General features: G+C 56.5%; 60 protein-coding genes, 1 other RNA gene, 2 pseudogenes and 1 riboswitch (1 of these 64 running past the window's edge). Of the genes and pseudogenes, 8 read left to right on the forward strand and 55 right to left on the reverse strand.

The genetic code is table 11. The features are described from left to right. The 10 genes and pseudogenes from murG to mraZ all read right to left on the reverse strand — a co-directional run. On the reverse strand, window positions 1–1,015 hold the 5' portion of the coding sequence (gene murG / locus ACTG2S_RS20210) for an undecaprenyldiphospho-muramoylpentapeptide beta-N-acetylglucosaminyltransferase (RefSeq protein ID WP_274160615.1). 68 nt of this gene lie to the left of the window's left edge; the window shows 1,015 of its 1,083 coding nt (coding positions 1–1,015); its start codon is at window positions 1,013–1,015; its stop codon lies beyond the left edge, outside the window. After that, complete coding sequence (ftsW, locus tag ACTG2S_RS20215; RefSeq protein ID WP_258721549.1) at window positions 1,015–2,196, reverse strand: cell division protein FtsW; 1,182 nt, start codon at window positions 2,194–2,196, stop codon at window positions 1,015–1,017. Before ftsW ends, murG begins: the two co-directional genes overlap by 1 nt. Next, window positions 2,193–3,476, reverse strand: coding sequence for a UDP-N-acetylmuramoyl-L-alanine--D-glutamate ligase (murD, locus tag ACTG2S_RS20220; RefSeq protein WP_274160616.1), 1,284 nt, complete (start codon window positions 3,474–3,476; stop codon window positions 2,193–2,195). Before murD ends, ftsW begins: the two co-directional genes overlap by 4 nt. Before the next feature lie 4 nt (window positions 3,477–3,480). Further along, entirely contained in the window at window positions 3,481–4,563 is a 1,083-nt protein-coding gene (gene mraY, locus ACTG2S_RS20225; protein ID WP_274160617.1) for a phospho-N-acetylmuramoyl-pentapeptide-transferase, read from the reverse strand. Further along, a complete protein-coding gene (locus ACTG2S_RS20230; protein WP_274160618.1) occupies window positions 4,557–5,912 on the reverse strand; it encodes a UDP-N-acetylmuramoyl-tripeptide--D-alanyl-D-alanine ligase in 1,356 nt (451 codons plus the stop codon). Before ACTG2S_RS20230 ends, mraY begins: the two co-directional genes overlap by 7 nt. Continuing rightward, window positions 5,909–7,440 (reverse strand): annotated as a pseudogene (gene murE / locus ACTG2S_RS20235) (UDP-N-acetylmuramoyl-L-alanyl-D-glutamate--2,6-diaminopimelate ligase). The gene ACTG2S_RS20230 and the pseudogene murE overlap by 4 nt, the downstream one beginning before the upstream one ends. Next, window positions 7,373–9,127: a peptidoglycan glycosyltransferase FtsI gene (locus tag ACTG2S_RS20240; protein ID WP_005336163.1), complete on the reverse strand. Its 1,755-nt coding sequence runs from the start codon at window positions 9,125–9,127 to the stop codon at window positions 7,373–7,375. Before ACTG2S_RS20240 ends, murE begins: the two are co-directional and overlap by 68 nt. Then, a complete protein-coding gene (gene ftsL / locus ACTG2S_RS20245) occupies window positions 9,124–9,438 on the reverse strand; it encodes a cell division protein FtsL (RefSeq protein WP_005336166.1) in 315 nt (104 codons plus the stop codon). Before ftsL ends, ACTG2S_RS20240 begins: the two co-directional genes overlap by 4 nt. Before the next feature lie 3 nt (window positions 9,439–9,441). Next, window positions 9,442–10,380: a 16S rRNA (cytosine(1402)-N(4))-methyltransferase RsmH gene (gene rsmH, locus ACTG2S_RS20250; protein WP_005336168.1), complete on the reverse strand. Its 939-nt coding sequence runs from the start codon at window positions 10,378–10,380 to the stop codon at window positions 9,442–9,444. Beyond that, entirely contained in the window at window positions 10,381–10,839 is a 459-nt protein-coding gene (gene mraZ / locus ACTG2S_RS20255) for a division/cell wall cluster transcriptional repressor MraZ (protein ID WP_274160620.1), read from the reverse strand. Between the two features lie 677 nt (window positions 10,840–11,516). Between mraZ and ACTG2S_RS20260 the strand changes: the two genes are divergently transcribed. Next, window positions 11,517–12,491, forward strand: a complete 975-nt coding sequence (locus ACTG2S_RS20260; RefSeq protein ID WP_274160621.1) for a lytic transglycosylase domain-containing protein — start codon at window positions 11,517–11,519, stop codon at window positions 12,489–12,491. Here the strand turns inward: ACTG2S_RS20260 and ACTG2S_RS20265 are convergent. The 22 genes from ACTG2S_RS20265 to lfgB form a co-directional block, all read right to left on the reverse strand. Next, window positions 12,424–12,885: a hypothetical protein gene (locus ACTG2S_RS20265; protein ID WP_274160622.1), complete on the reverse strand. Its 462-nt coding sequence runs from the start codon at window positions 12,883–12,885 to the stop codon at window positions 12,424–12,426. The two genes, ACTG2S_RS20260 and ACTG2S_RS20265, sit on opposite strands and share 68 nt — an antisense overlap. Further along, complete coding sequence (gene lafU, locus ACTG2S_RS20270) at window positions 12,872–13,819, reverse strand: lateral flagellar motor protein LafU (protein WP_274160623.1); 948 nt, start codon at window positions 13,817–13,819, stop codon at window positions 12,872–12,874. The genes ACTG2S_RS20265 and lafU overlap by 14 nt, the downstream gene beginning before the upstream one ends. Then, complete coding sequence (gene lafT, locus ACTG2S_RS20275; RefSeq protein ID WP_019444796.1) at window positions 13,819–14,676, reverse strand: lateral flagellar motor stator protein LafT; 858 nt, start codon at window positions 14,674–14,676, stop codon at window positions 13,819–13,821. Before lafT ends, lafU begins: the two co-directional genes overlap by 1 nt. A gap of 50 nt (window positions 14,677–14,726) precedes the next feature. Next, window positions 14,727–15,443, reverse strand: a complete 717-nt coding sequence (gene lafS, locus ACTG2S_RS20280) for a lateral flagellar system RNA polymerase sigma factor LafS (RefSeq protein ID WP_026034857.1) — start codon at window positions 15,441–15,443, stop codon at window positions 14,727–14,729. 7 nt (window positions 15,444–15,450) lie between these two features. Beyond that, the gene (gene lafF / locus ACTG2S_RS20285; protein WP_279498788.1) at window positions 15,451–15,897 is read right to left on the reverse strand and encodes a lateral flagellar basal body-associated protein LafF; all 447 of its coding nucleotides are present in this window, start codon (window positions 15,895–15,897) and stop codon (window positions 15,451–15,453) included. A 47-nt stretch (window positions 15,898–15,944) separates the two neighbouring features. Beyond that, window positions 15,945–16,676, reverse strand: coding sequence for a flagellar hook-length control protein FliK (locus tag ACTG2S_RS20290; protein WP_439983174.1), 732 nt, complete (start codon window positions 16,674–16,676; stop codon window positions 15,945–15,947). Window positions 16,677–17,017: 341 nt separating this feature from the next. Next, window positions 17,018–17,419: a LafX gene (locus ACTG2S_RS20295; RefSeq protein ID WP_439983176.1), complete on the reverse strand. Its 402-nt coding sequence runs from the start codon at window positions 17,417–17,419 to the stop codon at window positions 17,018–17,020. A gap of 59 nt (window positions 17,420–17,478) precedes the next feature. Continuing rightward, window positions 17,479–17,871 carry a lateral flagellar export chaperone LafC gene (gene lafC, locus ACTG2S_RS20300; RefSeq protein ID WP_005336195.1) on the reverse strand — a complete coding sequence of 131 codons (393 nt, stop codon included), beginning with the start codon at window positions 17,869–17,871 and terminating at the stop codon, window positions 17,479–17,481. 49 nt (window positions 17,872–17,920) lie between these two features. Further along, a complete protein-coding gene (gene lafB, locus ACTG2S_RS20305) occupies window positions 17,921–19,207 on the reverse strand; it encodes a lateral flagellar capping protein LafB (protein WP_439983178.1) in 1,287 nt (428 codons plus the stop codon). Between the two features lie 121 nt (window positions 19,208–19,328). Then, entirely contained in the window at window positions 19,329–20,444 is a 1,116-nt protein-coding gene (locus ACTG2S_RS20310; RefSeq protein WP_439983180.1) for a flagellin N-terminal helical domain-containing protein, read from the reverse strand. Window positions 20,445–20,694: 250 nt separating this feature from the next. After that, window positions 20,695–21,702: a hypothetical protein gene (locus ACTG2S_RS20315; RefSeq protein WP_234898506.1), complete on the reverse strand. Its 1,008-nt coding sequence runs from the start codon at window positions 21,700–21,702 to the stop codon at window positions 20,695–20,697. Between the two features lie 14 nt (window positions 21,703–21,716). Next, entirely contained in the window at window positions 21,717–22,616 is a 900-nt protein-coding gene (gene lfgL / locus ACTG2S_RS20320; protein WP_439983182.1) for a lateral flagellar hook-associated protein LfgL, read from the reverse strand. An 11-nt stretch (window positions 22,617–22,627) separates the two neighbouring features. Next, window positions 22,628–23,971 carry a lateral flagellar hook-associated protein LfgK gene (lfgK, locus tag ACTG2S_RS20325; protein WP_421308521.1) on the reverse strand — a complete coding sequence of 448 codons (1,344 nt, stop codon included), beginning with the start codon at window positions 23,969–23,971 and terminating at the stop codon, window positions 22,628–22,630. Continuing rightward, complete coding sequence (locus tag ACTG2S_RS20330; RefSeq protein WP_439983183.1) at window positions 23,971–24,369, reverse strand: rod-binding protein; 399 nt, start codon at window positions 24,367–24,369, stop codon at window positions 23,971–23,973. The genes lfgK and ACTG2S_RS20330 overlap by 1 nt, the downstream gene beginning before the upstream one ends. A gap of 8 nt (window positions 24,370–24,377) precedes the next feature. After that, window positions 24,378–25,484 (reverse strand): lateral flagellar basal body P-ring FlgIL, encoded by a 1,107-nt coding sequence (gene fgIL, locus ACTG2S_RS20335; protein WP_439983185.1) that lies wholly within the window; start codon window positions 25,482–25,484, stop codon window positions 24,378–24,380. Window positions 25,485–25,492: 8 nt separating this feature from the next. Then, complete coding sequence (gene flgH / locus ACTG2S_RS20340) at window positions 25,493–26,164, reverse strand: flagellar basal body L-ring protein FlgH (protein ID WP_040068881.1); 672 nt, start codon at window positions 26,162–26,164, stop codon at window positions 25,493–25,495. Beyond that, window positions 26,164–26,949, reverse strand: a complete 786-nt coding sequence (lfgG, locus tag ACTG2S_RS20345; protein WP_005336212.1) for a lateral flagellar basal-body rod protein LfgG — start codon at window positions 26,947–26,949, stop codon at window positions 26,164–26,166. Before lfgG ends, flgH begins: the two co-directional genes overlap by 1 nt. A gap of 78 nt (window positions 26,950–27,027) precedes the next feature. After that, on the reverse strand, window positions 27,028–27,762 hold the full coding sequence (lfgF, locus tag ACTG2S_RS20350; protein WP_088868310.1) for a lateral flagellar basal-body rod protein LfgF: 735 nt from the start codon (window positions 27,760–27,762) through the stop codon (window positions 27,028–27,030). A 9-nt stretch (window positions 27,763–27,771) separates the two neighbouring features. Further along, window positions 27,772–28,971 carry a lateral flagellar hook protein FlgEL gene (gene flgEL / locus ACTG2S_RS20355; protein WP_439983187.1) on the reverse strand — a complete coding sequence of 400 codons (1,200 nt, stop codon included), beginning with the start codon at window positions 28,969–28,971 and terminating at the stop codon, window positions 27,772–27,774. An 18-nt stretch (window positions 28,972–28,989) separates the two neighbouring features. Continuing rightward, window positions 28,990–29,697, reverse strand: coding sequence for a flagellar hook assembly protein FlgD (locus ACTG2S_RS20360; protein ID WP_201905124.1), 708 nt, complete (start codon window positions 29,695–29,697; stop codon window positions 28,990–28,992). Between the two features lie 3 nt (window positions 29,698–29,700). After that, window positions 29,701–30,126, reverse strand: coding sequence for a lateral flagellar basal body rod protein FlgCL (gene flgCL / locus ACTG2S_RS20365; RefSeq protein WP_019444815.1), 426 nt, complete (start codon window positions 30,124–30,126; stop codon window positions 29,701–29,703). A gap of 2 nt (window positions 30,127–30,128) precedes the next feature. Continuing rightward, window positions 30,129–30,518, reverse strand: a complete 390-nt coding sequence (gene lfgB, locus ACTG2S_RS20370) for a lateral flagellar basal body rod protein LfgB (protein ID WP_088868307.1) — start codon at window positions 30,516–30,518, stop codon at window positions 30,129–30,131. Between lfgB and flgA the strand changes: the two genes are divergently transcribed. From flgA to ACTG2S_RS20385, 3 genes are all read left to right on the forward strand, one after another. Next, window positions 30,517–31,368 (forward strand): flagellar basal body P-ring formation chaperone FlgA, encoded by an 852-nt coding sequence (flgA, locus tag ACTG2S_RS20375; RefSeq protein WP_274160630.1) that lies wholly within the window; start codon window positions 30,517–30,519, stop codon window positions 31,366–31,368. The genes lfgB and flgA overlap by 2 nt on opposite strands. A 76-nt stretch (window positions 31,369–31,444) precedes the next feature. Further along, a complete protein-coding gene (flgM, locus tag ACTG2S_RS20380) occupies window positions 31,445–31,720 on the forward strand; it encodes a flagellar biosynthesis anti-sigma factor FlgM (protein WP_005336222.1) in 276 nt (91 codons plus the stop codon). Then, complete coding sequence (locus ACTG2S_RS20385) at window positions 31,717–32,160, forward strand: flagellar protein FlgN (protein WP_069527057.1); 444 nt, start codon at window positions 31,717–31,719, stop codon at window positions 32,158–32,160. The genes flgM and ACTG2S_RS20385 overlap by 4 nt, the downstream gene beginning before the upstream one ends. Window positions 32,161–32,169: 9 nt before the next feature. On the opposite strand, the gene lfiJ is transcribed toward ACTG2S_RS20385, so the two are convergent. The 16 genes and pseudogenes from lfiJ to rsmI form a co-directional block, all read right to left on the reverse strand. Beyond that, window positions 32,170–32,583 carry a lateral flagellar protein LfiJ gene (gene lfiJ, locus ACTG2S_RS20390; protein ID WP_274160631.1) on the reverse strand — a complete coding sequence of 138 codons (414 nt, stop codon included), beginning with the start codon at window positions 32,581–32,583 and terminating at the stop codon, window positions 32,170–32,172. Window positions 32,584–32,592: 9 nt separating this feature from the next. Continuing rightward, window positions 32,593–33,924: a lateral flagellar FliI-like assembly ATPase LfiI gene (gene lfiI / locus ACTG2S_RS20395; protein ID WP_274160632.1), complete on the reverse strand. Its 1,332-nt coding sequence runs from the start codon at window positions 33,922–33,924 to the stop codon at window positions 32,593–32,595. After that, window positions 33,917–34,609, reverse strand: a complete 693-nt coding sequence (gene lfiH, locus ACTG2S_RS20400; protein ID WP_274160633.1) for a lateral flagellar assembly protein FliH — start codon at window positions 34,607–34,609, stop codon at window positions 33,917–33,919. Before lfiH ends, lfiI begins: the two co-directional genes overlap by 8 nt. Window positions 34,610–34,621: 12 nt before the next feature. Beyond that, window positions 34,622–35,650, reverse strand: a complete 1,029-nt coding sequence (gene fliGL, locus ACTG2S_RS20405) for a lateral flagellar motor switch protein FliGL (protein ID WP_274160634.1) — start codon at window positions 35,648–35,650, stop codon at window positions 34,622–34,624. After that, window positions 35,637–37,385 carry a lateral flagellar M-ring protein FliFL gene (fliFL, locus tag ACTG2S_RS20410; protein WP_274160660.1) on the reverse strand — a complete coding sequence of 583 codons (1,749 nt, stop codon included), beginning with the start codon at window positions 37,383–37,385 and terminating at the stop codon, window positions 35,637–35,639. Before fliFL ends, fliGL begins: the two co-directional genes overlap by 14 nt. Window positions 37,386–37,402: 17 nt before the next feature. After that, window positions 37,403–37,729: a lateral flagellar hook-basal body complex protein LfiE gene (gene lfiE, locus ACTG2S_RS20415; protein ID WP_005336241.1), complete on the reverse strand. Its 327-nt coding sequence runs from the start codon at window positions 37,727–37,729 to the stop codon at window positions 37,403–37,405. Window positions 37,730–37,732: 3 nt separating this feature from the next. Continuing rightward, window positions 37,733–39,118 carry a lateral flagellar response regulator transcription factor LafK gene (gene lafK, locus ACTG2S_RS20420; RefSeq protein ID WP_274160635.1) on the reverse strand — a complete coding sequence of 462 codons (1,386 nt, stop codon included), beginning with the start codon at window positions 39,116–39,118 and terminating at the stop codon, window positions 37,733–37,735. A gap of 135 nt (window positions 39,119–39,253) precedes the next feature. Next, window positions 39,254–39,341: riboswitch (cyclic di-GMP riboswitch) on the reverse strand. A gap of 174 nt (window positions 39,342–39,515) precedes the next feature. Next, entirely contained in the window at window positions 39,516–41,591 is a 2,076-nt protein-coding gene (gene lfhA, locus ACTG2S_RS20425) for a lateral flagellar biosynthesis protein LfhA (protein WP_064335284.1), read from the reverse strand. 3 nt (window positions 41,592–41,594) lie between these two features. Further along, window positions 41,595–42,730, reverse strand: a pseudogene (gene flhB, locus ACTG2S_RS20430) (flagellar biosynthesis protein FlhB). After that, on the reverse strand, window positions 42,727–43,509 hold the full coding sequence (gene lfiR / locus ACTG2S_RS20435) for a lateral flagellar biosynthetic protein LfiR (protein ID WP_005336245.1): 783 nt from the start codon (window positions 43,507–43,509) through the stop codon (window positions 42,727–42,729). The pseudogene flhB and the gene lfiR overlap by 4 nt, the downstream one beginning before the upstream one ends. Beyond that, window positions 43,506–43,775: a flagellar biosynthesis protein FliQ gene (fliQ, locus tag ACTG2S_RS20440; protein WP_005336246.1), complete on the reverse strand. Its 270-nt coding sequence runs from the start codon at window positions 43,773–43,775 to the stop codon at window positions 43,506–43,508. Before fliQ ends, lfiR begins: the two co-directional genes overlap by 4 nt. A gap of 1 nt (window position 43,776) precedes the next feature. After that, complete coding sequence (gene fliP, locus ACTG2S_RS20445; RefSeq protein ID WP_274160637.1) at window positions 43,777–44,511, reverse strand: flagellar type III secretion system pore protein FliP; 735 nt, start codon at window positions 44,509–44,511, stop codon at window positions 43,777–43,779. After that, complete coding sequence (gene lfiN, locus ACTG2S_RS20450; RefSeq protein ID WP_019444828.1) at window positions 44,511–44,888, reverse strand: lateral flagellar motor switch protein LfiN; 378 nt, start codon at window positions 44,886–44,888, stop codon at window positions 44,511–44,513. The genes fliP and lfiN overlap by 1 nt, the downstream gene beginning before the upstream one ends. Before the next feature lie 8 nt (window positions 44,889–44,896). Beyond that, the gene (lfiM, locus tag ACTG2S_RS20455) at window positions 44,897–45,769 is read right to left on the reverse strand and encodes a lateral flagellar motor switch protein LfiM (RefSeq protein WP_201907792.1); all 873 of its coding nucleotides are present in this window, start codon (window positions 45,767–45,769) and stop codon (window positions 44,897–44,899) included. Window positions 45,770–45,996: 227 nt separating this feature from the next. Further along, an RNA gene (gene rnpB, locus ACTG2S_RS20460) (RNase P RNA component class A) lies at window positions 45,997–46,383 on the reverse strand. 156 nt (window positions 46,384–46,539) lie between these two features. After that, window positions 46,540–47,373, reverse strand: coding sequence for a 16S rRNA (cytidine(1402)-2'-O)-methyltransferase (gene rsmI / locus ACTG2S_RS20465; protein WP_071913347.1), 834 nt, complete (start codon window positions 47,371–47,373; stop codon window positions 46,540–46,542). Between the two features lie 199 nt (window positions 47,374–47,572). On the opposite strand from rsmI, the gene ACTG2S_RS20470 reads away from it, so the two are divergent. The 4 genes from ACTG2S_RS20470 to dolP are packed head-to-tail and all read left to right on the forward strand — an operon-like array spanning window position 47,573 to window position 50,856. Next, the gene (locus ACTG2S_RS20470; RefSeq protein WP_005356641.1) at window positions 47,573–49,360 is read left to right on the forward strand and encodes a penicillin-binding protein activator; all 1,788 of its coding nucleotides are present in this window, start codon (window positions 47,573–47,575) and stop codon (window positions 49,358–49,360) included. Continuing rightward, entirely contained in the window at window positions 49,302–49,673 is a 372-nt protein-coding gene (locus tag ACTG2S_RS20475; protein WP_005355127.1) for a YraN family protein, read from the forward strand. Before ACTG2S_RS20470 ends, ACTG2S_RS20475 begins: the two co-directional genes overlap by 59 nt. A 9-nt stretch (window positions 49,674–49,682) precedes the next feature. Next, window positions 49,683–50,273 carry a D-sedoheptulose-7-phosphate isomerase gene (locus ACTG2S_RS20480; RefSeq protein WP_005336275.1) on the forward strand — a complete coding sequence of 197 codons (591 nt, stop codon included), beginning with the start codon at window positions 49,683–49,685 and terminating at the stop codon, window positions 50,271–50,273. A gap of 4 nt (window positions 50,274–50,277) precedes the next feature. Next, window positions 50,278–50,856, forward strand: coding sequence for a division/outer membrane stress-associated lipid-binding lipoprotein (dolP, locus tag ACTG2S_RS20485; RefSeq protein WP_005336277.1), 579 nt, complete (start codon window positions 50,278–50,280; stop codon window positions 50,854–50,856). A gap of 42 nt (window positions 50,857–50,898) precedes the next feature. On the opposite strand, the gene ACTG2S_RS20490 is transcribed toward dolP, so the two are convergent. The 7 genes from ACTG2S_RS20490 to rplM all read right to left on the reverse strand — a co-directional run bounded on the left by ACTG2S_RS20490 (window position 50,899) and on the right by rplM (window position 55,711). Beyond that, the gene (locus ACTG2S_RS20490; RefSeq protein WP_005336278.1) at window positions 50,899–51,324 is read right to left on the reverse strand and encodes a ClpXP protease specificity-enhancing factor; all 426 of its coding nucleotides are present in this window, start codon (window positions 51,322–51,324) and stop codon (window positions 50,899–50,901) included. Further along, window positions 51,321–51,950, reverse strand: coding sequence for a stringent starvation protein SspA (sspA, locus tag ACTG2S_RS20495; protein ID WP_005336279.1), 630 nt, complete (start codon window positions 51,948–51,950; stop codon window positions 51,321–51,323). Before sspA ends, ACTG2S_RS20490 begins: the two co-directional genes overlap by 4 nt. A gap of 87 nt (window positions 51,951–52,037) precedes the next feature. After that, window positions 52,038–52,772: a cytochrome c1 gene (locus ACTG2S_RS20500; RefSeq protein ID WP_058057528.1), complete on the reverse strand. Its 735-nt coding sequence runs from the start codon at window positions 52,770–52,772 to the stop codon at window positions 52,038–52,040. Beyond that, on the reverse strand, window positions 52,769–53,986 hold the full coding sequence (locus ACTG2S_RS20505; protein ID WP_005336282.1) for a cytochrome b: 1,218 nt from the start codon (window positions 53,984–53,986) through the stop codon (window positions 52,769–52,771). The genes ACTG2S_RS20500 and ACTG2S_RS20505 overlap by 4 nt, the downstream gene beginning before the upstream one ends. Window positions 53,987–53,988: 2 nt before the next feature. Further along, window positions 53,989–54,579, reverse strand: a complete 591-nt coding sequence (gene petA / locus ACTG2S_RS20510; protein ID WP_005336284.1) for a ubiquinol-cytochrome c reductase iron-sulfur subunit — start codon at window positions 54,577–54,579, stop codon at window positions 53,989–53,991. A gap of 295 nt (window positions 54,580–54,874) precedes the next feature. Then, window positions 54,875–55,267 carry a 30S ribosomal protein S9 gene (gene rpsI / locus ACTG2S_RS20515; protein WP_005336286.1) on the reverse strand — a complete coding sequence of 131 codons (393 nt, stop codon included), beginning with the start codon at window positions 55,265–55,267 and terminating at the stop codon, window positions 54,875–54,877. Window positions 55,268–55,282: 15 nt separating this feature from the next. Then, window positions 55,283–55,711 (reverse strand): 50S ribosomal protein L13, encoded by a 429-nt coding sequence (rplM, locus tag ACTG2S_RS20520; protein WP_005336289.1) that lies wholly within the window; start codon window positions 55,709–55,711, stop codon window positions 55,283–55,285. Window positions 55,712–55,765: the final 54 nt, after the last annotated feature.

Below are 55,765 nucleotides of genomic sequence, written 5' to 3' on the forward strand. Positions count from 1 at the left end.
TGATGGCGACGCGGCGAGCCGCTTTCGCCATGTTAAACAGGGTCTCCCTGCGACCAGCCAACCAGGTCAGACGCGCCGCCAGCGATTCGGTATTCAGCTCGGACTGGGGCAGAAACTCGGCCGCTCCGCCGTCGACCAGGGTCAGGGCGTTACGGGTCTGGTGATCATCCACCGCATGGGGCAGCGGCACGAAAATGGCAGCCACACCGGCGGCAGCCACTTCGGAAACAGTCAGCGCACCGGCACGGCAGACCACCAGGTCGGCCCAGGCGTAGGCGCTGGCCATATCCTTGATAAATTCGCTCACCTCGGCATTGATGCCGTGCTGGGCATAGGCAGCAGAGACGGTCTCAGCATTGCCCTTGCCACACTGGTGACGCACTTCAATGGGCACGCCGGATGCCGCCACCGCAGCAGGTACCTGCTCGTTGAGCACCCGCGCCCCCAGACTGCCACCCACGATCAGCAGATGGAGCGGCTCGGCTCCGCTGCGCAATTGCGGATCCGGCAGTGCGACCACTTCGGGACGCACCGGATTACCGACCACGGCGGTGCGACGGCTCGGCGCGAAGGCGCCCGGAAATGCCATCAACACCCGCCTGGCGATACGGGCCAGCAGCTTGTTGGTCATGCCTGCAGCAGCATTTTGCTCATGGAGCAGCAACGGGATGCCGGAGAACCAGGCCGCCACGCCACCCGGGCCGGAAGCAAAACCGCCCATGCCGAGCACCACATCAGGACGAACGGTCTTGAGTACCTGACGCGCCTGCAGGATCGATTTGACGATGCGATAGGGCGCCACCAGCAATCGCTTGATGCCGTTGCCACGCACCCCCTGAATATCGATGAAGGAGATGGGATAACCGTGGGCGGGCACCAGCTCCGCCTCCATCCGGTCGGCAGTGCCGAGCCAGTGGACAGTCCAGCCCTGGGCCTTCAGGCGATCGGCCACGGCCAGACCGGGGAACACATGCCCACCGGTACCACCTGCCATCACCAACAGAGTCTTGCTCACTAAACCTCCCGCACGCGCGCCTGGGCTGTCGCCTGACGCAACTCAAAATCGATTCGAATCAACATGCTCACCGCCACCGACATGATGATGAGACTGGAACCACCGTAACTCACCAGCGGCAGGGTCAAGCCCTTGGTCGGCATCATGCCGCTGGCCGCGCCAACGTTGACGAAGGTCTGGAAGCTGAACCAGATGCCGATGCCGATCGACAGATAACCGTCATAGAGCCGCTCTGCCACCAGCGCGCGATGCCCCAGCTTGAGCGCCTTGACCGCCAGCGCAAAAATCAGGAACAGGGCGCCCAGCACCCCGACGTAACCCAGCTCTTCACCGAGGATCGCAAACACGAAGTCGGTGTGCGCTTCCGGCAGGTACTCCATCTTCTGGATAGAGTTGCCAAGCCCTTCGCCAAACCAGCTGCCACGGCCAAACGCCATCAGCGACTGGGTCAACTGGTAGCCGCTGCCAAACGGATCGGCCCAGGGATCCATAAAGGAGGTCACCCGCCGCATCCGGTAGGGCTCGACGATGATCAGCATCACCACCGAACCGAGGCCCGCGCCGATCAGGGTCAAAAACTGCCCCAGTCGGGCACCGGCCAGAAACAGCATGCCGAACGAGGTAACGAACATCACCACGGTGGAACCCAGGTCAGGCTGCAACAGCAGCAAGACAGCCAGCACCCCGAACACCGCCAGCGGTTTCAAGAAGCCGATCCAGGCTTCACGCACTTCGCTCTGGCGCCGCACCAGATAGCCGGCCAGATAGACAAACAGCGCCAGCTTGCCAAACTCGGCAGGCTGCAGGTTGAAGGGGCCGAGCGGCAACCAGCGCACCGCACCGTTGACGTTGCGGCCCACCAGCAGCACCAGCACCAGCATCAAGATCGCCAGCAGCAGCATGGGGCCGTTGTGCTGTTGCCAGCGCGCCATCGGCACCTGCAACACAAACCAGGAGATACCGAGCGCCATCACCAGAAACAGGGCGTGACGCTTCACAAACATGAAGGGGTCATCCCCCAGCGCAATCCCCTCGGGAATCGACGCCGAGGCCACGATGACCACCCCGACCGCCATCAGGGAGAGCGCCAGCAGTACCAGCTGCCGATCGTAGAGACCGGCAGGACGCGCCGGTAACAACCAGCGCTGGAACAGACCTGCAGCTGCGCGAAGGGCGTTCATAGTGCCAGCACCATCTCGGTGAAACGATCGCCGCGCACCTCGAACGACTTGAACTGATCGAGGCTGGCACAGGCTGGCGCCAGCAGCACCCAGTCACCGGGCTTGGCATCGGCCGCAGCTTTGGCAACCGCAGCGGCCAGGTCGGCCACCCGTTCGGTCTGCTCGCCCAGTGCCAGCAGCACCTCGGCATCCTGACCGAAGCAGTACATGTGATCGATCTGGTTACCCAGCAGCGCCTGGATCGGGCCAAAATCCTGCCCCTTGCCCTGACCACCGGCCAGCAGCAGCAGGCGCCCCTTGACCGACTCGCGCACACCGGCAACGGCAGCCAGAGTCGCCCCCACGTTGGTGGCCTTGGAGTCGTTGATCCAGCGCACCCCGTTTACCTCGCGCACGAAGCGGGCGCGATGGGGCAAGCCCTCGAAACGACGCAGCACGGTAAGCTGAGCCGCACGAGGAATGCCGACCGCATCGCAGAGCGCCATGGCGGCCAGCGCGTTGGCCTGATTGTGAGCACCGACGATCTTCATCTCGTCCACCGCCAGCAGCGGTTCGCCGTGCAGGGTCAACCAGTAGCGGCCATCCAGCAGGCAACGGCCATAACCATTGCAGTCGAGACCAAAGCTCTGCCACACCTGACCCACATCGGGCAGGGTCTGGGCATCGTCGCGATTGACCAGAATGTGTTTGGAGTGCTGATGGATCTCCATCTTGGCGGCGCGATAGTCGGCCATGCCCTGATAGCGATCCATGTGATCTTCTGAGAGGTTCAGCACCACGGAGGCGGCAGCACGCAAACTGTGAGTAGTTTCCAGCTGGAAGCTGGAGAGCTCCAGCACGCAGAGATCCATCGGCTGCTTGAGCAGCTCCAGCGCAGGCGTGCCGATATTGCCACCCACGCCGACATTGAGACCTGCTTCGGCAATCATCTCACCCACCAGAGTAGTGACAGTGCTCTTGCCGTTCGAGCCGGTAATGGCGATGACCGGGGTCTGGGTCTCGCGCACAAACAGCTCGATATCACCGACGATCTGCACACCACAGTCGGCAGCTGCTTTCAGTTCGGGGGTCGCCAGCGCGATACCCGGGCTCGCGACGATCATGTGCGCCTGCTTGAGCTGCGCCTCGTCGAGACCGTGAATGAGCGCCACCTCAGGCGGCAGTTGATCCTTGCCGGGCGGGTTGGCACGGGTATCCATCACCAGTGGCGTTACGCCACGGCCGAGGAAGTAGTCGACGCAGGAAAGTCCGGTTTTGCCCAATCCGATGATGATGACCATGGCCTTACCTCACCTTCAGGGTGGCAAGACCCAGCAGCACCAGCACGAGGGTGATGATCCAGAAGCGCACGATAACGCGCGGCTCCGGCCAGCCCTTCTTCTCGTAGTGGTGATGGATCGGCGCCATGCGGAAGATCCGCACGCCGCGCAGCTTGTATGAACCCACCTGCAGGATCACCGAGACGGTCTCCATCACGAAGACGCCGCCCATGATCACCAACAGGAACTCCTGACGCACCAGCACTGCGATGGTGCCGAGCGCGCCACCGAGGGCCAGAGAGCCAACGTCGCCCATAAAGACCTGGGCCGGATAGGTGTTGAACCAGAGGAAACCCAGACCCGCCCCGACGATGGCGGTACAGACAATCACCAGCTCGGAGGTATAGGGCACGTAGGGAATGTGCAGGTAGTTGGCAAAGTTGACGTTACCGGTAGCCCAGGCGATCAGGGCAAAGCCCCCCGCCACCATCACGGTCGGCATGATGGCCAAGCCGTCGAGACCGTCGGTCAGGTTGACCGCGTTGGAGGTGCCAACGATGACAAAGTAGGTCAGCACGATAAACATCAGGCCAAGCTGCGGCATCACATCCTTGAGGAAAGGCACCACCAGCTGGGTCTGCCCCTCATGGGTTGCGGTCGCATAGAGGAACACCGCCACCGCCAGCGCTACCGCGGATTGCCAGAAATACTTCCAGCGAGCGATCAGGCCGTCGGTATTCTTGCGCACCACCTTGAGGTAGTCGTCGGCAAAGCCGATGGCGCCGTAGGCACCCAGCGCAAACAGCACCAGCCAGACATAGGGGTTGTCGAGGCGGCACCAGAGCAACACTGAAGTGAAAATCGCAGCAATGATCATCAGGCCCCCCATGGTCGGGGTGCCCCGCTTGCTGAGGTGGGACTCGGGACCGTCGTTGCGGATCACCTGACCAAACTTCAGGATCTGCAGGCGACGTATCAGGCGTGGCCCCATCCAGAGGGCAACCCCCAGTCCGGTGATGATCGACAGGATGGCGCGAAACGTCAGGTAGGAGAAGACGTTGAAGAAGGTGAAGTGCGGGGTGAGCAGTTCGGCCAGCCAGACTAGCATGTGGCTGACTCCTGATGGCCTTTGACCATCTCGACGATATCTTCCATGCGGGAGCCACGGGCCCCCTTGACCAGAATCGAAATTTCCTGATGTGTATTTATCATTTGCGCAAGCACTTCAAACAACGACGCCTTGTTATCGAAATGTCGGCCAACCGCGGCATCTGCGGTGTGGCGACTCTCTTCCCCCACTGTCAGCACGGCATCCAGACCACGCTCGCGGGCATGACGGCCAACCCGGGCGTGTTGCTCGGCAGACTCCTCACCCAGTTCCCGCATATCACCAAACACCAGCACCTTGAAGCCGCCCATGGCGGTCAGGGCATCGATGCCCGCCAGCACGGACTCCACGCTGGCATTGTAGGTATCATCCACCAGGGTCAGACCGCCCCAGCGCTGCACGCAGAAGCGCCCCTTGACCGGAGCCATATGCTCCAGCCCCGCCTTGACACAGGCGAGGGATGCGCCGAGGGCCAGACAGCCCGCGGCGGCAGCCAACGCATTGGCCACGTTGTGGCGACCCGGGATAGCCAGAGTCAGGCTCAGCTCACCCTGCGGGGTCACCATCACGAACTCGGCGCAGCCTTGTTCGTTGAGCACAAGGTTGCGCGCGTGGAACGGCTGGCTCTGATCGTCGATGGAGAAGGCGCACTGAATGCCGCGTTCCCGCCACTTCGGCCAGAATTCGTTGTCGGCGTTGACAATGGCCGTGCCGCCCTCGCTCAGCCCCTCAAAGATTTCGCTCTTGGCGTGGAATACCCCTTCCAACGAGCCGAAGCCCTCCAGATGGGCCGCCGCCACGTTGTTGATGATGGCGGCATCGGGTTTGGCCAGTGAAGTAGTCCAGGCGATCTCGCCCGGATGGTTGGCACCCAGCTCCATCACCGCAAACTTGTGTTGCGGTTCGAGGCGCAGCAGGGTGAGCGGCACGCCCACCTCATTGTTGAAGTTGCCAGCGGTAGCCAGCACTTCCCCTTCGTTGCGCAGGATGGCAGTTGCCATCTCCTTCACCGTGGTCTTGCCGCAGCTGCCGGTAATGGCCAGCACTTTCGGGTTGATGCGCTCGCGCACCAGTTTGCCGAGTCGGCCCAGTCCTTTCAGACTGTCGGTCACCACCAGCTGGGGGATGGCCAGCGGCAGTTCACGCTCAACCAGTAGGGCAGAGGCCCCTGCCTGAACGGCCTGCTCGCAAAAATCGTGGGCATCGAAGCGCTCGCCGCGCAGAGCAACGAACAGGGCACCCGCGCCCAGAGTGCGGGTATCGGTACTGACGACGCTGATCTCGCCATCGTTACCAATCAGACGGGCATCGAGTACCTGCGCCAGCTCGGCAAGCCTGAGGGTCATCATTTGAATGACTCCAATAATGTATGCAAGGCGGCCGCGACGGTTTCCCGGTCGCTGTAGTGCCGCTTGTCGGTTCCAATGATCTGATAATCCTCGTGACCCTTACCGGCCACCAGGATGATATCCTGTTTGCTCGCCTGACCGATGGCCAGCGCAATCGCCTTGACCCGGTCGTGCTCCACCTGCACCGCAGCAGGATCGCGAAGACCCGCCACCATGTCGGCCATGATCCGGGCCGGCTCCTCGGTACGGGGATTGTCGTCGGTCAGGATCACGCGATCCGCATACTGTTCGGCCATGGCAGCCATCATGGGGCGCTTGCCGCGATCGCGGTCGCCACCACAACCAATCAGGCACCAGAGCTGGCCGTTGCAGTGCACCCGCAGGGCCTGCAATGCCTTCTCCAGCGCATCCGGGGTGTGGGCGTAATCGACCACCGCCAGCGGCGTATCACCACCGCCGAAACACTCCATGCGACCGGTCACCGGCTGCAACTGAGGCGCTGTCGCCAGCAGCTCGTTGAAGTCGTAACCGAGCACCAGCATCACACCCATCGCGGCCAGCACATTGCTGACGTTGAAGCGCCCGAGCAAGGGGGCGGATATACACCATTCCCCCAGCTGGAGTTAATCTGCGCGCGAAAACCTTGCTGGTGAAAATCGAGCTGCTGCGCCGTTAATTGACGGCCAGAATGGTGTTCAATCGGGCCATCCACACTGAAGGCCACCGCTGTCGGGTATTTTTCGAGCCACTTGGCACCCAGCTCGTCATCGCGGTTGATCACCGCATTCGACTCATCGACCAGCTGCAGCAACTGCTCTTTGGCCGCGCCATAGGCTTCCATGGTGCCGTGGTAGTCGAGGTGATCCCGGCTCAGATTGGTGAAAACCGCGGCGGCAAAGGGCAAAGCTGCCACGCGGTGCTGTACCAGACCGTGGCTGGAGACCTCCATCGCCACCAGGTCCGCGCCCTGTTCTTGCAGCGCAGCCAGATTGGCTTGCACCTGCACGGCGCTGCCGGTGGTATTTTCCGCTTCGATCAAATTGCCAAACAGGCCGTTGCCGATGGTGCCCATCACACCCGCCTTGCCACCCAGCAGGGTGCGCCAGTTGGCGACCAGCAGCGCCGTAGTGCTCTTGCCGTTGGTGCCGGTGATCCCCACCAGTTGCAGCTTGTTCGCAGGCTGATCGTAGAAGGTACCTGCGAGTGCTGAGAGGTGAGCGGGCAGATCCCGCATCCCGATACAGGGAACCGGAGTCGATGGTGGGATAAATTCACCATCCTCCTCAAACACAACAGCGGTCGCTCCCTGAGCCACCGCCTGTTCGATAAACCGTCTGCCATCCATCTGATGACCACGAATGGCCACGAAGAGCGAGCCGGGGCCAACCCGCCGACTATCCAGCTGGATATCGGTCAGGGTGAGCGCCGGCGCCTGGATACCGAAGGGGCGCAGTAATGCATCAAGTGCGCGGGACAAGAGAAGCCTCCGTACGGGCAAGTTTGGTGGGCACCGCTGGCGGCACCGCATCGGGACGAATATTGAAGAGCTGCAGCACCCCGCCCATGGCCTCTGCAAACGGTGGGGTCGCCACGGCGCCGCCATAGTAGGCGCTGCCTTTTGGCTCGTTGATCACCACCACCATGACGAAACGGGGATCACTGGCGGGTGCGAAACCGGCAAACCAGGCCATGTAATCCTTGCCATAGCCACCGGCGACGGCGACCTTGGCGGTACCACTCTTGCCACCAACCCGATAGCCCGGGATCTTGGCTTTTGGAATGGCGTTGTCGACCACATACTCCAGCGCCTGCAACATGGCAGCGGCGTTGTTGTGATCAATAACTTGCTCACCCTTGGGCGGCGTAGTCACCTTGACGATGGAGAGCGGCACCCGTTTGCCCTTGTTGGCCAAGGTGGCGTAGGCGGAAGCCAGCTGCAGCGGGGTGACTCGCAGACCATAACCGAACGAGAGGGTTGCCCGCTCGATATCGGACCAGCGACGACGCTGGGGCAACATGCCGCTGCTCTCGCCCATCAGCCCGCTGCCGGTATCCATGCCGAAACCGAACATGCTGAGGGTATTGATCATCTCCTGCGCCGGCATCCGCAACGCGATGCGCGACATACCGATGTTGGAGGAGTAACGCAGGATATCGTAGAGGTTGGTCGCCTTGTGGATACTGACGTCCTTGATCTGCTTGGCACCGATAAAGAGCGGACCACCGGGAATGAAATCTTTCCAGCTGGTGACACCTGCCTGCAAGGCACTGAGCAAAATCAATGGCTTGACGGTCGAACCCGGCTCGTAGGTATCAGTCACCACCCGGTTGCGTACCCGGAAACTCTGATACTGGCCGCGGTTGTTCGGGTTATAGGAGGGGGTGTTGACCATGGCGAGTACTTCACCGGTCTTGATATCCAGCATCACCATGGAGCCGGAGGTCGCCTTGTTCTCGTCGGTTGCCCGCTTGAGGGCACGGTAGGCCAGAGCCTGCACCCGCTGATCGATACTGAGCTGCAGATCGTTGGCGTTCTTGCCCTCTTTGACGATGCCAAGCCGCTCGATGACGCGCCCCTGACGATCCTTTCGTACCCGCATTTCGCCGGGTGTCGCCGTCAGCCACTCGTTGTAGCTGCGCTCGATCCCTTCAATACCGCTGCCATCGATGTTGGTCACCCCCACCAGATGGGCGCTGATTTCGCCAGTCGGGTAGAAGCGGCGTGCTTCGGGGCGCAGGTAGACGCCACCCAGCTTGAGCCCCTTGATATATTCCGCCACCGCAGGAGTAACCTGACGCTGCAGATAGACGAAGCGCTTGCTGGGGTTGGCGATGCGGTGTTTGAGGGTATTGATGTCGAGCTTGAGCACGGCGGAGAGCGCCAGCCAGGCTCGCTCATTATTGATGGCACCGGATTCATGCACCGTCTTGGGATCGGCCCAGACCGCCTCGACCGGCACAGAAACCGCCAGCTGCTCGCCGTTGCGATCGGTGATCATGCCGCGCACCGCCTGGGTAGAGGTGGTACGCAGGGAACGCATGTCACCCTCCTGACGCAGACGATCCGGATTGATCACCTGGATCCAGGCCAGACGCAGGATCAGACCCACAAACGCGATGCCGATAAACACCGCAAGCGTGCGAAAGCGCCACGGATAGATCGATGGCGCTTTGACATTCGCTTTGGCAGCTTTGGCTGTAGCCTTGCGTTTCATGGTTGGGTAATTACCTTCTCGGTGGTCACCAGCGGACGACCCATCTGCAACTTGTCCATCGCCAGACTCGCCACCCGGGAGTGTTCAGCCAGGGTGCCCTGCTCCAGCAGCAGGTGGCGCCATTCGATATTGAGGCGATCCTCTTCCGCCATCAGATCGTTCTGCTTGGCCGTCAGACCACGGGTCATGTTGGTCACCAGGATCACGGCAAACGCGGTCACCAGCACGGCGACCGACAGAAAAATCTGCAGCTTGTGCCGCCAGAGATCGGCAACGATCTCCTTGGCCAGATGAACACGCACTTCGCTCATCGCTTACTCCGCCAGCCGTTCTGCAACCCGCAGCACCGAGCTGCGTGACCGGCTGTTTTCAGATACTTCATGATCAGAAGGCTTGAGTGCCTTGCCGACCGACTTCAATTTGCGACCGCCAGCCAGCTGGGCCTCGGTCAACGGAATGCCGTAAGGCACTTCCGGCCCCTTCTCGTGCTTGCGGATGAAATGCTTTACCAACCGGTCTTCCAGTGAATGGAAGCTGATCACTGACAGACGGCCATGTGGTGCCAGCACTTCCAGTGCACCGTTGAGCGCAGTTTCGATCTCGTCCAGCTCGCTGTTGATATAGATGCGAATGGCCTGGAAGCTGCGGGTTGCCGCATGCTTGCCCTTCTCCTTGCTCGGATTGACCCGGGCAATCATCTCCGCCAGTTGACGGGTACGCACATAAGGTTCGGTCACGCGGTCGTGCACGATGGCACGGGCGATCTTCTTGGCAAAACGCTCCTCACCGAAGGTCTTCAGCACCCAGGCGATGTCATCCACATCGGCCTTGGCCAGCCACTCGGCGGCGCTCTGGCCGGAGGTGGGGTCCATCCGCATATCGAGCGGACCATCTTTCATAAAGCTGAAGCCCCGCTCGGCATCATCCAACTGAGGTGAAGAGACCCCCAGATCCAGCAGGAAGCCATCCACCTTGCCCAGTAAACCGCGCTCATCCAGATAGGAGGCGATGCCGGAGAAGGGGCCGTGCACGATTTCGAAACGGGGATCCTGGATCTTGGCTGCTTCAGCAATCGCCTGGGGATCGCGGTCGATGGCGATCAAGCGGCCATTGGGGCCAAGGTGCTGCAGGATCAGACGAGAATGACCACCACGGCCAAAAGTACCGTCGACGTAGACACCGTCCGGCTTGATGGCCAGACCTTCAACGGCTTCGTGCAGCAGCACTGTGATGTGTTCAGCGGCTTGGGTCATTTATAAAGAGAAATCCTGTAGTCGTGGTGAGCTTGCCCAATCGTCCCCGGGCAGACCCAAGATGTCGTCATTGACCTGTTGCTGCCAGCGGGCTTCATCCCACAACTCAAACTTGTTGAGCTGGCCCACCAGCATGATTTTCTTGTCCAGCCCCGCATGGTTGCGCAGTGGCTGACTGAGCAGCAGACGGCCATTGCCATCCAGCTCGCACTCGGTTGCATGTCCCAGCAGCAGTCGCTGCAAACGGCGCTCTGCGGGATTCATGCTGGAAAGCATCTTTAGCTTGCGCTCGACCTCTTCCCATTCATTCAGGGGATAAAGCAGCAGACAGGGATGGGCAATATCGATGGTGCAGACCAGCTGGCCGTCGCTTTCGTCGCGCAGCCAATCACGGAATTTGGTCGGAATTGCCAACCGCCCTTTACTGTCCAGGCTGATGGCATGAGCGCCACGCAACAAATTGCAGTCCCTGAAGGTGAGTGAGCAGGCAGATTGCCCCTCTAAAAACCACTTTGATCCACTTTTCCCCACCTTGAAGTTTAAGGACGTGCAGGGGGCTTTTCAAGCAAGGAGATGGGACAGAGGGAACATATTGACGCAGCAATTGCATGCTGCGGATTGAGTAGGTTGATTTTCCAAGAGTTATTGCTGAAAAAACAGAAAGTGATTAATAAGCAGCAAGTCGGTGAGCGGTCACTATCTGGGCGATATGATGAAACGGAACAATACCACTGCACAGAGCAAAATACTGACACATATCACTGGATAGATGATGTAACCATCTTTCGAACGGCGAGCACGCAGAGACACCAACTGACAAAGCAAGAGATTGTAAATAATCAGCAGGGATGTCAGCAGAATATTGGTGGCAAATGTCAGCTCTTGAGCGTAACCAATGTATAAGCCCATCAGAATGAAATTGGCGAGTATCAGATACAGCAAAAACTTCTGAATCGCTTTACCCGAATTTGGGCTCTTTTTTACTCGTGTTATCATGCTTGCTACGTCCTGGATTACACATGATCAGACGACCTTAAATTCAAAAAACTGTTGAGATATATCATGTTTTTATTATTGCGCGATCCTTGCTCAACAATTGCCCCATGACCCGGCTCGTTTTTTTGCTAATGAGTGGGATGTTAATGATATCAACATCTTGCCATGCTTATCACAATTATCACTGGCAAGCTGGTTTCCCAATCCCGATCCAGGGAAAAGGGGTCGACTTGGTCAGCCAGCAGCAACAATTCCTACTGAAGCAGCGCCCTTATCTCCAACAACGTCTTGCGGAGACACAGCCCGTTATTCGCTGGATCGCGGGACAGGTTCACGAACGCAAACTGCCGCCCTTGCTTGCCTTTGTTCCTTTACTGGAAAGCAGTTACCGATTGGATGTGGTCTCTTCTGCTGGCGCCGCAGGCCCCTGGCAGCTGATGCCAGATACCGCCACCCGATTTGCCATTCCCATCACCAGCGAATTTGATGGGCGCTATTCACTGCCATTGGCGACAGAGGCTGCCCTTTCCTATCTGGCATGGCTTTATCGCTTCTTTGGCAATGACTGGCTGCTTGCTTTGGCCGCCTACAACGCAGGAGAAGGGCGGGTACTCAATGCGGTTTTAAAAGCGGGGACACGTAATATATGGGAACTGGAACTTCCGACTGAAACACGCTTTTATGTCGCGCGCTTTGTTGCGCTGGCAAGACTGCTTGATATGGCTGACAGCTATCAGTTTCAACTTCCGCCATGGCACAGCGGCAATGACTTGCAAATATTCCGTCATCCGAACGGCTGCTCACTGCCCGCGTGGGCTCAGGCAAAAGGCGTATCAATGAATGAAGCCAGCCGCTGGAATCCGGCCTGGCAACTCCCTGTCGCGCAAGGGATAACCCATTGCCCTATCGTCTATAGCAAGGGCAAAGCCCCCACCGCCAACCGGAAGAAAGGGGCGACCGCCATTGTCAAAGCGGTCTCACTGGACAGTCTGCATGATCCCCTGTTGCTGAAAGCTGCCAGGGGGCTTGATATGAGTCGAGGCGAGATCAGACTGGAACGCTTACCTGATCCTCTTGGGATTCAGCAGAAGCGGCCGCTGATTGCGGCACCATGAAACAGTGGCGCCAATGGCTCAGTACCGGAGCCAAATCAACCTCTTCCGGATGTGACCAGCGAGCACCATAAAAGCAGAGCTGCCGACCAATAGCGCGACGATGAGTGATGTTGCAATCCAGCGCAATTCGCGGCAACAGGGCGAGCGTCACCGTTTCGGGTAATTCAAATCGAGCCGGAGCAAGGAAACCGACCCCGCCCGGGCCAATATCTTTGATCACTGCGCGGCCGATGCTCTTGTCAAACAGCAATCCGGAAATCAGCAATCTGGCTGCAATCCCGCAACTCTGTGACTCGAAAGGCGTAGTTCCATCGTGCAGATACCAGCGCGGCACCTTTCGGCGTGGATCATTGTGCGAGGTATGCAGCGGAAACTCGATCTCAGGGTCGTCCATGGGAAATCATCTCCTTGGCATGGGTGGTTGCCGCTTGCGTTTGGGAGCTGAAAAGTTGCTCCAGATTAGTTTCTGCCTGGGTTGTCATGACCAGCAATTCAATGCGCCGATTACGGCTGCTTTGTGGATTGCGGGTATCTTCCAGCATGGTATCGGCCATCGCGACAACCTGTCCGACCCGTTCAGGTGGCATGCCTCCCGCCAGCAACACCCGTCTTGCCATCATGGCGCGGTCTGACGATAGCTCCCAGTTGCTGTAGTTGTCACCGGCAAACGGTGTGCTGTCGGTATGGCCAGAAATCATGACCCGATTCTCAATTCGCTGGAAAATGGGGGCCAATGCCATCAACAGGTGACGAAAAAATGGAGTGATACGTGCACTGCCGCGGCTATACATTTCCCGATCTGCGTCATCACGGATCAGGATCCGCAATCCTTGGGGAACAATTTGAATCTCGAGGTTATTCTTCGCCTGCATCTGCTCAGCAAGATGGTCGATAAAGCTGGCCAGCTGCTTCATCTGGGCTTCACCCTCAAGCTTGCCTATCAACAGCTTTTCATACCCACCACCCGGACCGTCAGAAAAAATGCTCTGATTACGATCCATATGCTTTGGCATCAGCTGACCCTGCTGATCGAACTTGGGATTCAACTCATCCATCACAGAAGGATTGCCCCCGAGATCGACAGGATAGGGGCTGTTGCGAATATCAAACGGGTTGGCTTCACTGTCCATGATGCTGTAGTCCCGCAGGCGGCTGGCAACGACTTCCCGCTCCTCCTGATTTGACACAGCGAGGATCCAGAGCACCATGAAGAACGCCATCATGGCCAACGTGAAGTCGGCAAATGCCACCTTCCAGGCGCCGCCCCCTTTGGGACCGCTGTTACGACGCTGCTGGCGCTTGACGATAATCTGTTCGTGATTGCGCATTACATCGCCCTGTTGGTCACCCAATCTTCCAGCTCAAGGAAGCTTGGTTTGACTTCAGGCTCCAGGATCTTGCGACCCGAATCGACGGCAAGCAGCGGTGTCTTGCCACGCAACTGGGCAATCAGGATCGACTTGATGCACATCAACAGGCCGATACGGCGCTTGACCATCTCTTCCATGGCATTGCTGATTGGCTCCAGCAAGCAGTAGCAGAGGAAAATACCGATAAAGGTGCCCACCAGAGCAGCCGCCACATGGACACCGATATTGCTCAGAGGGCCATCCAGTTGCTGCATGGTGATGATGATCCCCATCACCGCAGCAAGAATGCCGAAGCCCGGGCAGGCCTCGCCGGTTTTGTGCAAGGCATGAGCAGGCTTGAGCATGTCCTCTTCAATGGCCATGATCTCCTGCTCCAGCACGGTATCCAGTTCATGGGGGGTGATCTTGCCCATTCCGAGCAGACGCAGGTTATCGATAATGAAACCAAGCAGTTGGGGATCTTCCGAAATCTGGGGATACATCAAGAAAACCGAGCTCTGCTGGGGATTTTCAATATGCTCGTCGAGCGCCTTCATCCCCTTATTGCGTGTCTCTTCAAGCAGTTGATGCATCAGAGTCAGCAGCTCACGATAGACCTCTTTCTCTTCTTTATTCGCTTTGAAGCACATCTTTATCTGCCGCCACATTTCATGCATCACCTCTTTCGAGTTGCCCAGAAACATGGAGCCTACCGCTGCGCCGATGATGATGATGAGCTCGGCTGGCTGCCACAAGGCTGCGAGGTTCCCCCCGGCCATCATGAAGCCACCCAGCACGCACACTAATATGACGCCGATGCCAATCTGTTTTTGCATGAATGTTCCCGCACGATACAAGAAGGGTCACCAGTAAAGGTGAAGCACTACTATATGGAGTCGACCAATCGCTGCTTTAGCTGAAGTACACATTGCTTGTGCAACTGACAAACCCGGGATTCGGTTAATCCCAGCACCAGCGCGATCTCTTTCATATTGAGCTCTTGCTGGTAATAGAGGGAAAGCAATAACTGCTCGCGTTTATCCAGAGTGGCCAACACCTTGCTGATGGTCATCGCCATATCGACATCATCAGATTCGGTGGTCGGAGCTTTGCCGCCATTCTCCAGCCACTCTTCCAGACTCTGCAGCGCTTCAGCCTGGCTGGCGTAGGACAACTGACGCACCTCATCCACCGAACAGTCGAGCGCAGTAGCAAGTTCTTGCTCTGAGGGGGGGCGCCCCAAACGATTGTGCAGTTCACGCTGCGCCTGATTATGGCCGTGTACCTGCTGTCGCAGTTGGCGGGGTCGCCAGTCCAGACGACGCAACTCATCGAGCATGGCGCCACGAATCCGTTTGAAGGCATAACTTTCAAACTGGGCATCGGGCTCGCTGCCATAACGGCGCCACGCCTCCAGCAATCCCATCATTCCCACCTGCTCCATGTCCTCCTGATCAAAACAGGCACTGACCTGGCTGCGCAGATGGCTGGCGGCTCGCTTCACCAAGGGTAGATAGCGAGCAAGAATTGCGGGTTCTCCCGTGCGAGGAAGTTGCGGAGTATCGGCAAACTCTTGTTGAGCATCCCAAACGGAATCTGTCATATCGTGGCTACTGTACCAGTACCTTGGTGATCAGCACTTCATCAAGATAGGGCTTGTAGCCATATCCCTGTACCGTAGTGACCAGCTTGTCGCGCAAAGAGACTTGCAACTTGGAAATATTCTGCAGCTCGACTTTTACGTCATCATGGGAGCGGTGGCTGAAATACTGCACCATGGCATTGCGGATCAGTGGCGTCAGTTCATCCAGCTTGGCAACCTGCGCCGGGTTGTAGGTCACCAGTGCCAGCTCCAGCACCAGATAATGAGACTGTTCACCCCCTTCCAGACTGATAACAAAGCGCTCCATCGGCTTGAACAGCGGAGTGCTGCTCAGCTCGGGCTTTGGCTCTGCCAATCCTAGCCAGACTTCAATCACATCGCGTTTCAACCAGGCACCATATGCCAGCAAAACCAGCAGACACAGGGCAATGACGACAACCATCAACCACTTCATGACACGCCGCATAATGTAAAACCACTCTCGCTGTTACGGGTTAAAAATCAGACCAGTGTATTGAGCCAGTCGTGCACCGTATCCCATTGGGAATCCGGATCATCCTGCCACTGGCGGCGACCAGCCAGGATCTTCTCCTGTTGCCACCGTTCCTGCTGTCCCTGTTCGCCACCCTGCCCCACATTGACCTCGACCCCGCCGGCATGATGGGGAGCCAGGCTCATGCGCAAGCGCTCCATCGACTGGATCATCGCATCGCGCACCGCCGGATTGGTCACATTCAACTGGACATTGAGCCGATCACCATCGAGCTTGACGGTCAACTCCAATCGCCCGAGCTCTGGCGGATCCAGCCGGATGTGGGCCTGTTTCACCTGTTGATTGACTTGCAGCTCAACCTTGTCCTGAAGCAGGCTAACCAACTGTTGCCCCCACTGGCTCTGGTTGTCTGACAACCGGGCAGGGGCCCACTGATAGTCGGCAGGTCGCAACGGCGTCGCAGCGAGTTGGCCAACTGCCAGCTGGCGAGCATCTGGCAGCCTGTTTTCTACCACTGCGGTATCAGGCACATTTCCAGCATCGAAACCGGCAGCCATAACCGGCAAGGTGAAGCGGCCGGGCAATACACCGGTTTGCCCATTTGATTTGGCCAGCAAGGTAGAGAGCGCCTGTTCCGCAGCGGCAGAAACCGTCTCACGACGCGGCATCACCTCTTGCTCAGGCAGCGTGGTCGCACTCCCCATCAAGGCACGAAGAGAGGGCGGCAATTTGTTATCCACCACCACCTGCTGCCCACCAGTGCTACCTTCAGCTCGGGAAAAAGTACGGCTTACACGAAAACCATCAAGATCGGCATCACTTACTCTGACAAAGAGAGGAGGCACATTGGTAAACGCTTGCAGCTGTTCAGTCGGGTCGCCTTCCGCTCCTGATTGTTCGCTCTCTGTTTCGTCTACCGCAACATCACTGGCAACCAACTCGGGCAAGGGCAATGCAACCAGAGGGTCAACAATCTCATCCAGCGGTTGATATAACTCCCCTTCACTGCCGGCTTGGCCGGACAAACGGTTCAAGGCCGTGACATCCGGCGAATACGCAGCGTCAAAACCGCTAAATTGAATCAATCCCATTGCTCTGTCTCACCGTAGGCAGTCAAGCCTTCACGAATCGAAGAAAGCTGCTGCCACTCCTGTTTACGAACCTGGGTCTCCTGCTCGCAGAGTTGCAATGCCTGTCGATACAAAATTCGGGCTTTATCTCTTGCTGGTTGCAACGCAGCCCAGAGTTGGGGATTCCGGCTAACTTGAGAGACAAATTGTGCAAAACGTCCATCGGTTAGCCTGACTGCATCCCACTGGCCAGCTTGCGCTTGTTGCAGCAAGAGCGTACCCAACCCCAATAACTGACGCTGGCGAGTCTGCAGTTCGGTCTCACGCAACTCGGGAGCAATACCTGACATGACGAGCCCCAAAAAGAAGATGAACCAGCCCACAAGCAAGGAGTGGGCCAGACCGAGAACCAAGAAATTTCAATATGTTGGGCGTGAGGAAGAACAGAGAGGAAGGAAGTACTACTTCCGTATTAACGAGGATGACGCGCCATTGCTTCCCAACCCTCTTTCAGCTCTTGCAGGATTTTGCGCACTTCGGCGAACCCCTCAACATTGTTGGAAACGCTGATTTCGAACAATTTTTGACCGCAGTAGTCATAAAGACGATGCAGATTGACCGCCAGTTCGCCCCCCTTATTCATATCAAGCGCGCTGTCCAGCCCACCCAGGATCTGCAGACACTTGTTGATGGCCAACCCTTTGCGCTCAAACTGTTTCGCCAAGATATGCCCTTCGGCTCTGGCTATCTCGTCAAGCAAGCCATCCATCAACATCAATACCAACTGATATGGATCGGCACTGGCCGCCTTGGCTTCTGTGGCAGCAAATCGATAGGCGTCGTAGCCATCTTCAGATTCAAACATGGGTCACTCGCTATTGCAGGTTCAAAACCAGTGCATCCAGGGGAAAAGCTTACAGTGCTCCCATGGTCTGCATCATCTGGTTCATGGTGGTGAATTGATTGAGGTAACGCTTGTAAACAGACTCCATCCGTTTATCCAGCGACTCCATTTTATCATCAAGTCGCTTTTGATTGGCTTCCAATGTGCTCTTGCGAGTGGCCATCACACCATTAGTCTTGGAGAAAGGATCAAGCACCTTGTTCATCCGCTTGAGCAAACCGTCATCCCCCATCAGCGCCTTGCCCAGCAGTTCAGGGTCCTTCTCGAGCGACTTTTTGAAATCAGAGTCACTAAACACCAGCTTGCCCGACTTCTCGGTTTTGATACCAAGCTGAGTCAGGGTCATGCCTGCAGGCAGATTGCGAACCGCGTTGGCCAGCGCACCTTTCAAACCTCGCACCGTGGCATCAGACGCCAGTACGCCTTTTGCCTTGATATCGGTGGATGTCTCTTTGTTCAGCAGATCCAGCAGTTCGTTATAGCTATCAACAAATTTTTTCAATGAACCGGTGACGGCTTCATTGTCATAAGCCACTGTCACCTGCATCGGGCCATCGGTTGGCTTTTGCACCTTGGTGAGATCCAGCGTCAGCCCTTCAACTACGTTCTCAATTTTGTTGGTCGGCGATTTGATCTCCAGCGCACCGTCGCCAACCCCCATCTTGATGATGGAGTCCTGACCCGGGGTGATCACCTTGCCATCGATAAAAGCCTTGCCGAACGCAGAAGCCGGGTCGCCATCATAGGTGGGGGTAAACACCTTGGCTACTCCGCTCTCTTTGCTGGTCAGCACCAGGTTAACCTTGCCATCCGTGCGGATCAGGCTGGCCTTGACCCCAGGGTTATCCGTCGAATCATTTATCGCAGAAACCAGACTCTGGGCTGTCGCCCCCGCAGGCAAAGTCGCCAAGTCGATAGCAAACGCCTTGCCATCAAGGGTGAACGACACTTTGCCGGAGGTTGGCAATGGCGCCTTTTCATCTGCCAGTTGCACCCCGAACTGATGGGCCTGTGCCAGTTGCTTGACCTCAAAGTTATATTGACCCGGGGTCGCCTTGCCATTGCTGGTGACCGTCATGATCCCCTCTTGTGAGAGGCTGGCTTTCTGGGCCTGCAAAGCCGCTGGCTTGTTCAAATCTTTCAGCAGAGTCTGAAAGCTGGAGAGTTTGGAGTTAATGGATGACAGCGAACTCTGCTGCGCCTTGACATTGGCTAGCTGCCCCTTGAGCAGCTTGTCCATGTTCTTGCGCTCATTGGTCACCATATTCATCGCGGCTGAAGCGGGATCGACCTGCATATATCAACTCCTTCGGTATCAGGGCAAGACTTGCTTGTTGAAAAACGCTGTTTCGCCAGCACTTTTCAACCGGCAAGGGGGAGAAAAGAGGCCGCCACACAGGTGGCGGCCCTTATAGCGATTAACGCAGCAGCATGGTGACCATGCCGGTCATCTCGTTGGATTTACCCAGCACAGACATACCAGCCTGTGTCAGCATCTGGTTCTTGGTCATGTTGGTGCTTTCAGTGGCGAAGTCAGCATCCATGATGCGACCCTTGGCGATATCGGTATTCTCTTTCATGTTGGAGAGGTTGTTAACGGTATGCTCCAGACGGTTGATATTGGCACCGAGAGAGGAACGTACGCTGGTGATATCCTGCATAAACTCTTCCATCTTACCCATGGCAAACTGGGCAGAGGTCTGGGTCAGGCCGATCTCCAGTACGTTGGCATCCAGACCATTCCCCGCAGTCATCGCATCTTTGACCAGAGGCTTCAAACCATCATCATAGGCCTTTTGGGCGACAGACATCGCCTCAACGGCATCATCATAGGCTTTCTGTTCTCCGGTAGTTGGCTTTCCAGTAAGTGCTTTATACGTAGCCTCTGCCGCTGCAAACTTGTCTTTTGCCGCTTTCAGCTTACCTGCACCAGAAGTAGCTTCAGCCTCGTCCTGGTAGTCCTTAACTGGCTTGAGGTTTGCCTGCGCGGTGGTTTTGCCTGCGGCACTACCCACAACCTTACCCAGCACATCCTTCACATCTAGAGCCAGTGTTTCACTGCTGGTGTTACCGATCTGGAAAGTGACCTCGCCCTTGGCAAACTTGCCATTTTTGCTATCCAGCAGGTTTTCACCACCGAAGGTAGTGTTGCTGGCAATGTTTTTAAGCTCTTTGGTCAGCTCGCCAAATTCGGCGTTCATGGCGGCGATATCTTTATCGCTGCTAGTGCCGTTGGCGGCCTGGGTAGCCAGATCCTTCATACGCTGAACGATATTGGTCATCTCGTCCATGGCACCTTCGGCAGTCTGCATCATGGAGATGGCATCCTGAGCGTTGCGCATGCCAACTTTCTGACCGTTTGACTGGGATTGCAGACGGGTGGCGATTTGCAGACCGGCCGCATCGTCAGCGGCAGAGTTGATGCGCAGACCGGTCCCCAGACGCTGCATGGCTGTGCTCGCCATCTTGTTGGTAGAGGTCAGCTGGTTCTGGGTGACCATGTTGGCAAAGTTGGTGTGGATTGACAGACTCATTTTCGTTTCCTCGAAATAGATGCTGCCACAGGCAGCGTTTGGGTTGACCCCAATGAAGAACGACCACGGCGTCGTGAAAATTAAATCTTTTTTTGCTGAACGGCAGTTTCTCTTGGCCCCCCCGTTCAGTACTCAACAATGTTCTCGCAAGCAGATTGCGTCGTCACAGGCACAAGAGGGCATCACAGAGATAAAAAAACCGCACAAGTCAGCTTGTGCGGTTTTTTAACGATGAGACAGGTCAGCGCTATCAAGTGAGTAACGCAACCACCCCTTGCCGAGTGACATTGGCCTGCGCCAGCAGACCGGACATGGTGCCCATATAGCCGCCTTGTGAGAGGCGAGCTGCCAGAGAGGATTGCAACTGTGCCAGCTCCTCCTGTTTCAGGTTCTGACTGCGAGCCTTGACCTTGTCCAGTTGCAGCACCATCTTCTGGCGAAACTGTTTCAACTCCCGAACCGATTGCTCAATCTCGCCAAGTACTTTTTGCAGCCGCTGCCGCTCCTGACGGATCTCCCCTTTGGCAATCCCTTCGGCCATGTGAGTCAGCGCTCCGGCCCTGGGCTTGAACTGCACCGGGATCGGGTTGCCTGCCGGGATACGAATCCCCTCGCCCCGGATCAGTACCGGCTCATCCAGTTTGCGACGATGGGGTTCAGCGACAGAGAGCTCCAGCTTGCCCAGCTCATTCAGCCGAGCCCGGATATGCTCTTTACGCAGCGCCCGATCGAGTATGGTTGCGACCTCCCCCTCTCGCGCTCCGGCGGGGATGGTCACCTCCACCGCACTACTGCTTTGGGGGAAAGAAAACACCAGTCGCTCAGTGCTATTTTTGGCGCTTAATAAATCCAGATGCTCGGCACTGAACCGGGTGCGCAGCTCCTGAGGTGACGCAAGAAGTCTGGGCTTGAGCTCGTCAGTCAAAGGGCCTCTTGGTTGGGTGACTTTCTCTTCCAGCATTTTTAAGCGGTTGGCAACGTCACTGCTGGCCAGCTCACGCTGACCCAACTGGCGTTCCAGCCGCTTCAATTCACCCCAAACCTGATTGAGTGCCTGTTCCCCACCCTGAGCATGGGCAATACGCTGTTGCGCTGCGCCGATCAGGGCCCATCTGTCCATCCGGATAATATTGGGGTGGCGCTCACTCTGCTTTCGATTTTCCGGAGTGTGAGCCTGTGCAGTTGCGCGGCCCTGCAACTTGGGCTTTGCCTGCGCCTCGGCAACGCCCCCAAGACGGGTTTGCTGGATCTGCATCATGACTCCTTCACTCGTTACGGCATGTAGTTGAACAGGCTAAGGCCATTAACCTTGGCAAAAGCTTGCTGTTGCACCTGTAATGCCATCAGGACATGGGCCTGTCGGGTCGCGGCCTCGGCATAATCCAGCGACTCTATCTGGTTGCTCACTTCCTTGCTATAGACACCTTTCTCGGCATGGCTCTCGTCAATCTGATCCAGCAGATTGATCCGGGCACCAATCGTGCTCACCGCCTGGCTGATATTATCTTGCAGCGTCTGGCTGCGGCCGAGCATGGCTCGGGCTTGATCGACGGCGTCAGGTGCTGCGTCATTAATTGCCGTCACCATGCTATCGAGTCGTTTGAAAAAATCGTCAGGCTTCCGAAACAGCTGGTCAGCCGTCTGGTTCAAGCTCACAGTGACGCCGTTTGCAATACTGACCTCACGCACCAGATTGTCCCCCTGGTAGCTGTAGTCACCACTCGCCTGCTTTACCAATGCAGTCTGATCAACCTTGCTACCGGTAAAGAGGCTGGAGCCACTCTCGTTACGCGCATTGGCCAGATCCAGCAGACCATCCTTGATAATGGCGACCTCGCTGGCTACCGCTTTACGATCCGCATCCGACAAAGAGCCTGTTGCAGCAGTCTGGGTCAACTCCCGCAACCGCATCAGCATGTTGGTCATGGTTTCAAACTGCAGCTCCCCTTGAGAGAGCTGGCTCTTGGCGTTGGCAATATTTTTCTGGTACTGCGCCATCGCCACCTGCTCTTTCTGCAAGCCCAGCAGTTGCACACTGCCAACAGGATCATCAGAGGGCTGAAGAATGCGTTTCTGCGTGGAGATTTGGCGATCAAGCCGGGCATATTCACCGAAGCCATGCTGCAAGTTGTCTAGCATGCTGAGCTGGATCTGGTTGGTACTGATGCGCATAGTCACCCTCCTCAGAACATATTCAGAATGGAATTGAAGAGTTGTTCCGAGGTGCTGATCACCTTGGCATTGGCCTGATAAGCCTTGGTGTAAGCCATGACTTTCACCCCTTCCTCATCGGTATTCACACCGCTGACACTGCTCAGCTTGGCCGCCATCTGTTTTTCCATATTGGCATCGGCCTGCATGCTCGCTTTCGCCTGCCCGCTCTGCACCGCCATCTTGCCAAGCAGGGCACTATAGGCATCGTATTGGCCATTTTTTATCGTCAGCAGGTCCTGCAAGTTGCGGTTATCGCCCTTGCCGCCACCGGCCTTGGCAAAAGCCAGGTCGTCTCCGGTAAAACCATCAGCCACACGCAATGTTCCCAACGCATTGATGTAGTTACCATGGATATCTTTTGTTTCGTCAAAAGCGAATAGCGGTTTCCCGGTTACTCCATGAAGGTCAACACCACCGGCCTGTTTATCATTGAAATCCTTTGCGAGTTTGCCCGCTATCTGATTCAGCGCCACTCTGGTCGGCCGCAATACTGTAGTGCGATAATCCATCACACCCGCCAGCGAACCACCATGCAATTTAGGAACTTCAAACGTCTGACCACCGAAAGCGAGGCTGAGTTTATCGCCAGCAAGCGCGAGAGTACTGCTGCTTCCTCCCAACACCAGCGGCTGTCCTTGCGGCAGGCTGATCGCGAAAGCGCCGTCACTCTGACGATTAACCCGCACTTCCATATAGGTCGACAACTCACGAACAACCTGTTCGCGACTATCTTCCAGCGCTGAGGTATTGACTCCCTTGGCGGCTTGATCGCCAATCTGGACATTCAATTCGGCCAGTTGTGACAGGTAGCTGTTCACTTGGGAAACAGTGCTGCTCAACTGATCGTCGATCTGTTTTTCCTGGGTGACCAGGCTCTCGTCCAGCTGGGTAAAGCGGTTGGCGAGCGCCCCAGCCGAGCTGACGATCTGGCTGCGCTGTGCCGGGGTTTCCGGACTGTCGAGCGCAGCACTGAGCGAGGCAAAAAAGCTGTCGAGCCCTTTTGCGATATTCATCGACTCACTGCCCAGCAACTGCTCTGTCGTATTGATGTACTGATGAAAGGCATAAGAAGAACCGGTGGCCGAACGGCTACGCCAGTGTTGAGCAACCAGATAGTCATCCGTTACCCTGCGTACCCCTGTCACCTCGACACCGGCACCATTATCCAGCCGCCCGAAACCGGACAGACTGCCCATCATGGCTTCCTGACGGCTATACCCGATGGTATTGACGTTCGCGATATTCTGGGCGGTCAGGTTCAATGCAATCTGGGCTGCATTTAGTCCGCTGGCGCCGATATTGAGCAGTGACATCAGTCAACCTTCTTCATTTTTACCGAGTTGAGAGGCTGGCTGAATGCAGCCAGGGTCCGCTGCTCTGAAGCGACCACCCCGTCCGGATTCTTTAATGACGGAGCCAGCTGGTTGACCATCTGCTCCCGCAAACCGATACCACCACGTTTGACCATGCTCATCGCCAACTGGCTGTCATACATATCGCGATAGAGGGATTGTCCCTTGATAATCTTGTCGTCCTCATCCTGCAGGGCATCCGTCGCCGAGCGCATATGTTTGAGCACGGTTTGCAGAAAACTGACTTCAAACTGACCGGCTGCAGCATCCAGCGCGGCACGCTGATCCGGGTTGCTTTTGATTTGCTGCAATTCATTGAGATCCTGATAAAAACCGGGATCCGAGCTAATTCTGGTCATGATAGTCCTTAGATAACCACCAGCTCACCTTCGAGGGCGCCAGCCTCATTGAGCGCTTGCAAGATGGCCATGACATCATCGGGGGTTGCCCCGAGTGAATTGACAGCCTTGACGATCACTTCCAAGGAAGTGCCATCCGGCCAGACAAACATGTTGTTACGTTCCCGATCGACCTGGATCTTGGAGTTGGGGGTTGTCGTGGTCTGCCCGTTGGAGAAGGCGTTGGGCTGGCTGACAGTCTGACTCTCGCCAATGGTCACCGTCAGACTGCCATGACTGACGGCAGCCTTGTGAACCTTGACCCCCTGCCCCATCACCACAGTACCGGTTCGACTGTTGAAGACCACCTTCGGCCGCTCCTGACCCGGATCCACCTTTATATCTTCCAACAGTGCCATAAACGCGATGCGCTGACTCTCGTCCCTGGGAGCAGCAACCTGAACCCGCCCGGCACTCACCGCTCGGGCGACCGGCCCCAGCTGATGGTTGATGGCGCGCTCCACATTGCGGGCTGTCTTGAAGTTGGGTTGGTGCAAATTGAGGGTCACTTCCGGCTTCTCGGCAAAATTGCTGACCACCTCTCGTTCGATGGTGGCACCGTTGGGAATAATCCCGGCTGTCGGCACGTTAATCGTGACCGATGAACCTGATTGCCCTTCCGCTTTCACACCGGCGACAACCAGATTGCCCTGCGCCACGGCATAGACTTCACCGTCGATACCACGCAGGGGGGTCAGCAGCAGAGAACCACCGCGCAAACTCTTGGCATCACCAATGGAAGTCACGGTCACATCAAGCAACTGCCCCTTGCCAGCCAAAGCGGGTAGCGTGGCCAGGACCGAAACAGCTGCCACGTTCTTGAGCTTGGGATCGAGATCGTCCGGTAACTGCACGCCAAACTGCTTGAGCATGTTGGCCATGGATTGGCCGGTAAATTTGACCTGGCTTTTGTCACCGGTCCCGGAGAGACCGACCACCAGACCATAACCCACCAGCTGGTTGGTTCTCAGCCCCTGCACATCGGCAATATCCAGCAAGGCTCGTTTGGCCTGTGCGGCAGCCTGACTAAACAAGGGCAAGCAGAGACACAGCAGGGCGATAAACCATCTGTTCATGTGATTCCTCAAAATGGCGCAAACGCCGAGCTAAAGAAACGGCCCAGCCACCCCATCTGGTTACTGTCGGCGAGGGCACCACGACCGGCATAGGTGATGCGGGCATCGGCAATGCGCTGGGACGAGATACGGTTGCTCTGGTCAATATCCTCGACCCGCACCATGCCGCCCAAGCGGATATACTCATCCCCCTGATTGAGGCGGATCCACTTTTCACCGCGGATCCCCAGCACTCCGTTGGGCATCACTTCTGCCACGGTCACGGTAATGGAACCTGCCAGGGTATTTTGCTGGCTGGAGGTCGCACCGCCATCAAAATCCCGATCCGCACTGAGGGCGGCCCCCCAGTCGGGGCGCAGTTTACCGCCAATAGAGGGGGCCGGCACATTCATGCTGCTGTTTTTGCTCATGCTGGTATTGGCTTTCTTGCTCGACTGGGTACGCTCTTCCAGCACCACGGTGAGAATGTCACCAACCCGGTAAGCACGCCGATCCTGAAACAGGGTCATCATGTAGTTGCCCCGATAGAGGCCACCATCTTCGCCCTGCGCAGTCGCGGTCACCTTGGGACGGGATGGCGCCCATTTCTCGTCACCCGGCTCGGGCGCCTGCAGCTCATAGGTGGCACAGCCGCCCAACAGCAATACCAACCAGATATAACGCAGCATCGACTTCATCATTACAGAGCCTGAGTGACAAACTTGAGCATCTGGTCGGCGGAAGAGACCACCTTGGCATTCATCTCGTAAGCCCGCTGGGTCGTGATCATGTCGACCATCTCCTCGACCACGTTCACGTTGGAGCTCTCCAGCGTGAATTGCTTGACGGCACCCATCGCCTCTTCACCCGGTACACCTTCAATGGGCTCACCGGACGCGCCGGTTGCACGGTAGAGGTTGCCACCAAGCGCTTCCAGACCGGCCGGGTTGGCGAAATTGGTCAGGGTGATGCGGCCCAGCTCGACGTTCTCTTGCTGACCGGGCAACGAGGCGCTGACGGTACCGTCGGTACCAATGGAGATCTTGGTTGCGTTATCAGGGATCTGGATCTGCGGCACCATGGGCAAACCATCGGCGTTAACCAGTTGCCCCTCGGCATTGCGATGCCATTGACCATTACGGGTATAGGCCGTCTCACCATCCGGGCGCTCGACGCCGAAGAAACCGGCACCGACCACCGCCATATCCAGCTCCTGATTGGTATTCTGGAATTGGCCGGAGGTGAAGACCTTCTGGGTACCCACTACCCGCACACCATTACCCATCTGAATACCGATAGGAGCCAGATTCTGCTGATCTTGCTGAGCACCCGGCTGGCGCTGCACCTGATAGAAAAGATCTTCAAACGCTACTCGATCGCGCTTGAAGCCGACCGTGTTCACGTTAGCCAGGTTGTTGGAGATACTGGACATCTTGGCATCTTGTGCCGACAGACCTGTTTTACTGACCCATAATGCTGCGTGCATTGTTATTCCACCTTGTTCATCAAGCCTCATCCACTGGGATGTGGCAAGGCATCGGGTATCTGCCCGATGCCGTCAAAATCAACCCTGACCGGAAATCAATTTGGCCCCTTGACGAGCCTGATCATCCGCCGCTTTCATCAACTTGACCTGCAGTTCAAAATTGCGGGTCAATGACATACTGCTGACCAGCTCATCCACGGCATTGACGTTGGCCCCTTCCAAAAAGCCGGATGCCATCACCACCTGCTCGCTGCTTTCGGCATCCCCCCCTTGGCGCATCCGGAACAGACCATCGTGGCCTTTTACCAGCTCGGCCGGATCAGGATTGACCAGCTTCAGGCGGCCTACATCAAGCCGGGCGCCACCACCCGGAGGAGTGATGCTCAGGGTGCCATCCTTGCCGAAACTGATGTCACGATAAGCGGGCAGCACCAGCTCGCCCCCCTCCCCCAGCACCGGCCGACCATTGAGGGTCAACAGCCCGTCGGCATCGGTCTCCAGGTTACCAGCACGGGTATAGGCCTCTTTGCCATCAGGCGTCTGCACCGCCAGAAAACCCTCGCCACGAATCGCCACATCCAGCTTGCGCCCCGTCTGCATCAGAGGGCCAGCTTTGAAGTTGGTCCCGGCCATCTCTTCTCTGGCCATCACCCGGCTCTGATAACCATCGCCCGTCAGGGCATAAGCAGAAACCCGCTCAAAGTCAGCCCGAAAACCGGCGGTATTGACGTTGGCCAGGTTATTGGCCCGGATTTGCTGGGCCATCAGGGTATGCTGCGCCCCGGACATGGCGGTGTAGATAAGCTTTTCCACGGGTTACCCTTAGAAGGAGTTGAACAGAACCTGGGTCATCTTGTCAGCGGAACTGATGGTCTTGGCGTTGGCCTGATAGTTACGCTGGGAAGTCATCAGGCTAACCAGTTCACCAGTCAGATCCACGTTGGAGCTCTCGTAGGCCCCGGCAGTCAACTGACCCATGGTGCCGGTTCCCGGCGCCCCCAGTACCGGCTGGCCGGAACTGAACGACTGTTGCCAGGTGGTGTTGTTGGTCTGCAGCAGACCATTGGGGTTGGTGAAGTTGGCCATCACGACCTGCCCCTGCAACAGGCTCTGGCCGTTGGTAAAGGTGGCATAGACACCACCATCGGCATCAACCCGTACACCGGTCAGGTCACCTGCGGTATAACCATTAGACTGGTTACGAGTGGCGTTAAAATCGGAGGCATATTGGCTCACCTTGCTGATATCGACGGTGAGCTTGATATCCATGGCACCTGGCGGAGTCAAGTCCAGAATGGGCATAGCGGTAGACTTAGCAAGCGTGCCATCTTTCTCAAAAGTCAGTGCGGTGGTGGGCAGTCCCGTTTTGTCACCATCGAAGGTGTAGTGTACAGCCCACTCATTAGGCTTTTTTTTGACAAAATACTGAGTAACTGTGTGCTCAACCCCCAGCGAGTCATAGACCTTACTGGACTGTGAATAACTGAAAGTTTCAGATTTCTTAGGATCAAAATCGTAAGGTGGTTTGGTATCAATCTCAGTGGCATTAGCCTTCAGGTTCGCCACAAACTCCAGCTTGTCGGATGCCTTGGCTGGCAGGCTGCCCGCCTTGACCTGAATATCCCCGACCACACCGGATTGCAGTTTGCCGGCGTCATCCGTGGTATAACCCTGCAGACGGGTACCACTCGCCGTGGTCAGGTAGTTACCGCTATCACGCTGGAACATGCCCGCTCTGGTGTAGGAGGTTTGTCCGCTGCCATCTTTCAGCACGAAGAAACCACTGCCAGAAATAGCCAGATCCAACCCTCGCCCGGTGCGCATCACATCACCGTTGCGATCAAAGTTCTGGGAGACGTTGTTCATCTCGACACCGCCAGCCTGACCACCACCATAGATGGCAGCAAACTCGGCACGGCTGGATTTGAAGCCTGCGGTACTGGCGTTAGCAACGTTGTTACTGATAACGCTCAATTCCTGGTTTACGGCACGCAGGCCGCTCAATCCGATACTGAAAGACACAGTGTCGCTCCTTTCTGATTACGCTGATTTGCCGAACTGGATTGCACTGAACAGCGGGACATCGCCCACACCGGCAACCTGCAGCATGATTTCTCCCGTACCGGGCAAGGCAACACGTTCAACCTTGCTCGCTACATAATTTTTGGTCGCCACCAAGGTCTTGCCCGCCGAGGCCTTGACCTCAAAGCGGTACTCTCCGGCAGGAAGGGGGGGCAGTTCATAATCCAGCCCGCCCGCTTTGCTCTCACCCCAACTCTTGCTGGCCACCAGCACGCCGTGCTGGTCATACACTTTGAGATCCACTTGCTCCGCCGCACTTTGCAGCTCGATTTGACCGCGGATCTTGTGCTCTTGCTGTTGTTTAAGGGTTTTGCTCGGCACCATGACCTCTTTGTCGACCAAAGCGGTACTCTGCAACACCTGCTGGGTATCCATCTTGGTGTTGCTCTGTAACTGAAGCTTCTTCAGTCCCTCGACACCCTCTACCATGCTGAACTGGGCCAGCTGGGCAACATACTGGGCACCATCAAGCGGGTTGGTGGGATCCTGGTTCTGGATCTGCGCCACCATCATCTGCAGGAATTCGTTACGCAGTTGCATCCCGCTATTCTGGTTGGCTTGTGTTTCCTGAGCAGCACCGGTGCCATTGCTGGCGATCTTGGGGTCAGCAACAGCCTGACCCGTACCACGCGCCGTATCCAGACTGCTTATCTGTGGCAGACTCATGGCTTAGGCTCCCTGACCAAGACGCAGCAAACCTTGCTGCATACTGTTGATCCGGTTGATCACCTCTACCGAGGTTTCAAAACCGCGAGAGGCGCTCATCATGTCGGCCATCTCTTCCACCACGTTGACGTTGGAGTAGTAAACAAAGCCATCCTGATCGGCCATCGGGTTAGTCGGCTCCAGCCGTTTCTCGACCTGACGGTCGGACTGTACGATACCCGCCACTTGCACCGACGCAGCTCCGAGGCCATCGGCATCCTGAATCTTCTGATAGAGAGTGGAAAAAACCGGCTTGATGGCACGAAACGCGGCGTCTTCACTGGCGGCCGCGCTATCCACGTTGGCCAGGTTGGAGGCAACGGTATCCAGCCGCACGGTCTGGGCGCGCATGGCACTGCCAGCGATGTCATAAATCTTGTTGAACGACATGGTTAACGGCCCTCGATCGCCTTGGCGATCCCGGTAATCTTCATATTGAGGAAAGTGAGACTGGTCTGAAAATCGGTGGCGTTGTTGGCAAATTTGCCCTGCTCAACCCCCAATTCGGCGGTATTGCCATCCATGGAGACCTGATAAGGAATGCGATAGAGGGGGTGACGCATATCGTCACGCATGGTGCCCTGGTTGATGGCCTGACTCTCCTCGCCCGCAGCAACTTGCTGCGCGACACGGCCCAGAATCGTCTTATAATCGACATCCCGAGCCAGATAGCCCGGTGTATCCACGTTGGCCAGATTTCCCGCCAGAATACGCGCCCGCTCCGCCCTGACATCGAGGGCATAAGGGTGTACGCCGAGGGCGCTGTCAAATGAGATACTCATGCTTCATCCTTTATCGTTCACTCAGACCGGGTTACCCTTATCAAGACTCATGCCAACCATGAAGATACCTAGTTTCAAGCGGTTACCATGCACCATCCGCCGCAAGCAGATGAAAAATGAGGAAGTGCGACTTCCCGTGTGGAAATGGAGCGGCATCCTCTGGCTACTGCTGAGCGCATTCGCGCACGGTGCCCCGCAGGTGCAAAGCGCCATGCTTGAACAGTTGCTTGAACAAGATGCCCGCCAGAGTCTTGATGACTACATCACCCAGCAGGGATGGCCCGCAGCCTCAGGGGAGTTTCGGGTCTGGCTTGCCCCTTCCGCCGAGCACCTTCCTCCCTGTCCCTCACAGTCACTCTCGTTACAAGCAGGTGGCCAGTATCGGCAACCCTGGGGACGACGCCCCTATCTCATCGAATGCACAGATCCCGCCTGGCAAGTGCGCGGGCGGGTAGAGGTCTCGCTACTGTTGCCGGTCTGGGTTGCTGCACGGGATATCGCAAAAGGTCAGGCCATCAGCGCCAGCGATCTGGTGGAGAAAGAGTTGGATGTCAGCCGCATACAGCGCGGGTTTATCCCGAGTAATCACTCCCTGCTGGGCCATAAAAGCAACCGGCATCTGAGAAGCGGGCAACTCATCGGTGAGCTGGACTTACAAAAAAGTTGGGCGGTCAAACAGGGGGAAGGGGTACTAATTCGTGCAGGGAAAGGTGAGTTCTCCGCCACAACCAGAGGGGAGGCCCTCGATAATGGCGCAATAGGCGAGGGGATCAGAGTGAAAAATCTTAGCTCTGGCAAGCAGATACAGGCATGGGTGACTGATATAGGGGAAGTTGAAACCCGTTTTTGAACCAAGATCGCAATTTGATTCAAGTTCGACAAGCCTTGGGTCGCTTGTCATAAACAGACCATCAGGAATTTATGTTATGAAAATTACCCGTACTGACTCGCTCTATATTCAAAATCAGCCTGGCCGCAAACCGGATGTAACGACCAAACCGGAAACCAGGTCTGCACAGTCATCCGAAGCACGGATCAGCAGCACAGCACAGTCAGTAGCCAACGCCCGCAGCCAGCTGGCTACCACATCCGACGTCGACATGGACAAGGTCAACGAGATCCGCAAAGCCATCAGTGAAGGCAAGCTGGAGATCGATCTGGATGCGCTGGGTCAGGCCATTCTGGATATGCATCGCCGATGAGCGTGGATACCAAGGCCACCGTCAAGGCATTGATCCTCGGGATCCAGCAGGATTACGGCCACTATACCGAACTCACCGCCCTGTTGCTGCGCCAGCATGCACTGCTGGCAAGCCATGATGTCGATGGTCTGCAAGCCCATAACGAACAGCAGACAACACTGATGGCCAAGGTGACACAACAGGCAAAATTGCGTTGCCAACAGCTGCAGACATTGGGCCTCAAACCCGATGAGAAGGGGATGGCCACCCTGATAGCCAAGCTGCCACTTCCCCTGCGCACCAAGGTAGCCAATCAATGGCAACAGCTTGAACAGCTGCTGCACCAGTGTCTGCGCCAGAATGATCTCAATGGCCGTCTGCTGGCAGGCCAGATGGAGACGATTCATTCTCTGTTGGGACAAGAGTCAGGTTATCGCGACCCGGACAGCATTACGGATTAACCTTCCGTCTTACTCTTTGCGGGTCAGGTGACGCAAACTCGCCAGCTCATCCAGCTGTAGCTGATCCCGCCTCTCCTGCTGCTGGCGAGCAACATCATCACGTCTTGCCAGCAATAGCTCCAGTCCCTTGACCCGCCCGAACTGCCGGACAAGTTCCCCTTCGTGGCGCTCCAGATCCAGTCTGGCCAGCGCAGATTGCTGCACCTGATGGGAGAGCAAACGGCGCAACTGGCCATCCATCTGTTGCTTGTTTTGCCATAGCAAAGGGTGAAACTTGTCGGAACCGGGCCGCAGCAAAGAGATCACTTCCTGCAATTTGTGTGCTCGCTGCTCTTCCCGCAACGCCAGCTCCCGCAAGCGTCGACGCTCGGCGCCAAGATTTTCCAGCTCTTCCTGTTGCAACCCCAGATAAGACTTCAGCATAACGAATCCTTATCCCTGCCCCAGCACCTGCTTGAGACCAACCATCACCTGCTCAAAGGCCATCTCTTCATGCAAGCCTTGCTGCAGAAATGCCGCAATCCCCGGATAACGCTGAACAGCTTCATCCATCTGCGGATCGGCCCCGGGTTGATAACCACCCAGTGGTAGCAGTTCACGCACCTGCTGATAGCGTCCCCACAGCTGGCGCAAGGTGACCGCCAGCTTTTGCCATTCGGCAGGTACGACTTGCGGCATAACCCGACTGACCGAGGCACCGATATCGATGGCGGGATAGTGGCCCTCTTCCGCAAGACGGCGGGTCAGCACGATATGACCATCGAGAATGGCGCGCGCCGCATCGACCACCGGATCCTGCTGGTCATCCCCTTCCGCCAGCACTGTGTAGAACGCACTCAGACTGCCATCCGGATGCGTGCCGTTACCGGCTCGCTCCACCAGCTGGGTCAGCATGCTGAATACCGAGGGTGGATACCCCCTGGTGGCAGGAGGTTCACCGATGGCCAGCGCGATTTCCCGCTGCGCCTGGGCATAGCGGGTCAGTGAATCCATCAGCAGCAGCACATCCTGCCCCTGCTCACGGAAATACTCGGCAATCCGGTGGCATAGTTGGGCAGCTCGCAGCCGCATCAGGGGAGATTGATCCGCTGGCGCCGCAATGACCACGGCGCGAGCCAGACCATCGTTCCCCAGACTGTGTTCGATGAATTCGCGCACTTCACGGCCCCGCTCACCAATCAGTCCCACCACCACAATCTGGGCTGCGGTATTGCGGGTCATCATGCCCAGCAACATACTCTTGCCTACCCCCGAGCCGGCGAACAGCCCCAAACGCTGGCCCTTGCCAACAGTCAGCAGGCCATTGATGGCGCGGATACCGACATCCAGCGGTTCACGTACCGGGGTTCGCAATAGCGGATTGGGGGGAAGAGCAAACAGAGGGACACTGTCACCAACGTCGGGTAACGGTTGCCCGTCGAGGGGTTGCAGCAGGCCATCGAGTACCCGCCCAAGCAGATGACTACCAAGCCGAACGGTTTCCTCTCCATCGATCGGTTCGACCTGAGCTCCCGCGAAGAGGCCACTCATCGGCTGCAGCGGCATCAGGAAAGAGATATCCCGGTTAAAACCGACCACCTCGGCCAGCAAGGGGGCGCCACTTGCCGTGCTGACACGACAACGCTGCCCCATCACAAGTTGGCAGCCGACTACTTCCAGAGTCAAACCGGTGACTCGCACCAACCGGCCAAAGCGACGAAATGCGGGTAGCTCATCCAGATTGTCCAGCGCACTGGTCAGTGCCTGCTGCAAGGCTTCATGCATCTTGCGGCACGTCCAGTGAGCTGTTGAGCTGTTCGATGCAAGTTGCCAGGCGGGAGCTGGTGCTTACCTCAACGACGGCAGCGCGCGTTTCGATACGGGCATCGCCTACCCCAAGTGCTGCATCAACTTGCAATGGCCACCCTTCGCAGCGAGTCACCCCCTGCTCGGCGAGTCGCTGTCGGTCTCCCTCATTGAGGTAGATCACCAGCTCTTCCGACTCACTCGGCAAGGTAGCCAACGCCTGCTCGACCTGATTCATAACCTGCTGGGGATTGAGGGTAAACTCCGCCATAATGACCCGCTTGGCCACCTGCGCCACCAGCTGGGCAATCAGCTCTTTCTGCTCGACCATCCGGGCCCGGCTCAGTGACTCCCACTGCTCTTGCAGCTTGGCAAACGGCACCATTGCCTGTTCGAAGGCGGCTCGCCCCTCCGAAAGGCCCTGAGCAAACCCGCGGGTTTGCCCTTGTTGCAAACCGGTGCTCTCGCCTTCCTGCAGGCCGCTGGTCAGCCCTTGCTGATAGCCGGCCTGATAACCTTCGTCATGACCTTGCTCCAGCCCCTGCTGATAGCCGAATTCAAACTGTTCTTGCTGACTCCGTGCCTCTTCCCCACTCTGACCGAGCGCAGGGAAACGATACAGACGGGTCGCCCCGGGCATCAATTTGCGCACATTGTGACTCATGAATGCCTCCTTTTAACTGACGGTGGGCTCTTCGAACAGCTGGAACTCGATCTCGCCCTGCTCCACCAACTCGCGGACCAGTTGCATGACCTCTTCCCTTGCCTGCTCGACCTTGCGCAAAGAGACACTGCCCTGGTTCTGGATCTGATCGTCCAGCGCCTGAGCCATCCGCTTCGGCATGGCACCCAACACAACTTTGCGGAAGCTGGTTTCGGTGTTCTTGAGAGCCAGTGCCAGCAATTCGCTGGGCAGCTCCTGCACCAACCGTTGCAAGGTGTCGTCGCTCTGACGGCGCAACGCCATGAAATCGAACATGTTCTTCTCGATCTCCAGCGCCATGTCACCGTCGTATTCGCGCAACAGGGAGAGCATCTGCTCCTTGTCCCCCTGATAACGGTTGAGAATATCGGCTACCTGCCGTACCCCGTTTACCTTGGCACCGGATTGATCTGCCACGTAGGTGAGACAGCGATCCAGTGTCAGCCTGAGTTCGCCCAGCACATGCTCACTGACACTGCTGAGACTGGCGACGCGCACCAACAAATCATCGTGTACCGATCCGGGCAAGGCATCTAGCACGGCGGACGCAGTCTGGGGTGGCAAGAAGGCCAGCAGCACAGCCTGCATCTGGGGATGCTCGTTGCGGAAGAAACGGGCAAGCACATCGGCAGGCACCCACTGCAGGCGCTGGATATCCTGACTCATCACATCGCCGTACAAACTGTCGAGCAAACTACGGGAGAGTCGTTGCCCCAGAGCAAGATCGAGCGTCTGTTCCAGATACTCCCGTGAGGCACTGCCAATTCCGCTCTGCTCACGGTAGTGATTGAAGAACTGCTGCAACGTCCACTTGGCTTCCATCGAGCTGACGCCAGAGAGAGAGGCCATCTTGGAGATCAAACGCTGCACCTCGTCGCGGGAGAGCTTCTGCATCACCTTGGCCGCAGATTCGGTCCCCATGCTCAGCAACAAGATGGCGGCCTTCTCAAGGTTGTCGATATCGATATCGACGGCACTCTGATTCAAGTTAACGCTGTTCATTGCCACTCACCCATGCTCTGACAACCTCCGCCACCCGGGCGGTATCTTTTTCAACCAGCAACTGCAAATGCTTGAGCTGAACCTCCAGCTCGGATCCCGGTTCCGGCAACGACTCCATATCGAGTGACGAGAACTGGGGCTCCATCTTGTTGTCAGTACGGATCAGACTATTTGAAAGAGCAGACGTCAGCTGGGGATCATCGTCATCCCTGCGCATGGACAATCCGACTGTGGGCTCCGGCTCTTCTTCAGTCTCACCCATTTCCATATCCGGCTGCTGCTGGGTACGAACCAGATGTTTCACCAACGGACGAATACCGAAGAAGACCAGTGTCAGGCCAAGTAAACCACCGACCAGATAACGCAAGGAGTCTTGCCAATAAGGGGTTTCCCACCAGCTGGATTCGGGAGCAGCTATTGGTACAGCGCCATTGAAATCGAAGGCCTGCAGACTAATCTGATCGCCACGCGTCTCATCGAAACCGACAGCACGCTCTACCATCTGACGGATCTGTTCCAGTTGCTCGGCACTCCAACCACCTTTCGGAGCGATCTGCTGATTGAGCAAAATGGAGACGTTAATTCGCTCCAGACGTCCCTGCTGGTAACGGGTGTGCACTATGGTGCGACTGTTTTCGTACTGTTTGCTGACTTCCTGACGCTCGGTACGAGTGTCATTCTGTTGTGTAGCTGTATTGGCATTTGCATTGCCTTTGTCAGCACCAGCCTTTTCATCCTGTGCCGCCGTTTCAGGCGGGCGGTTTGATAACGCCCCCGGGATCCCCATCGCCAACGCATCGATGGTCTTGTCTGACTTGTTGGACTCGCGAGTCACCACCCCTTGCGGATCGAGCTGCTGCTGGGTTTCTTCGACAGCGTTAAAGTTAACGTCTGCCGCAATCTGCACCTTGAAATTGGTGCTGCCCAGCATGGGATAGAGCATGTCATTGGCACGCTGACGAATGTATTGTTCCAGCTTGCGGACATACTCCATCTGTTGAACGCTCTGCTTGCCAAAACCGACCTTGTCCCCCAGCTCTGCGCTGAGCAACTGGCCAGATTGGTCCACCACGGTCACGGCACCAGGTTTCATTCCGGAAATACTGCCCGCCACCAGATTGGCAATCGCCTCGACCTGACCCGCTTCGATGGATTGGCCCGGTTGCATATCGAGCATTACCGATGCGCTGGGTTTCTCCTCATCGCGTCCCACGAACAACGTGCGCTTCGGAATAGCAAGATGAACACGGGCGCTGCGTACGGCATCGAGGGCTATGATGGTGCGGGCCAGCTCCCCTTCTAGGGCATGACGATAACGCGCCCCTTCCATAAATTCGCTGGTACCCAATCCGGTTACGTTGTCCAGCCCTTCCAGGCCAGACGGCATGGCTGCACGCACCCCTCGTGCAGCAAGCGCCATCCGGACATGAGCCAGCTGGTTTTCAGGAACCAGTACCTGACCGGTGCTCTTTTCCAGACGGAAAGGCACCTGCTCTTTCTCCAGCATCTCCATGATGTTGGCGGTATCGTATAGCTCCTGTTTGCCATACAGGGGCACATAGTTTTTGCTGGAGGTCCACAGGATAACGACTATGGTACCGGCCACAATGGCAGCCAGCAGAGCAATGGTCAGGATCGATTTGTTGTCACGGGAGAGGGTACGCCAGTTGCGTAATCCCTCTTGTAGCCTGATTTTGAGCGAATCAGGGGCTGCCCCCTGAGGAGACGTTACCAGTTCAGTCATCTGTTACCTCAGAGCGGCATGCGCATAATGTCATCAAAACCGGTCATCAACTTGTTGCGAACCTGCATCAAGGCTGAAAAACTCAAGCCGGCTTTTTGACTCGCCACCATGGCGCCCACCAGATCATCGCTCTGCCCGGCATCTACGGATGCCATTAATTTTGACGCGACATTCTGCTGCTCATTGACACGCCCGACCACATCCCGCATGGCATCGGTAAATGATGCTCCCGACAGATCATTGGATTCGATAGAAGGGGTCTGGCTTGCGACACGCTGCATCTCCTGCATCTGCTGCAGTAGTGTCACCTGTGATGACATCATCTGAATCTTCACTTTTTATCCCTCTGCTTGAATCTGCTGTTCAATATCAATGCCTTGCTCACGCATCGCCGCAAGCTTGTAGCGCAGTGCCCGGGTTGTCATGCCCAGTGCATCGGCAGTGCGGGTACGATGGCCACGAAAGCGGCGCAAGGTCTCTAATACAAATTGGAACTCGGCATGCCGCCGGGTTTCACTTAACCCCTCGGGAGCATGCCACGTGTCTGCTGCGACTGTTTCTTCGGGAAGAATACAGTTTGGCAACATCAAATCGACGGACTGTATATGCAAACCACGCGCCATTATTAATGACCGTTGAATGACATTATCCAGCTCTCGTACATTTCCTGGCCATTCATATGACAGCAACAACTGACAGGCACGTTCACTCAGGCGATAGCCCTGTTGGGATGCATAACGCTCAATAAAGTAGTTGGCCAGCGGAATAATATCCTCAGGACGTTCACGTAATGCAGGCCAATTCATTGGCAATACATCAAGACGATAGAAAAGGTCTTCACGAAATAGCCCACATGCAACCAGTTTGCGCAGATCTTTATTGCTGGCGGCAATGATTCGAACATCAAGAGCAATCGTTTGATTGCTGCCAAGTCGCTCAACTTCTTTTTCTTGCAGCACCCGTAATAATTTAGCCTGCAGGTTCAAAGGAAGCTCTGATATTTCATCCAGCAACAGGGTCCCGCCCTGTGCCAACTCAAACTTGCCAGGTTGGGCAGATATAGCACCGGTAAACGCACCTTTATTATGGCCAAAGAGAATAGATTCGAGCATTGTCTCAGGAATGGCAGCGCAATTAATTGCAACAAACGGTTTTTCAGACCTGACTGACATATCATGAATATAACGGGCCAACCGCTCTTTACCGGTGCCTGACTCACCACCAATCAGAATGGTGGCGGAGGTTTTGGCGGCACGTCGAGCCAGTTGCAAGACCTGCAGGCTCATGGGCGACACAGCGATAAGATTGGGGATCGCCTGACGAAGGCGTAGAGCACCACGGACAGCATCGAGCAATTGCTGGGGGCAGAAGGGTTTGACAATATAGTCAACAGCCCCGGCACACATAGCTTCCGCAGCAATGGTGGCCTGGTGCTCATTGACCATGATGATGCAATCAAGTCCTTCGAATTCACGCAGAATACGCGGCCCAAGCTCGGTCATAGCATCCATATCGAGCAGGATCAAATTGACATTACCATCAGCAATAATGCCCTTTGATTGTTTAACAGAATTAACGCTTGATACCCTGATGCCTTCCTTGGATAGGATTTTTTCAACCTCATTTTCGGCAACTATTAGCGGCTGAATCAATAATATATGGGGCCCAGCCAAGCTATCGCCACACAACCCGATTGTTGTATTTATTGGTAATCCCGAAGACATAGACGTCCGACACCTGTGATTGTGGATAGAACAATCAATAGAGCTGAATTATCAGACACAAAGGAGAAATACAAATTCGCACTTACAAAGGTGCAATTTGTATCTAGATGGTAACAGAATTGTATCCAAACTCACCTTGGTAACCCCGCTGTCATTAGCTTTCCTGCTGTTAGACCGGAGGCTTTGCGTCCTGACTTTTCAGTTCAGTTTGCCCTTACAATGTGATAACACGCTCAGCCTGATGGGCTAAGCGTGTGGCAACACAATTAATATTGTTTTTGTTATTTAACTTTCACACATTGCTGCGTCAATTTTCGCCACATCATATAGTATTCATACGGCAATTCAAGCAGGGGCGGAAAAAACACTTCCCTTCAGGATATTTATCCAACAGTAATTAACCAAGTGTACCAATTACCTCCACCCGTAGCTCTTCAGGTATCTCATTGTAAGACAGCACTTTGAGGCCTTTTGCAAATGACCGGGCATAACGGGCCATAAGCGGTCTCAGTTGTGGCATAACAACCAACACAGGGGCATGCCCCAACTGCTGCAACTGCTCCTTCACCAACGGCATATTTTGCTGCAATTGGGCCAGCAGTTGTGGATCAACCGGGAAGCTGTCCAGCTGGATTTTGCCCTGCTGTTGTGACTGATTCATTGCAGCCAGCAATGTCTGCTCAAGGCGATCATCCAGCGTAAACGTAGCCAGCACATCACGATTACCAATGGCCTGCCGCACAATCTGGCGCTTCAAGGCACAGCGCACATCGGATGCCAGCAAGACAGGGTCTTTGGTCAGCTCGCTCGCATCCAGTAGCGTCGTGGCAACGGTTCGTATATCGGTCAGACTGACCTGCTCCTTTAGCAATTGACGAAACACTCTCAATTGCTGCATCTGGGTCAGCGCCAGATTCAGCTCTTCAGCCAACCGGGGGGACTGACTGGCGAGATATTGGCCCAGTTTGCCCACTTCATCGTGACCAAACAGTGCATCAAGTTGTTCACGTAACAGCTTGCTGGCGTGAGTGGCAATCACGGTGGCCGAATCCACCACCGAGTAACCAAGATTAAGTGCCTTGGCCTTTTGCTCAGGGGAGATCCAGACCGCACTCATGCCGTAGGCCGGGTCCTGAGTCAACTCGCCATCTAAAGCGCCATAGGTCTCACCACTGCTGATGGCCATCAAGCGCTGACAATCCACATTCCCCATCGCCAACGCGACACCGGACAACTTGATCCGGTACTGATCCGGCTGCAACTGCAAATTGTCGCGAACCCGGATCTCGGGGAGCAGAAAACCGTACTGCTCGGAGAGGGTTTTGCGGATCCCGCGCACTCGTGCAAGCAGTTCAGCCCCTTTATCCGTTTCAGCCAATGGCACCAGACGATAACCAAGCTCGATGGCGACCGTATCGACTGGCGGCAAATCCTGCCACTCCAGTGCCTGCTGTTCAGGCTGAATCATTTGACGAGTCAGCTCTTGCGCTGCATCCAGATCCGGCACATTGACGGCTCGCTTGCTGACACTCCAACCTGTCCAGGCCAGTACAGCTGCGAAACTGAGGAATGCGAGCATCGGCATCCCGGGCACCAGACCCAGGATCAGCATGATGGTTGCAGAGGTATAGATAACGCGAGGCGATGCCAGGATCTGCTGACCAACCTGATCAGCCATCTCCCCCTCATCACTGACCCGGGTCACGATAATGGCCGCAGCAGTCGACATCAGCAGGGACGGGATTTGGGCAACCAGACCATCACCAATGGTCAGCAGCGCATAACGCTGGAAGGCTTCGGCAACGGGCAAGGCATGCTGGAAGATACCGATGGCCAACCCACCCACCAGGTTGATGATCAGCACCAGCATGCCAGCTATCGCGTCACCACGAACGAACTTGGAAGCACCATCCATCGCACCATAGAAGTCAGCCTCGCGCGCGATCTCCTCACGGCGAGCCCTGGCCTGATGCTGATCCATAGTACCGGCATTCAAGTCGGCATCGATGGCCATCTGCTTGCCGGGCATGGCATCCAGCGTGAAGCGGGCGGATACTTCCGAAATCCGCTCGCCACCCTTGGTGATCACCACAAAGTTGATGATCATCAGGATCACGAAGACCACCAGACCGACGACATAGTTGCCACCGATCACCACTTCACCGAATGCCTGGATGACCTTACCGGCCGCTTCATGCCCTTCGTGACCGTGCAGCAACACCACACGGGTAGAGGCCACGTTCAGCGACAGCCGCATCAGGGTGGCAACCAGCAACACGGTTGGGAATACCGAGAAATCGAGTGGTCTGCGGGCCGAGACGGATACCAGCAACACCAGTACCGCCAACACGATGTTGAAGGTAAAGAGCGCATCCAGCAGCCAACCGGGCAGAGGCAGGATCATCATGGCCAAAATGGCCAATAACATCAGCGGAATTGCGGTATAGGATTGGGTGAATACACGCCAGTTCACAACTTACCTCTCAGGTTGACGTAACTCGGGCGGTACATATAACGGGGCAAGAGGGGTCGGTTTTCTCCCCTTGCCTGCCTCATACGCCCTTAACTGCAATACATGGTTCAATACATAGGCAACTGCCGTGTACAGCCCTGCGGGGACTTCCTGATCCACCTTGGTCGAGTGATAGATGGCTCGCGTCAACTCGGGCAAGCTCATCACCATCTTGTCATGCTGCTTGGCAACCTGACGGATCCGCTCAGCCATACTGTCGACCCCTTTGGCAATCACGAAAGGGGCATTGGCACGAGTCGCATCATATTTTATTGCCACCGCATAATGGGTCGGGTTAACGATAATCACATCTGCCTGCGGTACCCGCTGCTCGATACGCGCACGAGCAAGCATTCCCTGCACCTGGCGGATTTTGGCCTGATCTCGGGACGCCCTTCGCTGTTCTTGTGCTCATCCTTGACCTCTTGTTTGGTCATCCTGAGCTGCTTGTTAAGCGACCAGCGCTGATAGGGCACATCCAGCACGGCAATCAGCATCTGTACGCTCCCTAGCAGAATAAATGCTTGGGAGAGGATCCGTAGCGCCTGCTCGAGGGCCGCCTGAGGGGGCATCCGGTTCATCATCAACAAGGAAGGCCATTGATGATTTAACATCAACGCCAATGTGCCACCGATCAGCGTCACCTTGAGCAGTGACTTCAGCAACTCCATCAGGCTGTTCTTGGAGAACATCCGCCCCAGCCCCTTCAAAGGGTTCATCTTCTCGCCACTGGGTAGCAGCTTTTTCCAGGTCAACGCCATACCGCCCGGCACTATGCTGAGCAACACCAGCATCAGAGCCAGAAAACCAAACAGGGGCAGCAGCACCCACAGCATGTTTATGAGCGCGTCCCCCAGCCAATGGATCATCATCTGCGGGTCACGGGCACCTTGCCAGTCAAAACGCTGCGGACGCTTCATCAACTCGGCAAAGAACTGACCAAACCCCGGCACCATCCACTGCATCACCAACCCGCCAAGCAGCAGCAAACCGGCAGAACTGAGCTCTTTTGAGCGAGCGATCTGCCCCTCATCCCTCGCTTTCTGGCGTTTCTGGCTGGAGGCCTCTTCGGTTTTGTCCTGTGCGCTGTTCTGACTCATGCCGGGGTCAAGCCTCGCAGCTGTTCAAGCACATGGGTAACCAAATCCAGATAACGGGAGGGCACACCACTGATGGAGAGCGCCATGGTGAGCAACCCGAGCAACAGGGTCATGGGAAAACCGAGAGAGAAGATATTGAGCGAAGGGGCGGTCCGGTTCATCACCCCGAAGGTAAGGTTAACCATCAACATGGCGACAACGGCAGGCAACGTCAGCAACAGGGCGGCACCGATAGACCAACCAAACAACCCGATCACACCTTTCATATCGATCAGATCCAGAGATGAACCCGGCGGCCAGCTACGCAGGCTCTGCACCAGAATATCCAGTACCACCAGGTGGCCATTCAGCCCCAGAAAGAGCAAGGCGCAAAACACCATCATGACCTGACTGATGATGGGGGCAGAATCCCCGTTGACCGGATCATTCATCACCGCCATCGCGAGCCCCATCTGCATGGAGAGGATCTGCCCCGCAGTGGTCATCACCATATAGAGCAACTGGACACACAGACCAAACAGCAAACCAAACAGCAGCTGCTCCACCGCCAGGACCAGCGCACCGGCACTAAAAGGATCGACAACCGGCATATCCTTCATCATGGGGGCGAGCAGCAGGCTGATAATAAACGCCAGCATCAGGCGAACTTGCGCAGGCACCCGGGTATCCCCAAAGACCGGCATCACCCAGAATGCCATACCGATCCGGATAAACGGCCACCACCACTGTCCCAACCATGCGGTCAGGTCAGCAGCACTGAGGGACAGCAGCGAATTCATCCGATAAACCCGGGAATTTTAAGAAAAAGATCCTGGAACAAAGTGGTGATCTGCGACAACAGCCAGTTACCCGTAAAGATAAGGGTCATCAGAGTCACGATAAAACGGGGAAGAAAACTGAGCGTCTGCTCCTGGATCTGGGTGGCCGCCTGAAAAATACTGACCACCAAACCTACGATCAGGCCCGGTACAATCAGCACCGAGACCATGGTCACCACCAGATTGACCGCGCCACCAACCAGGGCAACGCTCTGCTCAGGAGTCATATCAGCCTCCCCCACCAAAGCTGGCAGCCAAGGTGGCGACGGTCATCGACCAGCCATCGACCAGCACAAACACCATCAGTTTGAAGGGTAACGAGATGATCAGCGGGGAAAGCATCATCATCCCCATCGCCATCAAAACGCTGGCGACCACCAAATCGATCACCAGAAAGGGGATAAACAGCATAAAGCCAATCTGAAATGCGGTATTCAACTCACTCAAGACAAACGCGGGCAACAGCACCCCGAAAGGTACATCCTCTTTGGCGACCGTTGTTGGTTCGCCAGAGATGCGCAGCATCTGCTCCAGATCCGGTTCACGGGTCTGGGCCAGCATGAATTTACGCAGGGGTTTTTCTGCCTTGGCGATCCCCTCTGACAGGGTTATTTCATTCTGGTCATAAGGGACAAATGCATTCTGATACATGTCCGTCCAGACCGGACGCATAATCACCACAGTCAGGATGAGGCTGATGCCGATCAGCACCCGGTTGGGAGGGCTCTGCTGCAGGCCAAGTGCCTGTCTCAATATGGCCAGCACGATGATGATCCGGGTAAAACTGGTCATCATCAGTAACAAGGTCGGGAGCAGACCCAGCAGGGTCATGAAGAAGAGGATCTGCAACTTGATGTTGTAGTCCTCACCCCCTGAAGCGCCTGGTGATACCGAGAACAGGGTCATGTCCGCGCCCCAGCCGGGCAGCGAAAATAACAGCAGCGTCAGCAGCAGATAGCGCATCAGTCGTCCATGCCACCAAGCAGGTTGGTATCGATGACATCGACCAGGCGCAGACCATATTTGCCATTCACGACTACGACTTCGCCCTTGGCAAGCAGACGGCCATTCACCCGCACATCCAGCGGTTCACCCGCCAGCTTGTCCAGCTCAATGACAGCCCCCTCCTCGACGCGCATCAAATCGCCGAGCGGCACTTCGGTACTGGCCACTTCCAGCGTCACTTTGACCGGGATCTGGCGAAAGAAGGAGAGATCCCGCTGTTTGCTGCTACTGGTGGGGGCCAAGTAGTCTGCGGCGCTAGGCATGCTGATGTCGTCACCAAACAGTTGATCCAGTCCATCCAGATCCAGCGGATCATTCATATTGTGCTCGCTCATGATTCAATTTACTCCTCTACAACCGTCGCAACCTGATAGACCAGGCTGCCTTTGTGTTCTGCGATTCGTCCACTGAAGCAGGGACGGCTGCCAATCAGTGCTGGCACAACTTCAGGCAAGTCCAGTGACAGCACATCACCCACCTTGAGACACTCAAGATCCGCCAGCGTCATGGACAATTGGCCCATCACCACACGCAGACGTACCGGGACATGAGTCAGAGCCTGTTCCAGCTGACCTGCCGGCAATGAATGACTGACCGGAGAAACGGACTCCTCGGGGGGAAGCAACCACATCTGCCAGTGATGAGTGCAATTACCTGCCTGCAGGGTTGCCTGCGTGGTCCAGAGCTGACGGTGGGCGATGGAATCCCGTGGCACGACATGCAACTGCCACTTCAGATCCCCCAACCCCAGACAAGCACACCAGATATCAACCTGATACTGGCAAAGCCGCAATAACAGCCGCTGTTCGGTATCGGTCAGCCCTTTGCCAGACTGAACATGCTCCTCTTTTTGCTGCAAGGTGCCGCCGAAAAAGAGGACCGCAAGACGATAGATGACCAGAGGTGCGATCGAGAAATAGACGGCGCGCTGTGGTTCAAGCGGACTTCTCGCTTCGACCCAGATATCAGCGCCATCTGTCTCTGCCGGGCCGGAAAAGGCAAACTCGCCATAATTCAGTTCGCACTCCGCACTGTTGAACAGCTGGGCCATACAACTCGCAGCTTGCAGGGAAAATGTGCTCAACTGGCCATTGACCTGCTTCAAGCGGGCGTGATTAAGCCGCTCGACACCCAACAGATCATAATGAGGCAGGGTTCTGCCCCGTTCTGCGCTAAGCAGCCGGGAAGGTGTGAGCATTGCGCTGCTTGATGACATTAATAATCCACCTTAACCATTTCATCTCGCCTTACTGCCACAGGGTCGCTCATCAGGCCAGCAGTGTGATAGATACAGACAGTCCAGCCGACGTATATCGACCAAAAAGGGTGAGAACTTTATTACAAATTCCAGAAAGCCGCCATGCGGTGCATCTCGGCGTGAATAATAAAAATCCCGGTGCCGTTAGGCACCGGGATTTTAGCGTGACGGTTCACGCGGAATGAGGTCGGAGTCGGCCTGTAAGCCGGGTTCTGTACCGGGTTGCCCCGGGTAGCAATCATTCCTCTAGGCCAGCAATCGCTCGCTGGCTCAAGCAACCTACCCGCCCCCAACGCGGGCCGCGCCAATAGGGGCCTATTTGGTCTTGCTTCGGGTGGAGTTTACCGTGCCACGAACTGTTGCCAGTCGCGCGGTGCGCTCTTACCGCACCCTTTCACCCTTACCTGATCCCTTGCGGGCCATCGGCGGTCTGCTCTCTGTTGCACTGGTCGTAGGCTCGCGCCCCCCAGGCGTTACCTGGCACCCTGCCCTGTGAAGCCCGGACTTTCCTCCCCTCCGCCCGTCTGTCCCGAGGGACACAACGACGAAGCAGCGATTGCCCAGCCAACTCCGAGGCGCGGATTATAGCCTTGCGATACGCACGGGGTAAACCGGCAATTCCCGTTTACAGCCATTTATCGCGCTTTGGCCCCCGTTTACAGGCTGACTGATTGTCGATACAAGGGATTGCACAGGTCAAAAAACCGTCTGATGACCTATTAACCGACTCAATAGTGCTCGAGACCGTATTTATAGAGGGCATTCTTCTTCACGCCGTGGATCTCGGCGGTCAGTGCGGCTGCTTTTTTGAGCGGCAACTCGGCAACCAGCAGACCCAGAGTACGGATTGCCTCGGCCGGCAGCTCCTCTTCCTCTTTATTGGCGCCGGCAACCACCAGCACGATTTCGCCACGACAGCGGTTTTCATCTTCGCCAAGCCAGGTCAGCATCTCGGAGGCGGGCAAACCGTGGATGGATTCGAACGTTTTGGTCAGTTCACGACACACAACCACCTGGCGCTCGCCAAGGATGCGAGCAATCGCTTCCACTGTATCCTGCACACGGCGCGGAGATTCGTAAAACACCAGCGAACGGGTATCTTCGATAACGGCTTGCAGACGATCATCGCGACCCTTGCTCTTGGCGGGTAGGAAGCCTTCAAAGGCAAATCGATCAGTGGGCAGACCGGCCGCGCTCAAGGCGGTGATGGCGGCACAAGGGCCGGGCAACGGCACCACCTTGACCCCGGCTTCACGACAGCGGGTGACCAAGTGATAACCGGGGTCGCTGATAAGCGGAGTGCCGGCATCGGAGACCAGCGCAACACTCTTGCCCTCTTTGATCCGGCCGATCAGCACATCGGCTTTCTGCTGCTCGTTGTGATCGTGCAGGGCGAAGGTCGGCACCGAGATTTGGTAGTGGCTGAGCAGGATACCGGTATGACGGGTATCTTCGGCTGCCACCAGATCGACACTGCGTAAAATGTCCAATGCACGCTGGGTGATGTCCGCCAGATTGCCGATCGGAGTGGGGACTATATACAGGGTTGGGATGTCACTCATGGGATCTCCGAGTGCCCCGACAATTGTGTCGCCATATTGGCCCGTTTACACTATGGGGAACTTCAACACTGGTCGGGGAATGAACTTGAACCGGGTTACAAAGCAGCTAAGTGTATCACGACTCTTCGGCATCATACTCGCGGCAGTACTGCTCGCCGCCTGTGCGTCGGAGCCCAATCAACCGTCAGGGCTGTCAGGCATGCCCTCTGCGTTCTCCAATCTGACCAAGAATGCCCAGTGGTATCTTGAGCAGGTGGACCCGGCCAAGCCGGCCGAGGCCTTTACCTGGCAGATGCTGGCGGCACGCAGCTATCTGGCGCTGGGCCAGGCCAAACCGGCCTCGGCACTGTTCCAGCAATTGCAGAAGCAGGCCAAGGATCCCGTTCAGAAGGCGCAGTTGCAACTGCTGCAAGCCCATCTGTTGTTGGCGCAAGGCCACGCCAATCAGGCGCTGATCCTGCTGGAAGGCAAACCTGAGGTGGTGCTGGATGCCGATACCCAGAAGGATTGGTATCGCCAGCGCGTGGTGCTGCAGCTCGACATCAACAACAAGTTTGGCGCAGCCAAGTCGTTGATTGCACTGGAGCCCTACCTCAATCAGAGCGAGCAGGCGACCAACCATCAGCAAATCTGGTCGTTGCTCAAAAGCATGACCCCTTCCACCCTGCAGGCGCTGGAAGAGGCTCCGGCCCCTGATGTGACCACCGGCTGGCTACGACTGGCGGCACTGGTCAACGAGTTTGGCGCCCAGCCGAACCTGCTGGCCCGCCAACTGGCAGGCTGGAAACGTGACTTCCCCAACCATCCGGCCCAGAAAGATATGCCGGCAGGATTGGGCGATCTGGCGGCCACTGCCAGCACCTCGGTGCAACAGATCGCCGTGCTGCTGCCCCTCTCTGGTAATCTGGAGCCGCAGGGCGCCGCCATCCGTAACGGTATGCTGATGTCTTATAAGGAAAATCAGGGGCAATTCACCCTGAACTTCTACGACACCCAGAGCAAGTCGACCGGCGACCTTTACAAGCAGGCGATTCAGGAAGGGGCTGACATGATCATCGGCCCGCTGCTGAAAGACCGGGTCGAGGAGCTGCTCAAGGCCAATCCGACCGTACCGGTGCTGGCACTCAACGAGCTGGACAAGCCGATCGTCAACGACACCACCTACTACTTCTCCCTCTCTGCCGCAGCAGATGCCGCGCAGGCAGCCCAGTACCTCTACACCCAGGGCTACCGCAAACCGCTGCTGATCGCCGCCCAGGGGCGGATCGGTTACAGCAGTATCAAGGCGTTCGAGCAGAGCTGGGCCACCCTGAGCCAGGATAAGCCGGTCGTTGCCACCTTCGGTGCCCGCAACGAAGTGCAGGGGATGGTCAAGAATGCCCTGAGCGGCCGCTCTACCGCCCGAGCTGGTGAAGTGGTGCAACTCTCTGATGCCGCACCGCGCAGCATCGATGCTGTTTACGTGGTCGCCAACAGCCTGGAAACCCGGATGATCAAGCCCTACGTGGATGTCTCGGTCAATCCGATGGGCAGCCTGCCCATCTACACCAGCTCCCGTGGTTACGACAGCGCCGCCACCGAGGTCGCCTCCGAGCTCAACGGCATGCATATCGCAGATATGCCGCTGCTGCTGGGCGGCTACGAGAAACAGCGCGAGCAGATCGCCCTGCTCTGGCCGCAGACTCAGGGTGACCTGTTGCGTCTGTTTGCCATGGGCTACGATGCCGTCAGCCTGGCTGAGAACCTGCAGCAGATGCGCAAGGTGGGCGGCATGCAGCAGGCCGGCATGAGCGGTCAGCTGAGCGTGGATGCCCAGGGCAATATCGTACGTATGCTGAGCTGGGGTACTTACCAGAACGGCAAACTGGTCGACGAGAACGCCGTTCAGCAACTGGAGGAGCCCTCCAATGAAGGAACTATGGAAACGGATGCGCCAGCAGTTGCCGAGCCTGTTCCCCTCACCAACGAGCAAGGGACAGCACTTTGAACAAGTCGCTGAACGCTGGTTGCAGGCCCGGGGCCTGCAACCGGTAGCTCGCAACTACCGCTGTCGTGGCGGTGAAATAGATCTCATCATGCACCAGGGCCAGACCCTGGTGTTTGTTGAGGTGCGCTACCGGGCCACCGGCAGCCATGGCGGGGCCGCCAGCTCGGTCACCCGCAGCAAACAGCACAAGATCATGCTGGCAGCGCGCCACTATTTGAAGCAACATGCCATCAACGAGGCCAATCAGGCCTGCCGATTCGATGTGATTGCGTTCGAGGGCGACCAGCCAGCCTGGATCCAGAACGCATTTTAAGAGGACCCTATGACTGACCGCATCAAAGAGAACTACACCGAAAGCATCCAGACCAAGATAGCCGCCGCCGAGGCGCTGCCGGATGCCATCCATACTGCAGCCCAGATGATCACCATCTGCCTGCTCAATGGCCACAAGGTGCTGGCATGCGGTAACGGTCCTTCTGCCGCACTGGCGCAACTGTTCATCTCCGAGCTGGTCAACTGCTACGAGACCCAGCGCCCCTCCCTGCCCGGCATGGCCTTGACCCCGGACATGGCGACCATCAGCGCCATCGCCACCGACCACGGTTTTGAAGAGGTCTACGCCAAGCAGATCCGCGCGCTGGGCCAGCCTGGCGACATTCTGGTGGTCATCACCACCTCTGGCCACAGCCGCAGCCTGATCAAGGCCGCCGAAGCCGCCCTCTCCCGCGACATGACCATAGTGGTGCTGAGCGGGGGTGACGGTGGCGAAATGGCAGGTCTGCTCGGCCCGAACGATGTGGAGATCCGTGTTCCCTCCGCCCGTCGCCCTCGCATTCTGGAAGTGAACCTGTTGACCCTGCACTGCCTGTGTGATCTCATCGACCAGACACTTTTCCCGCAACAGGAAGATTGAAACCATGAAAAAGCACACTATCCTGCTCGGTCTGCTGGTTAGCACCCTGCTGCTGCAAGGCTGCGCAGCCCTGGTTGTTGGCGGCGCCGCAGGGACTGCCAAGGCCTCTGGCGATCGCCGAACCCTGGGCGCGCAGTGGGATGACCAGACCATCGAGCTGAAAGCGGCCAATCTGCTGGCCGACAACAAACCCCTCAGTGCAGCCAGCAAGATCAGCGTCTACAGCAACAATGGCCGCGTCCTGCTGGTCGGACAGACACCTTCTGACGTTTACAAGATTGAGGCGGGCAAAATTGTCAGTCGCATCGAAGGGGTGCGCCACGTCTACAACGAATTGCGCATCGGCCAACCTGCCAGTTTCACCACTCGCAGCAATGATTCCTGGATCACCTCCAAGGTGAAAGCCGACATGTTCGGCACCAAGAACTTCGACAGCACCAAGGTCAAGGTGGTCACCGAGAACGGCGAGGTGTTCCTGATTGGTCTGGTGACTCGCCAGGAGGGAGAGCAGGCAGTCAACATCGCCCGCCATGTCACCGGCGTGAAGCGCGTGATCAAGGCCTTCGAATTCGCCCAGAACTAAGCCAACGCGGCATAAAAAAACGCAGCCAATCGGCTGCGTTTTTTATTTGATCACCTTCAGGGTCGGACGACCGCTTGGACGCGGCGGTTCCGGCTCAGGCTCCACCGGCGCTTCGGCCTGCTCCAGCCAGATATCGTAACCCGGCTCGGGCGGGAACATGGTGCCCACGCCGTTCTCCCGGGCATGGATAGCCAGCACTGCCGCCATCGGGATATAAACCTGCTGGGAGACGCCGCCAAAGCGGGCACTGAAACTGATGGCCTCGTTATCCATGTGAAATTGCATCACGGCTCGGGGCGCGATATTCAGCACAATTTGCCCGTCCTGAGCAAACTGCATCGGCACCATCACATGGGGAATGTTGACGTTGACCACCAGATGAGGGGTCAGATCGTTGTCCAGCAACCAGTCAAAGAACGCCCGTAACAAGTACGGGCGGCTCGGTGTCATTGTCGGTTCCATGCTCATACGCCAGCACGGATCTCGCGTTCGGCTTCGGTCAGGGAAGCCTGGAAGGACTCACGCTCGAACAGACGAACCATGTAGGCCTTCAGCTCTTTGGCGCCACGACCGGTCAGGTCGATGCCAAGGCTCGGCAGACGCCACAGCAGCGGTGCCATGTAGCAATCCACCAGACCGAACTCTTCGCTCATGAAATAGGGCATTTCACCGAAGATCGGTGCGATGGCCAGCAGGTTGTCACGCAGTTCGTTGCGTGCTGCTTCAGCATCGGTACCGGCCATGATCTTGTCGGCCAGGGAGTACCAGTCCAGCTCGATGCGGTGCATCATCAGACGGCTGTTACCGCGGGCAACCGGGTAAACAGGCATCAGGGGCGGATGCGGGAAGCGCTCGTCCAGATACTCCATGATGATGCGCGAGGTGTAGAGTGCCAGCTCACGATCAACCAGGGTCGGTACAGAGTTGTACGGGTTCAGCTCGGCCAGCTCATCCGGTAGATTGGCTGGATCAACCTGGCAGATATCCACGCTAACACCCTTCTCCGCCAGGACAATACGCACCTGATGGCTGAACATATCGTTGGCACCGGAAAACAGCGTCATTACCGAACGCTTATTGGCAGCTACAGCCATTGAACCCTCCCGTCATTAAAAAGCAGAAACGGCAATGAAGCATCTTGGTCTTCATTGCCGTGCATTATATTACCCGTATCTGGTCGCTTAGTGAACGTCGCGCCAGAATTCCTTCTTCAACAGCACAGTGAAGATGAAGAAGATCACGATGAATCCAAGCACCCAGAAGCCCATGCGTTCACGCTCCTGTTGTACCGGTTCAGCCGAGTAGACCAAGAAGTTTACCAGATCCAGTACCGTCTGATCATACTCTTCGTCATCCATTTCACCATTACCGTCAGATTTGATGCTGACAACCTGCTGGGTTTCCACTCCGTCGACCGTGTGAGTAGCGAACTCGGCACGGGGGGTTCCCTGCAACGGTTCCAGCACATGGGGCATGCCCACGGACGGGAACACGGCGTTGTTCACCCCGAACGGACGGGTCTCATCCACGTAGAAGGAGCGCAGATAGGTGTAGATCCAGTCTGCACCGCGCACCCGGGCAACCAGCGTCAGATCGGGGGGCGGCGCACCAAACCATTTGGCGGCATCCTTCTCTGACATTGCGCTCTTCATCAGATCACCGACCTTTGCACCGGTGAAAATCAGGTTCTCTTTCATCAAATCTTCGGGGATCCCGAGATCTTCTGCGACCCGGTTATAGCGCTGATACTGGGTGGAGTGGCATCCGGCGCAATAGTTCATGAAGGTGGTCGCGCCGCGTTGCAGCGATGCCTTGTCACTCAGATCGTAATTGGCTTTGTCCAGATGAACAGCTCCGCCACTTGCAAATACCAGAGATGGCAGCAGGGTCAGCACTGCAAATATTATTCTTTTCATTTAAATGTCACCCTCTCCGGCAGCGGCTTGGTGCTTTCATTCTTGCTATAGAAGAACAGCAGGACGAAGAACCCGAAATATCCCAGTGAACAGATCTGGGCAACCAGCGTCAACGTCGGCGTCGATGGCAGCACCCCCAACACCCCCAGGATGATAAAGCAGACCACAAACTGGGCAATGTTCAGCTTGTGCAGCATGCTGCGATAACGCACCGAGCGCACCTTGCAGCGATCCAGCCACGGCAGCAGGAACAGCACCACGATGGAGAGACCCATCATGATGACGCCAAGCAGCTTGTCCGGCACCGCCCGCAAAATGGCGTAAAACGGCGTGAAGTACCACACAGGCGCAATGTGCTCCGGAGTTTTCAGACCGTTGGCCACTTCAAAGTTCGGCTTCTCGAGGAAGTAACCCCACATATCCGGCTTGAAGAAGATGATGGCGCAGAAGAAGAACAGGAAGCCTGCCACACCGATCATATCCTTGACGGTGAAGTAAGGGTGGAACGCCACCGCATCCAGCGGCCAGCCGTTTTCGTCCTTGTGCTTCTTGATGTCGATACCGTCCGGGTTGTTGGAGCCCACTTCGTGCAGCGCCAGAATGTGCATGGCAACCAGCATCACCAGCACCAGCGGCAACGCGATGACATGCAGCGCGAAGAAGCGGTTCAGGGTCGCACCGGAGATCACGTAGTCACCGCGGATCCACAGGGTCAAATCGTCACCGATGACCGGAATGGCGCCAAACAGCGAGATGATGACCTGTGCCCCCCAGAATGACATCTGACCCCAGGGCAGCAAGTAGCCCATAAAGGCTTCCGCCATCAGCACCAGGAAGATCAGCATGCCGAAGATCCACAGCAGCTCACGAGGCTTCTGATAAGAGCCATAGATCATGCCGCGGAACATGTGCATGTAGACCACGATGAAGAATGCAGACGCGCCGGTTGAGTGCATGTAACGCAGCAGCCAGCCGTACTCCACATCGCGCATGATGTACTCCACGGAGGCAAACGCACCTTCCGCGGAGGGGTTGTAGTTCATGGTCAGCCAGATGCCGGTGATGATCTGGTTAACCAGCACCAGCATGGCCAGCGAGCCGAAGAAGTACCAGAAGTTCAGGTTCTTCGGTGCCGGATACTTGGCCATGTGGTCGTTGTACATGGCCGTGAGCGGGAATCGATAATCGATCCAGCCCATCAGTTTACTCAACATGGTCAGGCCTCCTTGCCATCGGCACCGACCTGGATGGTGGTGTCATTAATGAATTGATAGGGCGGAATGACCAGGTTCAGCGGTGCAGGCACCCCCTGGAACACACGGCCGGCCATGTCGAACTTGGAGCCATGACACGGGCAGAAGAAGCCGGACGTAACGCCCTGCACCTGCTCGCCAAAGCTGTCAGGCAGATAGGAAGGTGAACACCCCAAGTGGGTGCAAATACCGACCGCGACAAAAATTTCGGGCTTGATCGATCTATACCCGTTATGGGCATAGTCAGGCTGCTGCGGCTCTTCAGATGAGGGATCCCGCAGCTTGTCATCATGCGCGGCCAAGGCATCCAGCGTCTGTTTGGTGCGTTTCACCACCCAGACAGGCTTGCCTCGCCACTCGACACGGATGAGCTGACCCGGTTCCAACTTGCTGATATCGACTTCAACCGGCGCACCGGCTGCTTTGGCCTTGGCGCTCGGATTCCATGACTTTATAAACGGCACTGCGGTAAACGCAGCTCCTACCCCACCAACGGCAACCGTTGACCAGGTAAGAAATCTGCGGCGACCGGTATCAACTGGCGCATTGCTCATCCAAAAACTCTCCCATGTGGACTCCGCACATTCTTATAGTGTCCCTGTTCCCCATTTTTCCCGTGACAACAGCGGCGGAAGCTGGATTTACAATTGCCACAGAAAACAGGGGAAATTTTAAAGAAAAGATAACAACTTGACAAGAAAGAGCGATGAGCAATGAAAACAATAAAGAAACAATTTTTTGTCTTTTGTGACGCGTGGTTAGCATTGATGTCGGTAATATTACCAATAAAAAAAGCCTGGCGGTTGCCAGGCTTTTTTGACACTCGAAAGAGTGAGTACCAAAAGCGAATTAACGCTTGGAGTACTGCGGACGCTTACGAGCTTTGTGCAGACCAACTTTCTTACGCTCAACCTTACGGGCATCACGAGTAACAAAGCCAGCTTTACGCAGTTCGGAACGCAGGGTTTCGTCGTACTGCATCAGAGCACGAGTGATACCGTGGCGGATCGCACCAGCTTGACCGGAGATGCCACCACCGTTAACGGTGATGTACAGGTCCAGTTTCTCGGTCATCTCAACCAGTTCCAGCGGCTGACGAACTACCATGCGGGCAGTCGGACGGCCGAAGTACTGCTCCAGGGAGCGCTGGTTGATTACGATCTTGCCGCTACCCGCTTTGATAAATACGCGAGCAGTGGAGCTTTTGCGACGGCCGGTACCGTAGTATTGATTTTCTGCCATGTTGCCAGTTCCCGATTAGATATCCAGTACTTGAGGTTGCTGAGCAGCATGAGCATGCTCGGCGCCTGCGTAAACTTTCAGTTTACGGAACATGGCACGGCCCAGAGGACCTTTCGGCAGCATGCCTTTGACGGCTGCTTCGATTACCATTTCCGGTTTACGCTGAATCAGCTTGTCGAAGCTGATTGACTTGATACCACCCGGGAAACCGGAGTGAGCGTGGTACATTTTGTCGGTAAATTTCTTACCGGTTACGTGTACCTTCTCAGCGTTTACAACGATGATGTAATCACCGGTGTCAACGTGCGGAGTGTACTCAGCTTTGTGCTTACCACGCAGACGAGCAGCGATCTCGGTTGCGATACGACCCAGAGTTTTACCTTCTGCGTCCACAATGTACCAGTCACGTTTTACGGTTTCTGGCTTGGCAACGAAAGTTTTCATTAAGTTAAACCCAATTACCTGTTACAGACCCAATTGCTTATGGGGGCTCTCCCA

The sequence above is a fragment of the Aeromonas sp. 82P genome (genome assembly GCF_051919365.1).
Lineage (GTDB): Bacteria > Pseudomonadota > Gammaproteobacteria > Enterobacterales > Aeromonadaceae > Aeromonas > Aeromonas veronii.

What these genes read in the sequence shown, in the direction of transcription:
- ftsW (WP_258721549.1), bottom strand. Translation starts at nt 2,196, where the DNA reads ATGAACGCCCTTCGCGCAGCTGCAGGTCTGTTCCAGCGCTGGTTGTTA.
- murD (WP_274160616.1), bottom strand. Translation starts at nt 3,476, where the DNA reads ATGGTCATCATCATCGGATTGGGCAAAACCGGACTTTCCTGCGTCGAC.
- mraY (WP_274160617.1), bottom strand. Translation starts at nt 4,563, where the DNA reads ATGCTAGTCTGGCTGGCCGAACTGCTCACCCCGCACTTCACCTTCTTC.
- ACTG2S_RS20230 (WP_274160618.1), bottom strand. Translation starts at nt 5,912, where the DNA reads ATGATGACCCTCAGGCTTGCCGAGCTGGCGCAGGTACTCGATGCCCGT.
- ACTG2S_RS20240 (WP_005336163.1), bottom strand. Translation starts at nt 9,127, where the DNA reads ATGAAACGCAAGGCTACAGCCAAAGCTGCCAAAGCGAATGTCAAAGCG.
- ftsL (WP_005336166.1), bottom strand. Translation starts at nt 9,438, where the DNA reads ATGAGCGAAGTGCGTGTTCATCTGGCCAAGGAGATCGTTGCCGATCTC.
- rsmH (WP_005336168.1), bottom strand. Translation starts at nt 10,380, where the DNA reads ATGACCCAAGCCGCTGAACACATCACAGTGCTGCTGCACGAAGCCGTT.
- ACTG2S_RS20260 (WP_274160621.1), top strand. Translation starts at nt 11,517, where the DNA reads ATGTTAATGATATCAACATCTTGCCATGCTTATCACAATTATCACTGG.
- ACTG2S_RS20265 (WP_274160622.1), bottom strand. Translation starts at nt 12,885, where the DNA reads ATGGACGACCCTGAGATCGAGTTTCCGCTGCATACCTCGCACAATGAT.
- lafU (WP_274160623.1), bottom strand. Translation starts at nt 13,819, where the DNA reads ATGCGCAATCACGAACAGATTATCGTCAAGCGCCAGCAGCGTCGTAAC.
- lafT (WP_019444796.1), bottom strand. Translation starts at nt 14,676, where the DNA reads ATGCAAAAACAGATTGGCATCGGCGTCATATTAGTGTGCGTGCTGGGT.
- lafS (WP_026034857.1), bottom strand. Translation starts at nt 15,443, where the DNA reads ATGACAGATTCCGTTTGGGATGCTCAACAAGAGTTTGCCGATACTCCG.
- lafF (WP_279498788.1), bottom strand. Translation starts at nt 15,897, where the DNA reads ATGAAGTGGTTGATGGTTGTCGTCATTGCCCTGTGTCTGCTGGTTTTG.
- lafC (WP_005336195.1), bottom strand. Translation starts at nt 17,871, where the DNA reads ATGTTTGAATCTGAAGATGGCTACGACGCCTATCGATTTGCTGCCACA.
- lafB (WP_439983178.1), bottom strand. Translation starts at nt 19,207, where the DNA reads ATGCAGGTCGATCCCGCTTCAGCCGCGATGAATATGGTGACCAATGAG.
- ACTG2S_RS20310 (WP_439983180.1), bottom strand. Translation starts at nt 20,444, where the DNA reads ATGAGTCTGTCAATCCACACCAACTTTGCCAACATGGTCACCCAGAAC.
- ACTG2S_RS20315 (WP_234898506.1), bottom strand. Translation starts at nt 21,702, where the DNA reads ATGATGCAGATCCAGCAAACCCGTCTTGGGGGCGTTGCCGAGGCGCAG.
- lfgL (WP_439983182.1), bottom strand. Translation starts at nt 22,616, where the DNA reads ATGCGCATCAGTACCAACCAGATCCAGCTCAGCATGCTAGACAACTTG.
- lfgK (WP_421308521.1), bottom strand. Translation starts at nt 23,971, where the DNA reads ATGTCACTGCTCAATATCGGCGCCAGCGGACTAAATGCAGCCCAGATT.
- ACTG2S_RS20330 (WP_439983183.1), bottom strand. Translation starts at nt 24,369, where the DNA reads ATGACCAGAATTAGCTCGGATCCCGGTTTTTATCAGGATCTCAATGAA.
- fgIL (WP_439983185.1), bottom strand. Translation starts at nt 25,484, where the DNA reads ATGAACAGATGGTTTATCGCCCTGCTGTGTCTCTGCTTGCCCTTGTTT.
- flgH (WP_040068881.1), bottom strand. Translation starts at nt 26,164, where the DNA reads ATGATGAAGTCGATGCTGCGTTATATCTGGTTGGTATTGCTGTTGGGC.
- lfgG (WP_005336212.1), bottom strand. Translation starts at nt 26,949, where the DNA reads ATGCACGCAGCATTATGGGTCAGTAAAACAGGTCTGTCGGCACAAGAT.
- ACTG2S_RS20360 (WP_201905124.1), bottom strand. Translation starts at nt 29,697, where the DNA reads ATGAGTCTGCCACAGATAAGCAGTCTGGATACGGCGCGTGGTACGGGT.
- flgCL (WP_019444815.1), bottom strand. Translation starts at nt 30,126, where the DNA reads ATGTCGTTCAACAAGATTTATGACATCGCTGGCAGTGCCATGCGCGCC.
- flgA (WP_274160630.1), top strand. Translation starts at nt 30,517, where the DNA reads ATGCTTCATCCTTTATCGTTCACTCAGACCGGGTTACCCTTATCAAGA.
- lfgB (WP_088868307.1), bottom strand. Translation starts at nt 30,518, where the DNA reads ATGAGTATCTCATTTGACAGCGCCCTCGGCGTACACCCTTATGCCCTC.
- flgM (WP_005336222.1), top strand. Translation starts at nt 31,445, where the DNA reads ATGAAAATTACCCGTACTGACTCGCTCTATATTCAAAATCAGCCTGGC.
- ACTG2S_RS20385 (WP_069527057.1), top strand. Translation starts at nt 31,717, where the DNA reads ATGAGCGTGGATACCAAGGCCACCGTCAAGGCATTGATCCTCGGGATC.
- lfiJ (WP_274160631.1), bottom strand. Translation starts at nt 32,583, where the DNA reads ATGCTGAAGTCTTATCTGGGGTTGCAACAGGAAGAGCTGGAAAATCTT.
- lfiI (WP_274160632.1), bottom strand. Translation starts at nt 33,924, where the DNA reads ATGCATGAAGCCTTGCAGCAGGCACTGACCAGTGCGCTGGACAATCTG.
- lfiH (WP_274160633.1), bottom strand. Translation starts at nt 34,609, where the DNA reads ATGAGTCACAATGTGCGCAAATTGATGCCCGGGGCGACCCGTCTGTAT.
- fliGL (WP_274160634.1), bottom strand. Translation starts at nt 35,650, where the DNA reads ATGAACAGCGTTAACTTGAATCAGAGTGCCGTCGATATCGATATCGAC.
- lafK (WP_274160635.1), bottom strand. Translation starts at nt 39,118, where the DNA reads ATGTCTTCGGGATTACCAATAAATACAACAATCGGGTTGTGTGGCGAT.
- lfiR (WP_005336245.1), bottom strand. Translation starts at nt 43,509, where the DNA reads ATGAATTCGCTGCTGTCCCTCAGTGCTGCTGACCTGACCGCATGGTTG.
- fliQ (WP_005336246.1), bottom strand. Translation starts at nt 43,775, where the DNA reads ATGACTCCTGAGCAGAGCGTTGCCCTGGTTGGTGGCGCGGTCAATCTG.
- fliP (WP_274160637.1), bottom strand. Translation starts at nt 44,511, where the DNA reads ATGCGCTATCTGCTGCTGACGCTGCTGTTATTTTCGCTGCCCGGCTGG.
- lfiN (WP_019444828.1), bottom strand. Translation starts at nt 44,888, where the DNA reads ATGAGCGAGCACAATATGAATGATCCGCTGGATCTGGATGGACTGGAT.
- lfiM (WP_201907792.1), bottom strand. Translation starts at nt 45,769, where the DNA reads ATGTCATCAAGCAGCGCAATGCTCACACCTTCCCGGCTGCTTAGCGCA.
- rsmI (WP_071913347.1), bottom strand. Translation starts at nt 47,373, where the DNA reads ATGAGTGACATCCCAACCCTGTATATAGTCCCCACTCCGATCGGCAAT.
- ACTG2S_RS20470 (WP_005356641.1), top strand. Translation starts at nt 47,573, where the DNA reads ATGCCCTCTGCGTTCTCCAATCTGACCAAGAATGCCCAGTGGTATCTT.
- ACTG2S_RS20475 (WP_005355127.1), top strand. Translation starts at nt 49,302, where the DNA reads ATGCGCCAGCAGTTGCCGAGCCTGTTCCCCTCACCAACGAGCAAGGGA.
- ACTG2S_RS20480 (WP_005336275.1), top strand. Translation starts at nt 49,683, where the DNA reads ATGACTGACCGCATCAAAGAGAACTACACCGAAAGCATCCAGACCAAG.
- dolP (WP_005336277.1), top strand. Translation starts at nt 50,278, where the DNA reads ATGAAAAAGCACACTATCCTGCTCGGTCTGCTGGTTAGCACCCTGCTG.
- ACTG2S_RS20490 (WP_005336278.1), bottom strand. Translation starts at nt 51,324, where the DNA reads ATGAGCATGGAACCGACAATGACACCGAGCCGCCCGTACTTGTTACGG.
- sspA (WP_005336279.1), bottom strand. Translation starts at nt 51,950, where the DNA reads ATGGCTGTAGCTGCCAATAAGCGTTCGGTAATGACGCTGTTTTCCGGT.
- ACTG2S_RS20500 (WP_058057528.1), bottom strand. Translation starts at nt 52,772, where the DNA reads ATGAAAAGAATAATATTTGCAGTGCTGACCCTGCTGCCATCTCTGGTA.
- ACTG2S_RS20505 (WP_005336282.1), bottom strand. Translation starts at nt 53,986, where the DNA reads ATGTTGAGTAAACTGATGGGCTGGATCGATTATCGATTCCCGCTCACG.
- petA (WP_005336284.1), bottom strand. Translation starts at nt 54,579, where the DNA reads ATGAGCAATGCGCCAGTTGATACCGGTCGCCGCAGATTTCTTACCTGG.
- rpsI (WP_005336286.1), bottom strand. Translation starts at nt 55,267, where the DNA reads ATGGCAGAAAATCAATACTACGGTACCGGCCGTCGCAAAAGCTCCACT.
- rplM (WP_005336289.1), bottom strand. Translation starts at nt 55,711, where the DNA reads ATGAAAACTTTCGTTGCCAAGCCAGAAACCGTAAAACGTGACTGGTAC.